Raw genomic sequence first — 57,052 nt, 5'->3', positions numbered from 1 at the left:
GAACACGGCTTTCGCTGGTACAAAGCCATACCGAAACTCGGTGAGAAGACCGCCGAGCACATCCTGTCGTGGCTTTCCGAGAACAATCCGCAGCTCGACGACGCGCTCCGACCGACCGCACTTCGCCCGGTGAGGAAGCTGAGCAAAGATGCGCTCGTTCAACCCACCCATCGCTATGGCATTACGACCCTCGAAACGTTGGCGATCCCCCATCCCCTTTCCGGGGTTGACGGCACGAACCGAGCGGAGCTGTCGCGCAACAAGCTGGATGCGAAGAACGACTACGACGCGATCCACGCTTGGCTTAATCTGCGCAAGGTTGCCCACACGTTTCTCTCATATCGCAAGGAAGCCGAGCGGCTGTTGCTGTGGGCTGTATGTGTCAAGCGCAAGCCGTTTTCCAGCTTGAACACCAACGACATGGCGGAATACCTCGACTTCTTGCGTGAGCCGCCCGAAGATTGGTGCAGTGACCGCAGGTATGAGCGTTACCATGAAAAATGGCGTCCCTTCGTAATCGACCCGAAGCGTAAGGCGGGCGAGCCTTTCTTGTCCGAAGTGACCATTGCGCAAGCGCGTTCAATTACGTCGAGCCTTTTCGAATGGTTGGTCGGCCAGCGCTACTTGGACAGCAATCCAGTGCTTGGCCTCCCCGATGTGGCTCGCAACACTGCCATCAAGGTGGATCACAGTTTCAACAAAGCCCAGTGGAAGCACGTCGTCCGCTGCATCAACGACATGCCGCTGGAATCGGTCGAGCAGCATCGGATCCGCTTCCTAATCCTGTATGCGTACGGTACGGGGCTTCGACGCGTGGAGATCGCACAGTCGGTGATCGGAAACCTGAAACCCGCCGAGTTCGATGGGAACGACCTTGAGGATGTCTACATGTTGAGCATCGTAGGCAAAGGGAACAAGCTGCGGACCATCCCGGTGCCCCGCCTCGTTATCACGGCGCTCCAGGATTACCTGGAGGCAAGAGGCCTGTCCCGTCGCATCAGCAGCAATCCGCCAGACACACCGCTAATCAGCAGCTTGCACGGCCCAAGCGAGCCGGTCACAACGAAGACGGTCTATTTGCTCGTGAAGAATTTTTTCGCACTCGTCGCAGCAACTTTGAGCGAGGATTCCGAGGCGTATAGCCGCTTTAAACGCGCAAGCACGCATTGGCTGCGGCACACGTACGGATCGCACGGCGCAAGTAACGGCATGCGGCTTCCAACGATTCAAGAGAACATGGGCCATAGCTCCCTGACGACCACAAGCATCTACGTCAAGACCGAAGACGAACAAAGGTGGAGGGAAACACAGTCGTTCATGGAGACTGGATTCCAGTCTTAGTTGCTCATGTAAGCGGTTAATTGAGCAACTAATCATCTTACATGCTCAATTAACACCGCGTTAGTTGAGCAACTATGTTAGTTGAGCATATAAAGGCAGGCATCCCCGCTGGCGCAAGTAGCCGATGTTGATCATGACTATCTTCGTACTTGGTCGATCAAAGGACATCCACTCTGATGTCCGCCAAGAACCGAAGGAATGTTTATGCAACAAGCTGATCAGGTTCAAAATGCGAAGCGCTTTTGCGATGCGCATGAAGCCGAAATCGTTGAACTGCGGACGGTTCTGCAACAAGCTGGTGTCTGGCTGCTGAACCGCGTCATCGCGAACTATCGCGAAGTTCCGGAGCTAACTGCGGCGCTGAAATGGTGTGAACTGGGCGACATTCGCAAAGCGTTTTCCCTTATGCGCCCTTGCTCGCAACCATTCTCTGAGCTTGGTCTGTCGGTTCCGTATTGGGACTGGATCGACGGGACTGGCTTTCTCGACGATGCTGCTGGCTCCCGCTGGCCCTACATGAACGAGGAAAGTCGTGCGCGTAGTTTTCAGTGGGCGAAGGAACATGCTGGACTGGTCGTCCATCGAATCCCTGTGGTTAGCGCGCTAACCAGGGATCAGTCGGTTAGCGCGCTAACCACATGCAATGTTGGTTAGCACGCTAACACCGCCAACCGCTAACAGACCCCACCCTTCTTTGAAGGTGTGGGGTTTTTTCTTGGTGGCTGCAAATGATCATGACTATCTCGTACTTGGTCCAAAGCGAGTGCCTAGCCCAGCGCTCCCCAAGATCACATTCCTATCAAGAAATCATCACAGGAGATTCAAATGAGTTCGAACGACCTTTCTTCGGCCAACACGGTCACTGCCCGCCTGACCCTCGATGTCACGTATTGTCTGAACGGTGAGAACGCGGCGGACGTGATCAACAATCTGCAACGGCTATGTACACGCGCAATTGACAACGGCATGCTCACTGGCGAGTTGGCTGTCGAAGTGGATGTCTACTCGATGGATGTCGTGCGGAAGCCCGAGGCGCTTTCGGAAGAGGAAGTTGCCGATCTGATGATGCAACGTATTGAAGGCGGCGCTCTGCCTCTGGAAGACATACCGAGCCGCTTGGCGAAATATGGACTGATGGAATCGATAGACTTCACCACCGAAATGCGCGAGCGCATCGAAATGGCGCGTTCCGCCGAGTAGGTTAAACGGCACGACGCGACGTGCCGCGACGGCTCAACCCACTGCAATGAAGACCCCCCGCAGCGGTGCTGCCGGGGGCTTTTTTTTGAGTGGATCCAGTAGCGCCGAATGAACATGACTATCAACCACTTGGTCCACAAAAGAGCGCTCTCTCTAGTGCTCGCCAAGCTCTCAAATATCTGGAGCTTTAAATGAACATCAACATGATCGACTCGCGAGTACTGACGGCTCTCCGCAAGGCTGAGATCTCGGATGCCAAGATTTCGAACATGACGGCTAAGGAAGTCTTCGAGGCCTATTGTCGCTGGGAAGGCCTGCTTGGCTCGTTTCCGGAAATCCTCTGGCGCGTTGTTGGCCAGCTTCAAGAACAGCAAGCGCTTGAGCATCGTGCAACGGCTGCCAACGAGCACCGACTCGTGGGGCAAGCTGACTTCCATCAGCATGTTCGCAAGTGTGAAAGCCTCTACAACTGCGGCTGCACCACCACTTACGAGGATCGTTCCGATGAGACTCGTTGGATCGTGGCCGGAAAGATCGTAGGCGTCAGCCTTGGTCGAGTCGGCGAATCGAAGGGGTATCTCTTGCCTCTCGAAGCGTAATACGGCGCGAGTCGTCTTCAACGCGACGGATCCTCGCTTCCACTTGGGAGCGAGGATTTTTTTTGGCGCACAAGCTGGTGCCATTCATCTTAAGCAGCGCACCAAACCGCCTGCTTTCGCAGGCATGAGCATCCATAGGACTTCATCATGAACACCCTCGAAACCACCACCTTCACAAGAGAAACCGGCATTTGGGTCAGCCGCGTGAGCCACGGCAAAAAGGCTTCGTGGCGACACGTCGATTGCAACGATGTCCGGCACGCGGAAGTCGGCCCGGCCTATTCTTCCAGGCGAGCGCTCGCCGAGGACCATTACGACTACCTGCGACGCGGCGGATGGCTGCGTCGTGACCCAGGTTGCGAGTATGTGATTCATCGCGAGTGCGACGCATGGGGCAACTCGGTCTTTTGGTCGAATGCCAATGGCTGGGGCGATCTGGAGGATGCGACCCGCTACGAGAGCCATGTTTCCAATGCTTCGACGGCGCTGGCCATGAAAGCAGGCGATGCGCGCTGGATATCCCTCCACGACGCGACCAGTCTTAGCAACACGCAGGCCTAACGGCAGCGCGTTATTCCATCCCAAGCCCAGGTTCCTTTCGGACCTGGGCTTTTTCATTTTCTGGCTTCACCCGCGCCCGGACCATCATGAGGTTTTGAAGTCGGTAGCTCCTTATGAGCATGACTATCACGTACTTGGTCTAACAAAGAATGCTCTCTCTAGCGTTCGCCAAGGTTTCTTTCGAGGAATCTCAAAAATGTCTCTGGCTATCTCTTCCGTTGAATCCAGCCTGAAGTTCGTCATGACGCCCGACCACCACGCCCCGTCGCCCCGCGATGAGGAATGCAATCTGGGAGTGATGGTTTGCTCGCATCGCCGCCACAACCTGGGCGACAAGGATGGGTTCGATAAGGCCGTCGATGTGGTCCGCGCACACTTCTCTGCTTCCCACCTTGAGGACCACGATCTTTCGTGCCCTGTAGAGGTCTACAAGCTGCTGCAAAAGAGCGAGGCGGCAATCATGTTGCCCCTTTACCTTTACGACCACAGCGGTCTGACCATCAGCACTTCGCCGTTCTCTTGCCCTTGGGACAGCGGTCAGGTGGGCTACATCTTCGTCACGAAGGCGCATGTCCGCTCCGAGTTTGGCTGGAAGCAACTCAATGCCAAAAGGGTTGCTCAGATCGAGGCTTCCCTTCGCAGCGAGGTCGCGACGTACGACCAGTACCTCACTGGTGATATCTGGCAGTTCGAAGCGTTCAAGGATGATGAGGTCGTGGAGTCGGGTTTCGGCTTTTTTGGCGACGATCCGGCGCGCAACGGCATGATCGACTCGGTTCCTGACGAGTACGTTTCGCTCATCAAGGCCGGTCAGTTCGAACGCTCCTTCACGATCTAATCGGAGGGATGCATGGGCTGGAATCAGATTCGAGTGCTAATCCAACAACGCTTGGTCGCGTTGGGGTGGACTGGCACCGCGTACCCGGCAGTGGCAAGCAAGACCTTCCTCACAGCAGTCGGTGAAAAGGTCGCGCATGCATATGCGTACGAATGGCGGAAAGACTCCCAAGGCTCCCTTGCTGGAGACTACTGGAGCGAGGGTCGGAACTGCCTGGAGCCTCATTTTGTGCTGTTCCCCAAAGACGGCACTGAAGAGGTCATCAGGCAGGCGGTCGATGACTTTGCCACCAAAGTTGATGCCGTCGTCTCTCAGACGTATGCTGCAAGACTGCTGCGTCAGTCGGCCTCACCCGACTAACGTAGCTTGCTGTTCCCAAAGCCCCGCCTCCAATTTGGAGCGGGGCTTTTTCTATGGGCAATCGGCGGCAACACCTTCGGCGCGAGCGCCGCGACTAGCGCACTTTGACAGCGACTATCAATCACTTGGTCTACAAGGACATCCTCTCTGATGCCCACCAAGCCTTGGATCCGATCCGAGGAATGCAACTCACAGGAGCAGCAACATGAAATCAACGTTCAATTCGAAGGAAGAAGCCGAGCAGTACAAGGTCAAACACGGGCTGCTCAACAGGGCCGCGCATCCGTTGTGCGGCACCGCTAAGTGGGGTCTTTCCTTTCCGCTGGCGTGCCACGTAGAAGTCCGCCAGCCGCACTCGCCAGGGTTGGAGGGCCATCCCGAGCCGGTGATTGGCCACGCTGCGAAGGTCTAAACACCAGCCACGATGATGCGACTGCAAGGCCGCGATATCGGTCAGGCGCGCCCCCTTTCTTTGTGAAGGTGTAGTAGCTCGTTCTGACCATGACTATCCAGAACTTGGTCTACAAAGGGCATCCTCTCTGATGTCCGCCAAGCCCCTATCTTCAGGAGCTAAACAATGAATAAGTCTAACGATACGTGCCCCCACCAATGCCCTCACGGGCGTGGCTTCAAGTGCGTTCAGTGCTGGCCCGTCTCGCAGCGCTTTCGGCACTATGGCCGTGGCTTCGCCGTGCTGGCGAAGTTCCCGACAACGCCCGATGGCACCAAGCAGGCCAACGCCTACATGGAAGCAAACCCCGGCGTCGCGGCGCTGGCTGAAGCTGAGGGTGAGGTGATCCTCGCGTCGAAGGACGACGAGGGCATCCCGCTATGTTCCCAAGATGCGGAGGTCATTGCACCGGACGCCTTGCCTTCCTTCGAGAACGGTCATTGGTACGTTCGAGAGGACGACCATGCACTCTTCATCGTTCCTGACGACAGGTTGGGCGTTGCGGACACGCACGGGCCTGACGATGAGACGCTGAACAAGCTCGACCAGGCCTACCGAAGCATGGATCAGAGTAAGGCGAACTGGTTCGATCTCGTGGAGCGAACTGCCCTGGCGAATGAGCTGGGGTTGCAGATCGTGCATGACTGGCAGAAGCGTTTCGACGCTGAACGTGGCTACTACCACGTATAGGATCATCGATCCAAAGCCTCACGTTCTCTTGAACGTGGGGCTTTTTTTTCGCCCGGCGTGCGCAGGCGCTGTTGGCGGCAGCGCGCCGTGCGAGTAGCGATCCCTGAGTATGTCTATCTCTGCACTTGGTCTTTCAAAGAACGCCCCCTCAAGCGTTCGCCAAGCCTACTTCGATAGGTGAATACATGTTCAAAACTTCAATTTGTTCCTACCCGGATCGCGGGCAGTACGGTAAATCCTCCTACCGAGGCAATTGCACAGGGCACATCATTCGTGATTGGATCGAAACGTACCGCAGAAGGCCGGATGGGTTGGTCGCGGATCCGAGCGTTGGTGGAGGCACATCCGAAGACGTGGCGCGCTCTATGGGCGTGCGCTTCAAGGGGACCGACCTGCATCAGGGCTTCAACCTGCTTCGCGATGATTTCCAGACCTTTCTGGGCGAGGAAGCGCATCTTGTGTGGTGGCATCCGCCGTACTGGAACATGGTCGAGTACTCCGGAAATCAGTGGGGCGAAGCGGACAAGTGGGACATGAGCCGCATGGGCCTCTCCGAGTTCGTGGAGGCGCTGGAACTTGCCGTGATGAACATCCATGATGCCTGCGAACGCTCCGGCACCTACGGCATCTTGATGGGCAACCTTCGTCGCAATGGCGAGTACTACAACCTCTCCAGTCTGGTTGAGCGCGTCGCCCCCGGCAAGCTGGTCGATGAGATCATCAAGACGCAGCACAACTGCGTCAGCGATTCCAGAACCTATGCGACACCCATCGTGCGCATCGCGCATGAAAAGCTGCTGGTGTTCCGCAAAGACAAGGCCGACTCGGCTTTGTTCTTTTTGGCCACCGCACACCGTCGTGCAGTCAACATGCTGCAAACGACCTGGAAGGCTGCTGTTCGTCGCGTGCTCCAAGGCAAGGACACGATGGCGCTCGACGACATCTATCGGCAGATCGAGCCGTACGCTCAGAGTCGAGGCAACAATCACTGGCAGGCCAAGGTACGCCAAGTCCTGCAAGATTCGCGCTTCTTCAACCGTGTTGAGGTCGGTGTCTACTCGCTAGCCGCCTGACCTTTTCCCCCCAAAGCCTCCATCGCATTTGTGATGGGGGCTTTTTTTATTGCTCCCCCTCAGTAGCCCTCAATGAGCATGACTAACACCTACTTGGTCCGAAAATGAACGCGATCTCAAGCGTTCGCCAAGATTCTTAGGAGTCTGTTTTATGAAGAAGATGCTCAAGATCCTTCTTGCGTATTTGCTGCACCCTGACAAGGCATCTACCCTGGAGTTCGGTAAGGACTTCCGTCAAGGAGGCCTTACCGCCATGGGTGGGGGCATGCTTGGTCTTGTTGTGAGTGGTGACACCATCACGACGGGCGAAGCGCTGGCCCTGTTGTTCTTGGGTGTGCTGTTGTGGAGTATCGGTGCTATGATGACCCGTACTGGACACAACATGAAGCCCGAATCAGGGTCAGATCAAAGGAGCAAGCCATGAGCGCTGCTTTTCTCGCAACTATCGGTGTTATCGCTGTTTTGGCGACCGCTTTCGGATACGTCAATATCAAACAGCGCCTGATCGAGAACGGTGATTTGAAGCGTTAGCGCAAGCTTTGCGCTCGTATTTATTACGAGCGCAATCCCTTTGTGTGTCGAAAGCCCCGCCCATTTTTTGGTGCGGGGCTTTTTCTTTGCAGTAGCCCACCTTGATCATGTCTGTACTTCTACTTGGTCTATCAAAGGACATCCTCTCTGGTGTCCGCCAAGCTTTGTGGAAGAACAGCAATGACTCACGCAAGCACCTTCGAAGCAGCGCATTTCATGGGCTTCACGTCCGTCCAGGATGCTCAGGCCCATCAATCCCTACATGGCGGTCATGTATTCGTTTCAAATGGGGCCACCAGAGTTATTTGGTTCTCCCTCGCCTGGACTCCGACTCCCATCATCACTTCCTACCTGGTTAGCGGGGTCGATGGCAAGCTGAACCCAACGCCTGAGCAAGTCTCATCACTCCCCGTGTTCGAGAATCCCTATCCCGTGAGCAGTCGCGATCACAAGAACATCGCGGACTTCTGCGAGCGAGCAATGATGGTTCCACAAGTGCGCCTTGTGGCTCTACATATGTCTTTGCATCAACGTCAGTCAGGGCTGGGACAAACCGAAGAGGACGCGAAGTACACCGCAGCCCAGATGGCCATCATCCGGGAAGCTCATGTGCGACGTTTCCAACAACCGCTCCCCGACCCCAAGAGCCTGACGGGAGAACATCAATGATTCGCGAGCAACCGCCCACGGCGCTCATCAGTAGCGGTGAAAGGCGCATCATCAACCCGCATGTGCCCGGAACGCTATACCACCATAACTTCTGTACCCTGGTGGAGTTCTACAGACACCTCACTAAAGAGGCGCTTGAAAGGCACCACGATGAGTTCCACCGAAGAAGTGAGAACTTCCTCGCGTACAGCGTCAAGCAGATGTCCGACTTCGAGTTCCAAGCTGGCGTCATCCGCGCCGTGTATCTCTATTTCTTCAACGAGGAATTGAGATCATCGACCGTCGCCGCTTAAGCTAATGTGTCTCAACAAAGGCCCCTGTCTCCATTGGAGCAGGGGCTTTTTTCACCTATTTTCAAGGACTGCTATGACTTTGAACTACACCACCGCCGCGCACGATTCCTTTCGTCACGAAGTGGCTTGTTGCGTTGACCTTATGGGGCAGGACGACGCCCGTGGCGAGATCCTGGTCTTCATTCGTGTGGATCACAAGCTAATTTCCAAGACCATTGACGCCAGCCAGCTCGACCTGGACAACCTCCAGCAGTACGAAACCATTCTGTTCGACGGCGGCAATAGCGCGGGAGATACCTGGAAGCACGTTTTCTTTCCTCTGGTGTTGCAGCATCACCTCGTGGATGAGAACGCACTTCCGTTTTAGCTGCCAATGAACATGTCTATCCCTTACTTGGTCTATCAAAGCGCACAATCTCAAGTGCGCGCCAAGCTCTCGCAGATAGGAGCTTCATCATGTTTGGCTTTCATTCGTCGTGGCAACAGACCCTGAACCGTTTCAAGGCCAATCTGTCGGGCAACGTTGACGGCTGGCACACCCTGGCCGAATCGCTCGGCGTGGAGATCACGGAGGAAGTTCTCTGGGAAGAAATGCGCAAAAGCGAGGATCCCCCGGAACTGCACAACGTCTACCAGTACGAGCTGTTGAAGCGCATCGAGTTTGAGGTGCTGCGCCGCTATCCGGAATTGAATGTGGAGACTTTCGTCAACGCGGCGGACACTCACCTGCATATCAACAAAGTCCGGATCACGTCCTTGGTGGACTTCGAAGAACTCATTGAATCGTTGGAGTACCCCGAGGCTTACTAGCCCCGCCACAAGCGCGTTCCACGCGGTATTCACCCCAGAGCCTCTGTACCCATTCGGTACAGAGGCTTTTTCTTTAGTAGCCCCTGTTGAGCATGACTATCAGGGCACTTGGTCTAACAAAGAACGTCTCACTCGCCGTTCGCCAACGATCTACCCGATAGGAAACATCATGTGCAAGATCACTTTCTCTGAACTGCGCTCTAGCGAAGTACCGATGCCCGACGTGTCGGACTTCGAAGTCTGGTTCAAATCCATCTTCGGCATCAAGGACGTGGAAGCGCGTGAAGTTCTCACGCACTACGTCAGTAGCTTCAATCCCATCGACGGGATCATCGAACACCTGCTATCCCTGCTCGACGGCAAAGGCTTTGTGTTTGACTCTTCGATGGACCAGACTGGCGTCATCGCAGTCGATGGCATGCTGTTCATTCCGGGCGCGACAATCATAAAGAGCGTAGTCCGGGCCAAAGGCATCTATAGCTCTGGCGATGTCCTCTTCCGTCAGCACGTTGAGAACCAGCTTCAAGACATTCGCATCAACGGTCGCATGACCGCTGCGAGCTTGATTTGCCGCAAATCTGCCTGCATCGTGAACGCGCTCGATGTCAAAGGCAACGTGTGGTGCGAAGGCGATCTAATCGCATCGCAGTACGTGCAATGCGGCGGGCAACTTGAGACGCTGAGCCACTTTCAAGCTAAGAAGATCTACGTCGCCAAGGCTGCGTTGATGCAAGGCGGCGTCGATGTGGCCGAAGCCATTTCAGTCGATCAATCCTTCACGCACAACGGCACCTTGGAAGTGTCTGACAGCGTTGCAGTTGGCGATTTGGCCAATTGAATCCCAGCACTACAACAAGAACCCTGAAGCCATTGGCTTCAGGGTTTTTTTTTGCCCTCTAATCCGGCAGGGCGGGGGCGCGACCGACCGTGGGAATGTGGCCAAGGAGCGACGACGCAGCACAGCGGACGCAAAGCGACGGCGTGCATATATATTTATGTCGTACAATGGCCGGGAAAGCATGTGGAACTACAGGAAGCTGCATGGAAAAGAACAACAACAGATTCGCTTTGCTCAGCAAGCTGGGCGGCTTTCTCAACGCGCTCGTCGGTGAGAAAGAAACCATCCCCCGCGCCTCAGAAGAACGCTCTCCGATTCGTGAAGATATGGAGAGGCGGTTGCGCACCGCTGGCCGACCACTCCCAACAAACGATCAGTGGCAGATGATCCTTGCGCGCTCAGCGACGACGCGAGTTGTGGCGGGCGCTGGCTCCGGCAAATCCACGACCCTCGTTCTGCGCGTGATAAAGATGGCGTTCTACGACGGCATCCCCTGGCAATCGATCCGGGTCGTCACTTTCACGCGCAACAGCCGCGCGGACTTCATCGAAAAGCTTGTGGGCACCGCGAAGCATTGGGGATACAGCCTTTCCGACCGGGATGCGAGCGCAGTTGTTCGCACCTTCCATTCGCTCGTCTTCGCCCAGGCCAAGGCGGCAGGGCTGAACGTGAAGACGCTGGATCAATTGGACGGTGGAAGCGGGGGCGGGGGCGCGGCAGCGCCGTTTCCCACTCTATCGGTAGATACTGATAGTGAACTTGCCCGGACGCTGAACGAAGCAGCAAGCGCTCTGATGGCGACCGACCCTTCTTTTGCTGAGGTCGTGGCCGCGCTCTATACGCATTCGTTCATCGAATCGGGCGGCATGCACCTGGACCCTTCGAAGGAAGGCAGGCTGCTGGCGGTGCGCCAGCACGATGCTGCCCGCACGCAATTCATGGAGCAACTGTGGCGCACGTCCATCGCGCCCAGCCTCATGGCCGATCCGTTGATTAGCTTCCGCTGCGACACCTTTGCAACCGGGCCATTGGAGATCGGCGGCAAGGCCGTGCAGGCTCATGGGCCATGGTGGGGCAATGCGTATATCCCGAAGCTCAACGCGTGGCTTTTGCTGGGCGCGACGGAGCGCCATGCTCGCGGGCACAAGATGCCGGATGGCTTTGCTATCGGTCCGGCGCTCGGTGCAAAGAAGTCGTGCGTGAACGTCCTGACCAGCAACCAAAACGTGATTTGGGTGAATACGCCCGACGATCTGGCCGCGCTGCTCGTTCGTCTGAAGTGGAGAGCAGCGTCTGACGAGGCCTTCCCCAAGTTCGGTGTAAAGCTGACAGGCGAGGTCGGTGCGACGCCCTTACTTGTCGCGCTTTGGCAGCAGGCGCAGTTTCTTCAATCGCTGGGCATCGACGTGGCGCAGGCCGCTAGCGCCAGCGTTTCGAAGGTGCAAGGGGTAGACGCGCTTTTTGCGAAAGCTCTCGCCATATTCTGGCCCGCCTTCACTAGTTTGGTGGCAGAGAAGGGCTACACGCTGAGCAACCAACTGTTCTTGGATCTGACCGACCCCAAACGGCTGCAAGAACTCCCGGACGAGGCAATTCTAGGGGTGCAGCATCTTTTGGCAGACGAGTTCCAGGACATTTCCGGCATCATCGTGAACTGGCTGAAGGCGGTCAGGGCTGAGATCTCGCGCCGGGGCCACACGACATCATTGATGGTGGTGGGCGACGACTGGCAGTCGATCTACGGTTGGCGCGGCGCGTCTCCGAAGTACTTCACCGAGTTCTTTCGGCGCTTCGATGCGGCTCCTGACAGCCAGGAGACGGTGCATCTGTCCGAAAATTTCCGCTCATCGCAGAGGATTGTTGACGCGGCAAGCACTGCGCTGGAATGCGTGAAGGAAAAGATCGATAAGCAGAGTGTCGCCAAAGGGAAGTACGCCGATGTGGACGTGCCGGTCACGTTCGCCCGATTGGGCGAGAGCGTAGGGCCGGATGTCCAAGAAGCGAAGGAATTTCTGGCGCGCGATTCTGTCTTCGTCATAGGGCGCACCAGAAGCTCGCTGGTGCCGTTTAAATCCAGCGGGGCTACCTGCCTTACTATTCACGGCTCGAAGGGCTTGGAGGCGGATTACGTGCTGCTGGTGGACGATTTTGCCGCCCCGGCCACCCATCCTTTGCGTACATGCTGGTATGAAAGGGCAGGCCTGGGCCACTACGGGCATTCGCAGGACGATGAAACTATGAGGCTCGCCTACGTTGCGATCACCCGCGCAAAGAGAGGGTGCCGCTGGCTTGTTGGCAACCAGAATGGCAGTAGTACGTTCGCGCGGCTGCTGCAATCGGGCAGCCCTTCAATCCAATTGCTGGAGGCTTCCAGTGTCTGACGCCAGTGATGTGATCGTCCTTCAGTACCGTTTCAAAGAAGACGGTGTTGCGCGGCGCAGTTCGTTCTCCATCGATCCGGTGCTGCTGGCAATTTTTGCTCGGCGCATGGGCAGCCTGGACGAAGCCAAGGCGCAACTTCGGCGCTGGGCGAAGTCCATCGCGGAATCCGGTCGGGCTGGCGAGCGGGCAGGGGTTTCACGGCTCGTCCACCGCCACATCTACGAGCTGCTGGACGACGCCTAGCAACGGAAAAAATTGTCCACAGAAATTGTGGATAAATCGAAGCGTTGTCCCTCGTGGCCCAAAGCGCGCCGCGTTGGAGTTCGTTGCTCAATTATTGCTCAGCCTCGGGGTGCCCCTCGTAGGGACAGAGTAGCCGTCGTTGATCGTGACTATCAAGTACTTGGTCTACCAAAGAACGCGATCTCAAGCGTTCGCCAAGCACTACTCACGAGGACAATCATGTCAGAGGCAATCGGTATTAGCAGCGAAGTGGCACAGGCAGAGGCGCAAACAATCCTCCAGTTGCTTGGGGGAGGCAGGTTTAGTGTGTTCACTGGAGCAAAGAACTTTGTGTCGCTTCGCGAACAGCGCGGCGGGCTTCAGTTCAAGCTGCCAGCGGATCCTGGCTACGTGCGGGACGGAATCAACACTGTTCGGATCATCTTGACGGAAGCCGACCTGTACGACGTGCAGTACGGAAAAGCGTCTGGATCCTCGTACAGCGTGCTGAAAGAGTCGAAGGACTTGTACTGCGACCAGCTTCAAAGCGACTTCACCGAAGCCACGGGCTTGTACACCCGGTTTTGACCTTAGCAAAGACGCACGCGCCTTCTCGGTGCGTTGTGTGCGATTCCAAACAAGGACAAAGCATGAAAGCATTTGACGAATGCTGCGCCGAATACCGTTCTGTGCGCAAGACTCTGCAAGAGCACTTCAGAAGTGGCTTCTGGGAAGAAAGCCAGCAGGCAGACACAAAGCGCAGGCTCCAACAGTATCTTGATTTGGAGTTTTGGCCCTCCAGCCCTCTGTTGGTCGGATTGAAGTCCGAAGACCGGGAGAAGCTTACCGCCTGGGGGCAGGAGTACACGGCAAAGCTCAACGAGTACCATGAGCGCAGTAAAGCTCTGCAATCCGAGCGGATGCTTGCGCTTCAAGTCGCGCTTGAAGCGCTGGGTGTAGAGGCAGCTCCATTATTTCGGAGCTTGGTCGGACCCTTCGACACTCGCTGCGCCGCCGTCGAAGCTCAGTGCGGCGAAAAGAGAGCGCAGAGGCTTGACGGTATCGATTGCGTGTTCTTCACGGACGATCCTTCAAACTTCTTTTCGAAGGGCTTTTTCAAGGCCACGAAGCTGAAAGCGCGGGAGTTCATGAAAGACGCGGCCCTGGTGCGCGCCCATCGCGGAGGTTCATATGTCGCGAAACCTGATTTGGAACGTTTGGGACGGCTGATCGCCACCTAGCTGACTTCCATACCGAAAGCCCCTGCCTATTTGGCAGCGGGCTTTTTTTTTCGCCCCTGAGTAGCCGGTTATGAGCACGTCTATCCCGGTACTTGGTCCAACAAAGAGCACTTTCTCAGGTGTTCGCCAAGCTCTATCTCAGGAGTTTTAGGCATGTCGAATGTGGAATCCCCCATCAAGAAGCTCGTCGTCGGCAACCAGTTCAAGTTCACTGGCGACCCGTTCTTTTGCACAAACGGCACCTGCGACGAAGTGCGCAATGTGCTGGGTGAGGTCTATCAGAAGCGCACGCTGCAAAGCACGCGCCTGCGGATCTGGTACGGCAACACGCATACGGGCCGCGCATGGAACGACACGTTCAACGTTGCGGGCTATATCGGTCGCAGCGCGGCTCGTCATCCGCAGCCTGTTGTGCTGCAATTCAAGTCGTGCATGGAAGGTGAGGTGCTGAATACCGACAAGATCATCCGGATCGATATCGTCGAGACTGGTGAAACGGTGTATCGCCACCCGCACTTTTATGTCTGCACCTTCGCCGCGCTGGCCAATGCCAAAGAGTCCATGCTGGAGATTGCTCTCAAGTATGCTCAGCGCTTGACCGTCAAGCTGCATCGCCGCCTGACGCACACCGCGTGATGTTGATTTTTCGAGATCCGCTGCATGAATAGCGCACGTTAGCGCTGCTGTACCAAAAGCCCATTCCCTTTTAGGGTTTGGGCTTTTTCTTTTTGCGTCCACTGGCAGGTAACACTTTTTTCGCATAGGACACGCGCGAGGATGGGTTAGAATACTCCTACCCACAACGAGAGCCGAACCAGGAGGCACGGAATGGACATGCACATGCTGGGTCATGTGGCGCGACAGATACCGCCAGCGTTCGCAGAGCGAGCGCCGGAGGTGAACCCGTCCTTTGCTTTGCGCAGAGTCACGATCACCGAGAACAGCCAGGAGCTTGAGCGCATTCACAGCGGCGGACGTGGCCTGCGCTCGACGGGCTATCTCGACGGCTATGACGAAGAGACTCATGGCCAACACAACCGCAGCCTGCTGGCGCGGGTGGTCCACGCAGCCTACGAGGATATCGAACTGGCAATGCGCAGGCGCAATCCACGCCTACAAGAGCGCAAGGTCGGCGGGAAGGTGCTGCAAAGCGAAAACTTCGCGTTCCGCAGCGCGATTCATTTCTTCTTCGCCAGGGAGCCGATAGCGGACGCAGCCGGACAACAGGCGTGGTTTTCTGTCTTCAACAGCTACTGCGTCTTGCTCGGCCTACAGGCTGCACGCATTCGTGGTTCGCTGCTGGTGAAGTTCGGCCCGCTGGAGAAAGTGGTTCTCGAAATCATCAAGGATCCGCTCTACATGGCCCGCGTAGAGCGTGTCGGTGGCGCGTTGGGTGTCTCAGGTATCGGTCAGGCGGAAACGATGGCCGACATGCGTAGCGGCTTCAGCGCGGGTGATCGGAAGATGGTGGTCACGGGGAAAAATCTGTAACCGCTTCGGCTGGCGGCAAGCAGCGTCCGATGTATGGGTTACAATACGCCTATTGGCTAGGCGGTCTTCGTTCTCACGCCGCACATTTATTTCCGGAGTTTCTAAGCATGAGCGCAACTGAACAATCCCTCACAGACGAGCTGGCCGCGATTTCGGCTGGCCCTGATTTGAACTTCGCGGCTGCCGATGAAGGCGCGGAGAGCGGAAGCGCGGACGCTGAGCCGACTGCGATTGTGGTGGTCCCGCTTGCTTCGTTGCGGGTGCGCCCCGGCTACAACGTGCGCCTGCCCGGCGTGAAGCGCGAAGCGCGGGTGGTCGGCATCTTGCAGTCGATCCTCTCGAATGGCTACCTTCAGGACAAACCGCTGACGTGCGTTCGGGGTCAGGAGGATGGCGAGGATGTCTATTTCGTCGTCGCCGGGCACACACGCTTGGAGGCGGTGCGGCGCGCAAATGAGCAGGGTGCCAACATCACCCATCTGCCCGTCATCTGCAAGTCCGCTGGCGCGAGCAAAGTGGCATTGACGATGGATCTGGTCCTGTCCAACAACACTGAGCCGCTGAGCATGTATGAGCAGGGCATCGTGAATGAGCGGTTGGTCGCAGAGGGGCTATCGGTTAGCGAAATCGCTCGCCGACAGGGGCGGTACACCGAGGGGCATATCCGGAACACTCTTGAGCTACGCGCCGCGCCGTTCGCGATTGTGCAATGGCTGGCTGATGATGTGATCGCCGAAACGTTCGCGCTGAACATGATTCGCAAGCACGGGGATGCGGCGGTTGAAGTCATTGCTCGCGGCTTGGAGAAAGCCTCTTCGGTTGGCAAGGTGCGCGTGACTGCTGCATCGGTCGATGGGCCGAAGATTCCCGCCAACGTCGGCGCGGCTGCGGTCAGTGCAGTCGAATCGTTCATCAGCAAGTTGGACCCGATCATCCTCCAACAAGTGACCGGCGACGGCGGCAAAGCTGCGGACGATGACGAAAAGATCGTCCTGACGGCTGGTGCGCTGCGCGAGTTGATGGGCGCGCGCCAGCAGATTGCCGACTTTCGCGAGTCGGTCGCGCTGAAGGAGGACAAGGCCAAGGAGCGCCATGAAAAGGCGCAGGCAAAGAGCGCGAGGCTGGCCAAGAAGGCGGCAGATGACGCGGAGAAGGCAGCCAAGAAGCAATTGCGCTTGCAGAAGCGAGCGGAAAAGGATGCTGCAAACGCGGCGAAGAAGGGTGCCCCGAAGGCAAGCGTGGCGAAGGCCAACTCCGCGCCCCCGGCAAAAACATCGAGCCGCAGCACCCCGGTCTACGACGACATCCAGATGCAGCCGAACGCCCCCGCGAACGAAGCCGACGAAGATGGCCGCGTGGTGGATCGGTCTGACGTGGACGACATTCCGAACTACGACTGACCTCCAACGAGCATTGGTTGACGAGCGACCGGATCGCGTGAGCCGCTGTTGAATTGACGAAGTGAGGCCAGATGCGGCCTCACTTCGTCATTTTAAAAAGCGACGTGTCGCACATTTAACTCAGAGGCGTTCGAAATCTGTTGATCTTACAAATTGGCAATTGTGGTGTAGCTTTTGACAGTGATTAAATCCAGCGTGACGAACGATATTTGTACGTTGAACTTTTAAGCTGGGTTTCACATGTTTTTTGATGCTGAAGATGGCCTAAAACTGGCGGACTTTCTGTTGCTGGGAAAAAGTTTGGCGGTCTGCTTCGCGCTGTGGACCTTCTACAGGCTGGTTGCATTCCTGCGCCGCCACCTTTCGGACTCATCCCGCAAGATTCACGGCAGCGTCCGTGCCCTCGTCGAGCCTGACCAGTTCGCCTTGCCCGCGTTCCTCAAGGGCCGATTGAGCCTGTCATTCCGTCTTCGGTTGGCCTGGGTCGGTTGGCGATATGCGAAGGCCTATGGCGACCCCATCATCTTTGTGAAGGTTATCAACGACAGCTTCCTGAGCAGTGTCCATTGTCGCCTTGACGACGCGCGTCCCTTCTTTCGCACGACGAAATGGCGCAACCGGGCTTTGGAGCTGCTGGATGCAGAGTTCCCCAACGCTGGCCATAACTTGGATGTTCTCGCAATCTTGGGCGGAGGGCTGCTGCGCTCCGATCTGGACCTGCTGTATTGGATCAACCATCGCGAAATCTTGGAGCGAGTGGCATTGGAGCGTCACTACCTTCAAGAGCTGTTTGATCGGAAGTGCGGCCCATTCGATCCAGACGAAGAGGGTGGTCCCGCCCCCCAGATGGCAGTCATGGAATCGCGCAAGCGCGACTGAATGCTGTATTGAAATGGTCTGCGGGAATTTCTTGGCGTTCACCTTCAAGTTTGAGTTTGAACGTGGACCGCGAGAGCCAGTCGAGGGCGATCCTCGAACCCAAAAAAAAGCCCCTCATTGAGGGGCTTTCTTCTTACAGGGTTTCGACGGTAGGCTGCTTTTTCGCCTTCGCGCCCATCGCGTCCTTGATGTCTCGCTGCGTGACGGTCTGGTACAGGCTCACGATGAGGATGCGGATCTTCGGGGGCAACTGATTCCATTCGACTTCGTTGACAGGAGCGATCATCGCCCAGCGGGGATCCTTCTTGATCTTCTCCATTTCGAGCCACAGCGGGTTGCCGTTGGCTGCGATCAACTCTTCAGGCGTGATATCGCCCGCCGCCATCCGGACCTCCAGCGCGGAGGTGCCCAGAAAGTCCGCGATCCAGAACAGGCGGTCACGGTTGCGGATCAGGGTTTCGACCGGACGGTGGCCATTGCAGAACGAATTCCAGTACTGCCGGGTAAGCCCGAGGGCTTCGATCATCCGCGCTTCGGAGTTCTCCCCGGATTCCATGAGCCGACTTTTCATCCGGCGAATGAGTTCATAGCCGGGAATCTGCGTGTTGTCGCGGTCCCGGCTGCGGGTCACAGGGGCGGCTTTCCCTGCGGCTCCGGGCTTCTTGGTTTTTTCGCGCTTCAAGGTGGTGTCCATGTCTTACCTTCTTTTCTAACTTTCAGTCGGCCTCTCGGCTCATATCTTTGGTGGTGCTGCATGCGCCTACAACGTGCGCTCGGGCGAAGCCGTCTGTCGCCCCCAGGCCCGAATTGTTGCACTGCCCACTCGTCCGCGCAATGCGGCGTCCCCCGGGCGGGCAGGCTGCGACAAGGGCAGCAAAAATTTTAGCGAACGAAAGAATCCAGATTTGCTTTAAAATAATACAAATCAGTGCAAATGAAAAGCCAAGGACTGTCAAAGTCGTGCGTTTCATCCGTAATGATTGCGAGGAATCTGAACAGAGGAACCACATGCAAAGCATCGACAGCAACGTAATTCACCTGAAAAAAGTCCGTAGCTATGCCGATAGCAATGGCTTTGTAAACTTTTTCAACATCACAGGTCAATTGAAATCCCGCGACTTGGGCAACAGCCGTATCGAACTGTTGCTGAGTTCGAAAAACCCGGACTACTCCATTGAAGTGGAGGTGGATCCGAGCCGGGTTCCGAATCGGTTCGAGGTGGGCAATCTGGTGACTTGCACTGGATATGTGCGTGGCGTCCAGATTGAAGGTGGCGGTTGGGGGCTACGATTCCGCGCCAAGGAGGTCCATGACGTAAAGATTGCGGATCTGAGCGGCGACGCTCTTGATGATCTCGTGCGCCGCATGCAGCTTCCCTATGAAACCTCGGGCGACGAGAGCGAGCGCTTGGCCACCCCCGAGTACCGTCGCGCCAAGGGTCGGCGGCGCAACGGCAACTATATCGGCTTGTCCGGATTCGTCGAGAACATGAAGTTCTACCCCGGCGAGGTCACTCTCAGCGGAAAGAGGACAGCAGATTCCGTCAAGATGCTGCTTCGTCAGTGGGACGACGTGGGCAAGAGCGTCATGGTCGAATTGAACGGACGCGAGGCCCGGGAAACCTACACCGGCATTGGCGCGCTGAGCATGAAGGGGATCCCCTTCGTGCGCTTCCATGGCGAAGCGTACGTGAAGATCAAGGACGTGGAGGTGCAGGTTCCGGTGATGGAAGATGGAGTTGCCAAGAAGGATGACGATGGCAACCCCGTGGTCGAGACGCAGATCGAGCGCAGGATCACCCCTGCTATCAAGGCCATCGCCTCCGTCGAGTTCGGCAAGCCCGAACACTGCCGCCAGCCGAAAGAAATCAAGGATCCGGAGTCCGGAATAACCCGCATGGAGTACCCGTACCCCTGGACCTCCATCTACCAGGAGCGTGCCCAAGCCTTGCAGCAAAGGATGCAACGGCGCGGCTAGGGGTCTGCGGGTGAACGGCGCGCTGGTGCGGTTGGTGTCGAGTAGCCCAAGATGACTATGACTATCCGGTACTTGGTCTACGAAAGAACGTTCTCTCACGTTCGCCAGGAATCAACCTTTTGGAGTTTCTACCATGGCATCAGTTAACAAGGTAATTTTGGTCGGCAACCTGGGCCGCGACCCCGAGGTGCGCTATTCGCCCGATGGAGCGGCAATCTGCAATATGTCGGTGGCCACAACCTCGTCCTGGAAGGACAAGTCGTCGGGCGAAAAGCGCGAAGAGACGGAATGGCATCGTGTGGTGATGTACAACCGTCTCGCTGAGATCGCTGGCGAGTACCTGAAGAAGGGCCGTTCGGTGTACATCGAAGGGCGCTTGAAGACGCGCAAATGGCAGGACAAGGATACGGGCGCTGATCGATACAGCACCGAAATCGTTGCGGACCAAATGCAGATGTTGGGTGGCAACGGAGGAAGTGACCGGAATGACGACTCTGATTCGGGTCGCCCCGCGCCGCAGTCGCGATCACAAGGCCGACCTGCACAAGCGCCGCAAGCCGCAAGCTCGGCCCCTGCTGCAAATTATGGGGACGAAGACGATATCCCCTTTTAATTCCTAGTTAGCGACCGTTGGCTGATTTTAGACGATTATAGTCTAATGTCATTCCCAAAACAAAACCCACCAAGCCTTTCGCTTGGTGGGTTTTTTTTCGCCCAGATTTTCGTCTCCGGTTCGCGCTGGAATTAGAGCGCCGCTATGATTCTCGTCCGCTATAACTCAGCATGGACCGGCAATGTCGCAGCACCAGATCCTCGGCTTGCAGAAGGTGGCTGTCGTGCATGGGATTGCCCGTTCCTTTGCGCCATCGCACCATGGTCGGCACGGAAATGTCGATGATGCGAGCCAGTTCCGCGTACGTCGAGGCCTTAGTCTTTTTCTTCCACTTTTCAATCAGCTCAGGCAGCGGATACGCCTTGAGCTTCTTCAGGCGCGCTCGCCTTTCGCGCCCGTGCTTGGCGTACCAGTGCTCAGCCTGTTGAAGCACCTCGGGGTGGACGTAGGACTTCCGGTTCAGGTACGAGCGCAGGCGCGGAACGCCGATGCGCAACGCTTCGGCGAATGGTTCGATGGACATTCCCGACAGGTCGCGGATCTCCAGCAGGCGCGCGTACTCCCGCGTTTCCGGAACCTTTTCGGTAGGCTTTCGCTTGATCACCACCGGGGGCAGGTCATCCAGGCGGGGCAGGGGGCGGCGCTCGTCCTTTGTCGTGGTGATCTGCGGGAGCCAACTAAGGGCGTTCTTTCCGTTCATTTTCGACGCAACGATGGCTTCATGGATTCGATTCTTGGCCGCTTTCGCCATCATTTTATCTATTATCGCCCCAGCAGTCGCCTTGCTCTGATGAGCGATCTGGGCGGACAGGAGGTCTTTGGCCACCTCTTCGTCTTCGCGGGCCGCGTCTATCGAGACAGAAGATGAGCGTTCCAGGTCGTAATAATTATTGGTCATTCGGCTCTCTACGACTTCGAGAGCGCCCTTCAGCATTCCCCACGCAGCGTCTGGATTGTCCATCGCGGGCAGGTACTTCATGACAAACAGGATCGCTACATCCTGCACAGCATCATCTTCTCGATCCAGGCTCTTGCGCTTCTTGTGAAGCATCTTTCTGACCATCCCGACAGTGGTCGGATTCGTCAAGACGAACTTGGAGGTCAGGTTGCTCCACTTCTCGCGCTCGGTGTCACTTGAGGCCTGGTGGTAGCCATGTGCCAGTTCTACTAAATCCACAGCATCCTCTTTTGGCGGTGTGATAGGTGGGACGCAGGAACCACCTGCAATTGCTCTTTACGCCGTAGCTCCGGGCTTCTGGGGCCGCGTTTGGTTCGCCGGGGCATCCCGTCAACTGATGCGGGGAAGCGCGCAAGGGGGGCGCAAACAAACCTGTTCGAGCATTGGCAACAAACTATGCATTAAACTAACACCATAAAATTATATCTTCTAATGATGGTGTAAAGAATGCAGAAAGATTCGCTGGAAACCTCGCACTCGCGCCGCACCGTGCTCAAGGCATTTGGGGCTGCCAGCGCTTTGATCTTTCTGCCTGGGCGGGCGTCCGCCGAAGGTGGCCTCTCGTTTGAGGGAGCGGTGTCCACTGTTTCCGGTCCATTCAAGAAAGTGGGCGAAACGATTGCACGAGAGGCGCGCGGAAAGCTCGGCCAGGGCGGCGAGGCCCAAATGCTTTTGACGGACTACCTAGAGCGCGGCGACAAGAAGGCTCCGCTCGAAATTCACCGACTGGCGATGGAAGGGGACAATAAGGCGCGCACCGTATTGGGCTATATGTTCGACAACGGGATTGGAGCCGGGATCGACTACCAGAAGGCGGTAAAGAACTTCGCTTTGGCGTCGTACAAAGACGACCTTGCTCAGTACAACCTGGGCGTCATGACGCTGTACGGACGCGGCGTTGCCGCTAATCAGGACAAGGCGATGGAGCACTTCTTGAAAGTGAAGAAGGTTCCGTTCGCCTTTGTCCAGATGGCCAAGCATGCGCTCGCACTTGGCCAAGGTGCAGTGGCGCTGAAGTTCGCCGAATCAGCGGCGCGGCTCAAAGAACCGTATGGCACCTACCTGCATGCGCGGCTTCTGATTGAGAGCGGAGACGCAGCCAAAGGTGCGAAGGCGATGGATAAGGCCGCGTCCTACAACGTGCCGGAGGCTATCGAATCGATGGTGTACCTGAATGAGCATGGTGTCGGAATGCCGGTGAACGCGGGGATGGCCGTAGGGTGGTGGATCGTGGCCGAAGTCTTGATTCGCGGGGTTCCGCTGGACCAAGCGATGGAATCCGCGAATCGCTATGCGCTCAGTCAGTCCGATTACGGCACGGCGCGGCGGTTTGCCGCGAAATGGCTGTTGAAGCGCAAGGCCCGCGAGGCGTTCGACTATTCGAAGACCTTGACCTACACCGACCTCGGAAGGATCTCCTGATGGCCGTCTACAAAGAGTCATTGGTCGCGGTGTGCATCCGGCTGACGATTTTCTACTGGCTGATTCTCACGATTGTTGCGATTGGACGCGACCCGGGCTTGATGCTGGACGTGGGCACTTTCATTGACGCCTTGCACAGCCGCATTTGGTACACCGTAGCAAGCTGTATCGTGGCAATCGCCTTAGTCGGCATGGGCGTTTTTCTGCTCAAGACCAAACGGCAGTTCGTCGATCTCGGAAGCCGGTCGATGTTGGGCTTGACCACGACGATGGGGCCGATTCCCACCCCGACAAATGCGCTGCCTCGGATCAAGAACACCAGTGCCCGGCTGCCGATACTGGACGCCCGGCTTGGCGCATGGCTGTTGCAGCAGAATGTCCCCGTTGTCGAGATAATTCCTAATTCTGCGTTGAAGCGCTCGCGAGTAAACACGAAAGAGCTTGCCAATCTGCACGCCGTGCGCCGCGCCGAACTTGACACGCTGGCACGCAGCCACCCTCGTACGGCGGCATTGGCGAGCGATGCCCCCAAAGACGTGCAGCGCAAGGAAATCACCGCGCATGGCAAGCTCTTTCTCGCGGTGTGGGACACATACTGCGCGCACAAGCGCTATCCGGCTTCGCACCGCGAAGGAGGGCACGGTTCGGTGCGACTGCACGATCATTGCTTGAGCGTAGCGGCTCGCTGCCTGATCGAGATTTCCCCCGATGGTGGAAACTGGAGGTTCGAGGGCGTCTTCGTCAAACGTCGGGGGCGCAACCCTGTAAAGATGTTCGAGAACGTCACGGGCTACCAGCCTCATCCGAACGATCCCCTGATTCCGCTGATCGGACTCGCGCACGACCTCGGCAAACTGGAGGCGTACGAAGTTGACCGGAAGGGAAAAATTCGCAAGAACAAAGAGCCTTTGGGGAACACGCTCGCTGATGATGACGCCGGGGTGATCCACGACGTTCTTGGCCCACGCATCCTTACCCGGATGCCAGAGTTTTGGGAGCTGCAACCCCAGGACAGGGCGGTGCTCAATACTGCCGTCGCGCACTACCACCATCCCAGCAAGATTCCCCTCAACTCGCATTACATGATCAACGATCCCCGCGCGGCTTCGTTGATGATGCTGATGATCACCGCCGACCGCGCCGTCAGCGCGCTGGAAGCCGGGATCGACACAGAGGAAAAGCGCAGCCAAGAACTGACCGAGGAAGCGACGGCAGCCATCTACGAGACGTTTGTGCAGATCGTCACCACGCACGGGCGCATCAACGGTGTCGGTAAGCAGGAGGAAGACGCGAAGATCCGTATTGGTCAAAAGCACGAGAACTTCATCGCAATAAAGATGGGGGCGCTGCTCGCGCTCATGCGCAAGGAGCTGGGAATCTCGCTGGAAAGTGGGGAAGGCAAACACGACCTCACCAATCAGTTGCTCGCGATCCTCAAGGAAAAGGGCCTGCTGTACACGAAGCACAACGGTGTGGACTTTGGCCTCTACAACCCCCTGTACAGAGTGGGCCTTTACCACCATACCCAAACCCGTCATTTCGGCGACATCGCACCAGCACTCTTGATTCATGTGCCGTCCGTTGAAATGGAAGAGTTCTACGCGCTGACGCATCTGGCTCTCAACCCATGTCACGTCATCGTCAAGAACTTGATCCTGTCGCACATTCCCAAGGACAAGATCAAGGACAAGGCAAACCTGGACGCGCTTGTTGAACAGGCGTTCGGCGCGGACGAAGCCAAGACCGATCTGCACGCCGAAGTAGTGGAAGACCAGATGAAGCCCATGGTCGCGCCAGCTTCGGCGATATCGACGGTGGCCGGGGACGCGGAAGCACTGCAATCGGACACAGGAGACGGTGCGGGGGCGCAGGAGGCGGCTTCGAGTGCCGCGCCTGAGAACGCTGTCGCGGTGGACGATGAACAGCCCGTCGCGACAGAGCAACCCGCACCGCCACGGGAGGTGATGAAGGCCGTAGGGAAGCTGAAGGAATCCACGCTCGAAGATGCGGCTCGCCTCATCGAGAAGAGGCGTAGTGGGAAGGGCGCGACAAGATCAAAATCCGAATCGGTAGCCGAATTCAGCACTGACGACGTATTGAGCGCCGTTCCGGACATGGATCTGATGGATGCTGCTGTTTCTCCAAGGCAGGCGCAGCCGAAGCGCACCCGCGCTCTTGCGACTGACGGCAAGACCCAGGCAAAGAAGCAATCCGATACCCCCAAGGACGCAGGACCGCGCGCGCCGGAAACAGGAACGCCCGCAGCGATCACGACCGCAACCATCAGCGATGTGTTGGATGGCCATGACCTGTCGGACGAGATAGGGGGCGGCGCTTCGGCGGACTCTGCCGAAGCGCCGAAGGAGAATTCGCCTGACCACGAGGCGACTGGGGAATCCTCGCAGCCGATAGACGAAGGTGTCGTGAACGACTCAGATGTGCTCAGTGAGGATGAATGGAACCGCCTGAATACCGGCTACGTCGATGACACTGGTATTGACGCCGGGGCACCTGAGGTGCAGGACGATGAGGGCGACTTGCAGGCACCTGAAGCGGTGGATCTGCATCCGAACGACGAAGGTGATTTAGAAGCACCTGATGGTGTGGATCAGCTTCTGGACTCGACAGCCCAAATTCAAAGCCCGGTGTCAGTCCCTCCGGTGACTGTGGAACCCGATGACGAGCCAGATCTTTCGGACGAAATCATTGGTGATTCGATTCCATCCGCTCGCAGGAAGCCTCAACGGCGTACCGCGCCAAGCCGCAACGTCGTGATCAAGCGCGGTGGCGACACCTTCTAAGAAGTGAGATATTCGGTCAGAGATCTTTCTCGCGGTAGCGTCGCTGATTACGCGATGTCATAGCCAAGCGAAAGGTCAACCCGCTAGGAGTGGCGATTTGCTATGGACGTACCGAACAAGGCTGTAGAACTTCCTTCATCGCTAAAGCGCATAGGTATCGAATGCGCTGCCCAAGCACTGCTGGTAGCGCCCCAGGCGTATCGAGACTGCACGCTGGCCATCACCGTGCTGCCGGTGCCCGATACTGGCCTTGAGGTCTTCATATGCCTCAGAGTCGAAAGCGTGACGTTCGAGACGAATGCGGGCAACGCCGTGAGCCGGGACGATAGGAGGATCGGGCGCGTGCGAGCCACGGTTATCGACGAACTCGGCGGCGAATGCTCGCTTATTGCGTTCGAAAAGCTCGACCTGTGGAGGCTCGTCCTGGCCGGGGACTTGATCTACCTGTACGGTCAGTTCGCCACCAACGGCAGATATCGTTCCTTCTACAACCCCGTGCTTGTGGACGCAGCCGATTCGGGTAGCGTCCTTCCCGTTTACAAGGGCAAGCCGGGCCTCGCGAGCGCCGACAGCATCGAAGAAGGCGTCCGGCTTGCCAGACCGCACCTAGCCGAAGCCGCTGCGCACCTACGTGAGAAGACGGGGCTTTCCGACCAGAGCATCAAAGACGCTTGCGGGCTTTCTTCCCAACAGTTGCTTTCAGACCTGCATTGGCCCGCCACCATGCAGCACGCGACGGTGGCGCTCTCTGCTGCCCGGAAGGTGTCGATCCGGGCAGTCCAGGAGCAGGTACGGCGGCAGCAAATGCGACCCGTGGTGCCTAGCTCAGCGTTGGAGATCGACAGGGACCGCGCGATTGACATGGCCAGGGAGCTGATCGGAAGGTTGCCATTTGACGCCACCATTGATCAACGACGCGCCATCTGGGAAATCTTGCAGGACTTGCTCAGTCCCACTCCGATGCGCCGCATGCTGTCGGGCGACGTGGGGACGGGCAAGACGGTTGCATTTTTCATCCCCGCTGTGGTTGCGCATAAAGCGGGGTGGCCGGTGGCGATCATTGCGCCCAATCGATTGCTGGTGAAGCAGATCGCGTCGGAATTGCACGCCTACTATCCCGAAATTGCGGTTGTTCAGGTGCTGTCCGGCGTAAAGCCGTCGAATCCCGCCCTGGACGATCCGGCGATCTACATTGGAACCACGGCGCTGGTGTTCGCGGCGCAAGCTGCTGGGCGCACTTTCAAGTTCCTGATCAGTGACGAGCAGCAGAAGTTCAGTATCGACCAGAGAATGGCGCTCGTCGGGGAGGACGGCAATGTCCTGGAGTCAACCGCGACGGCCATCCCTAGGACGGTTGCGCTCGTTTCTATGGGAGGCTTGGATGTCTCCGCGCTGAAGACGTGCCCCGTCAAAAAGGAGATCCAAACGCGAATTGGCAGGAAGGAAAATGTCCGGACCCTGTTCTCGTTCATGAAGCAGCAGATCAGCAAGGGCAGTCAGATCGCGGTCATCTATCCTTTGGTGGAAGGGGCTGCCGTGGCGAAAGGGCAGAAGAAGGGCACCGCAACTGGCAAGGGCAGGGCGAAGGGCGGCGCGGTGGACCCTGGTCGGTCGGTCGAAGCTGCGATGATGCGCTTCGCCAAGCACTTTGGCGCTCGGGTCGGGGTAATTCACGGAAAGCTCAAGACTGGCGAGAAGACCAAGGTGATGGAGCAGATGGAGGCGCACGAGCTGGACGTTCTGATCAGCTCTACCGTCATCGAGATTGGCCTGACGATGCCGTCGCTGCGCATGGTCGTCGTCATACATCCCGAGCGCTTTGGCGCGTCGCAGCTTCACCAGTTGCGAGGCCGCGTAGCCCGAAAGGGCGGTAAAGGTTACTTCGTCATGCTGGACATGGATGATGCGCTTCAGCCAACTTCGGACGCCTACAAGCGGCTGAACCTGCTTGTCGAGTGTTCGGACGGATTTGAGCTGGCGCTGAAGGATGCAGAAATGCGGGGTGCGGGCGAAATCTTCAACGACTACGGGCAACAGTCGGGCGCAACCCGAGGGATCTTCTTCGGAATCCAACTGACCTACAACGAAATCGAGCGCGCAGCCCTGGACGCAGCGTATCGAGGCGGAAACGATACGCTGCCCATTGGCCTTCGGAGCGAGCAATGAGCAACCATGCCCATCACCTTCTCCTTTGCCAGGGTCAAACGGCATGAAGCACCGCGACTACTGCGAAATCGCTAGAAAGTGGCTGCTGAGGTCGAACAGCCAAGGCGGACATGGCTGTGCGGTGGCTTTGACCGAATGCAGATCCGGATACACAGGTGAAATGCCGGACGCTATTGGGTTTCGCGCCGTTGAGCGTGATCCCGAGACGGTCGTGGTTGAGGTCAAGTGTTCACGAGCAGACTTTCTGGCCGACGCCAGAAAGCCGCACCGGGAGCACGGCGAGGGCATGGGCAAGTTTCGCTACTTCATGTGTCCTGAAGGATTGATACAGCCAGATGAGCTACCGTCCCGCTGGGGCCTCTTGTATGTGACCGCGCGGGGGCACATCAGAGCGATTGCGGGTGTCGTGGCACAAAGCCGGAACTGTGGAACGTTCCGGAGTGCCAGCACTGCATGGGAGCATCGGAGCGACATTCAGCGAGAACTCTGGCTCCTGGTGCGGGTAGCGGCGAGGGTCAGCGACCCGGATCTACTCAAGCGCCAACTGAATGAACGCCTCAGGAACGAATCAAGGCTAGCAAACACTGTAGCCGCGCAACAAGAGGAAATTGATACTCTTCGGGCGGGGTTGGCAGCGGCTTCGATTGGTGGCTGGTCCGCACCCAGCGGGCTTGCTGCCGCGATCCCTCGTAGAACGTAGTTTGGCGGATGCCAAGCCAAAAAAAAACCCCGCACTCCAATGGAGGCGGGGTTTTTGCTGAGAATGGCAGCCTTAGGGTCAAAGTAGCCCCTTCGACTTTAGAAGCCATTTCAGGTATCCGTTCAAGTCCTTCTGATCGTCTGGCGTTTCGGCCAAAAAATCCTCCCGGAATGTGAACGGCTGGACGTTTGCACCGAAGTGCTGCAACGTCGCTATCAGGCCCATCTCACGAAGACGAAATTCCTCGTTTTCGATGGCCGCGATCTCTTCTGCCGTCTTTTTCTTGGCACCGTTGAGCGCGTTCACACCCGCTTGGTCTGCATCGAAGGCCGTAACCACTAGCTTTCCGGCCATCTTGCGAAACCAGTAGGGGTTCCAGCGTTTGCAACCAGGCATACCGATGATCGACTTCTTTGTTCCCAAGGCGACGCCTGAGAGCAAATCGGACATACCTTCGGTCAGAACGTACGCTTGCGCTTCGTCGCCTTCACCCTGCCAAAAGAACGGTGACATGGGGCCATACGAGATCCACTTTGTCTCGCCTTCTCTCAACGCTCGTGCCAATCGAAACTCGATAGCCTTTGCGCCGTGAGTGATGAAGGCAAAATTGCGAAATGCGCAAGCGGGTGCTTTGGATCCTTCTTTCAGCATACCGGCCTTGAGAAGCAATTCCTCTCCGCACAGCTCGTACAGCATCGCTTTCGAAGCGTTCGGTTGCGTGGGTAGAGCAACCAACATGCCCCGATTCTGCGCATCCTGAATCAAGGATTCGGAGAAGCCTCGACCTTTGAAGTACTCCTTCACGAGATTCGTCATCGGCAGCCTTGCGTCGATCAATTTCTTGATCACCGCGTGAACCGCCGCGTCGTCCCGCTTTGGTGCTTCAGGAGCCGAACTGACCGACTTCGCTTTCCACTTCTTGATGCCTCCCGAGATTCCGATGCTTCCCACGAGACGAGTTGCCGCCTCGCGGGTGGAGCATGAATAGAACTTCGATGCAGCATCAAGCACATCACCACCTTCACCGCACGAATAGCACTTCCAGCGAGTGGACCCACCGGCCTTCTTGCTGACTTCCACGCGATACGAGGTCGGATCCTTGCTTACACCGCAATCCGGACACCCACGAAAGCGAATGCCAGTCGTAAATGACCGAGGGGCTTGCCCCATGTTTTGCTCAAAGAAAGCTTCAATCGTGAAGTTTTCCTTAACTTCCTTGAACTTGATGTCGTAATCAGATCTATCGCTCATAACTTTCACTCCTTCCCTAGGCTCGGCCAGAGTCGATTTTTGTTGGACCTAGTGAGGGATAGTCATGCTCAACATGGGCTACTCGTCCCTTCCGCAAAATGTGTAACTTCCCCCGCGCCATTGCTGAGCATCGGGCCGAAACACTATCAACATAAGCTAAAATTAAATTAATGCATCACGGCATTGTATTTGCTTCGTGCCGCCGTGGCGCAATGGTTCCAGCGCCGCATGCGCGCAGATGGTTCGGGACCACACGCTTTTTGTTCGTAATTATTCTCAACGTAGACTGGAAAAAAAGATGAATCACACGCACAAGGTCGTTTGGAGCCACGCAGTCGGGGCGATGGTCGTCGTCTCGGAATTGGCGGCGTCGCGGGGCAAGGCGAGCAAGAAGGGTTCGGCGGTCGCATCCTCTGCGATCCGGGGCGCTGCTGCGGTCGCGGCTTTGGCAATCGGTGGTGTGTTGATGCCTGTCAGTGACGCGGCAGCAGCTTGCGATGTTGCCCAGTGCGCCGAATCGGACGTGTACGACACCTCGGTCAACGGCCCGATTCCTGAAGGCCCCCCGTTCGCGTTCAGTGACACCTCGAAGTTCGAGGTGAATACCGGCTTTGCGCTGACGGGCTTCCAGATCGTTCAGATGAACAACAACAGCACGGCAAACGTGAACGTTGCCAACGGTCTTCACACCGGTATGCTGAGCGCCAAGGACGACGCGGTGGTCAATGTCAACGCTACCGGTGGCGTGGTGGGCGGCACGATCCGGCTGGAAGACCGTAGCACGCTGAATCTCAATGCGACCGGTGCTATCGCTGGTGGTCATCAAGAAATCGGCGCGAACGCGACCATGAACCTGAATGCGACCAACGCCCTCGCTGGCGGCACGCAATTCGTCCAGGGCACGGTGCGGGCAACGGTCGCGAACGCCGTCAGCGGCGTGGAGGCCGAAATCGCGGGCGGGCAGTACATCGCAGCGGCTGCGGGATCGATCTCCAATTCGACGATCACGGTGGGCGGTGGCGGAAGGCTCATCCTTGGCGCGGACAATGCCCTGACGAATACCGTCAAGGTGGCGATCGCCAGAGCGGAAGGCGCGGGGACGGGGGGCGGCTTTGACCTGGAAGGTCACAGCACCACCATCGGCGGCTTGGACAGCGTGGGCGGCGCTGGTGGCACGCACGGCATGGTCAGCAACTGGGGCCTGACGGATGCGACGCTGACCGTGGATACCGCCGCCGATCAGCATTCGGTCTTCGAAGGCGGAATTGGCCAAGGTACGGACGGCACTCTTGCTCTCGTCAAGACGGGTGCGGGCAGCCTGACCCTGAACGGAATCTCGCTTTACACGGGCGGCACGCAGGTGCTTGGCGGTACATTGCAAGGAAGTACGGACACGCTGGTTGGCGATATTTCCAACATGTCCCGGCTGGTATTCAATCAGCAATACGACGGCACGTTCAACGGCAGCATGAGCGGCACCGGCGTTACCGAAATTACCGGACCCGGAACCGTCGAGCTGCGCGGCGTCAATACGCACGCTTCCACTGTCATCAAGAATGGACGAGCGCTGGTGGCGTCCGATTCCGCGCTCGGCGCTGTGGGCGGTGAGCTGACCCTGGACAGCGGCGTGCTCGCAGTAGACGGTGCGATGACCTCCAGCCGGACCATCAAGATCGTAGACAAGGGCATGATCGATGCCACTGCTGCGGTGAGCCTCCTGGGCAACATTACCGGCGCGGGCAACCTGCATATCAGCGCCGCAGGCACGACAGTGACGCTGGGCGGTGTCAACTCGTACAGCAACACCATCGTCGAATCGGGAACCTTGATCGGTAGTTCCAACTCGATCAAGGGCAACATCGAGAACCTGGGCACCGTGGTCTTCGATCAAGCCTTCGACGGCCAGCATGTCGGCAACATCACGGGTGAAGGTAGCCTTATCAAGGACGGCGTGGGCAATCTGTCTTTGAAGGGCACCTCCGCGTTGCCGTGGAACGTGAAGGGGGGACGCCTGACCGCTTCCGCCCAATCGTTTACGGGCAATGTCAACATCGAAGCGCCCGGTTCCTTCGCACTTGATGAAGCCGCCGACGTTGCATACAACGGACGCATTGATGGTCAGGGCAATTTCATCAAACTCGGTGCGGGATCTCTGACGCTTCTGGCGGACAGCTCGGCTTTTGCGGGCACGACCACCGTTCAAAGTGGAAAGCTGATCGTCAACACCGTGGGGGCCGGTCAACTCGGTGGAACCCTCAACGTGATGAATGGCGGGTTGCTGAAGGGCAACGGAACCGTGGGCACGACGAACCTGTTCGCGGGCGCTGTCGTGGCTCCGGGCAACTCCATCGGCACCCTTACCGTCAACGGCGACCTGAACTTTGACGCCAATTCGACGTACGAAGTGGAAACCAACCCGTCCGGCACTGAGAGCGACCTGATCCGGGTTACTGGCACGGCAAATCTGGCGGGCAAGGTCGCGCACGTCGGATTCAACGGTACGTACGCTCCCGACAGCACCTACACCATCCTACAAGCCGGTGCAGTCAATGGCCAGTTCGGGTCGGTGGCTTCGACCTATGCCTTCCTGGACCCGGCGCTCACTTACGACGCAACTACCGTCAAGATGCAACTGAAGCGGAACGACACGCCCATCAGCGGTGGCGGCAATTCCGGCAACGGTGGATCTGCCGGTGAGGGCGTCGGAAGCGTGGGCGGTGAAGGGTCTTCGGGCGGTGGCAACGGCAATGGCAACGGCGGCTCGACGGGTGGCGGCATCGGCGGCGAAGGATCGGGCGGCGGTTCCACCGTTCCCGGCGCTGGGTCGGGCGGCTCGAACGCCGGGGGCGCAGCCAGCGGGCTGAACAAGAACATCTACGATGCTGTCGTCGTTCTGTCGAAGGACGAGGTGGGCGGTGCTCTCGAATTGCTGTCCGGCGAAATTCACGCAAGCACGACATCCGCACTGCTGAACAGCAGCCGCGTCGTGCGGGACGTGTCTCTCGCGCAGCTTCGCAATCATTTCAGTGCCGTACCTGTCGGTACGCCCCGTAGCGACGTTGCAACCTGGGTTGAGGTCATCGGGCAGAGCAACAAGTTGGATGGTGACAGCAACGCATCCAGCGTGGATCACACCATGGGCGGCGTATTCCTCGGCGGTCATGCCGATGTCGGTCGCGGTTGGCGGCTCGGCGCTTCGTTCGGTTATACGGACGGGCGCGTGAAGGTGGACGACAAGGCATCCAAGGCCGATGTGGGAACCTATTCCGCCGCCATTTTCGCAGGCAACTCCTTCGCACTCGGAACGAAGGGTAGCTTGAACGTTCTGGTCGGAAGCGCGTATAGCTGGCACAACATCGACACGAAGCGTCGTGTCCAGTTCACAGGCGTCAACGAAACCCTAAAGGCCGACTACGATGCGGGAACCGGGCAGTTGTTTGGCGAAGTCGGCTACGCAATGCCCGTGACGGACAGCCTGATCCTCGAACCGTTCGCTGGCGTCGCGTTCATTCGCCAGAAGACGGATTCGTTCTCGGAATCGGGCGGCATTGCGGCATTGAGCGGCGAGCGCGTCACCAACTCGATCACCACGACGACGCTTGGCCTGCGCGGCAAGACTGCCTTCGGAGTCGGCAAGACCGAAGGGATCGTTACGGGGGCGCTGGGCTGGCGGCATGCTTCCGGCGACGTGATGCCCGGGGCAAAGCTCTCTTTTGCAGGGGGCAGCCAGTTCTCGGTCACGGGCGCGCCCATCGCGAAGAACGCGGCGGTTGTTGAACTGGGTGCCAACGTCGCGATTGCGAAGGACACTTCGCTAGGGCTGGCTTACTCCGGTCAGTACGGTAGCGGCAATCAGGACACCGCAGGCAGTCTGAACCTGCGCGTTCGCTTCTAACACCGTCAAATGCACCATAAGACCGCTTCGGTTCGCCGAAGCGGTTTTTTTTGATGATCAGAAGCAAATATGGCGCAATCCAATACATATTAGAATTCAGATATCTGTTTTGGAGGTGCTATGCAGCGGATGTCGCGACGGTCCATGTTCAAGAGTGGTTTGGTAGGTGCCGCTGCGCTAAGTTGGGCTGGAGCCGCGCGCGCAGAGCGTGTCGAGGCGGTTCAAATTACTGGGACGATTCTCTTCGTTGGAAATCGGCCAGAGCTGCTTCCTCCGGATGGGGGTGAGCGTTCGGCGGAAAGTTTTAGCGTGCTGTGTTCGCTGGATCTCGCGAGCGGCGAGCAGACCGCACACGCTGTGCCCCTGCCGCACGCCATGTCGGTGGTGGGCCTGGGGGATGGCAGGAAGATTTGCGTCGGTCAGGGCGAAAGCTGCTTTGTCTCGCACCGTACTGGTACTCCGGACCGCATCCTGGCAGCGCCGGAGGGGTACATGTTCACCGGATGCATTTGGGTTGATCAAAACGAGAGAAATCTGACACTGGGGTTGGCCCGAAAGGAACCGTTCGAAGAGGCCGGGATGATCTGGCGCGTATCTCTCGATGATTACGGTACGGTGCGAACGGGTAGTAGCGGCGGCAAGTGGCCCGTCGCGTTTGACCACCGTCCCGCCTCGGATGAACTGGTCGTCCTGAACGCTGGAGAAGCTGCTGGTCGTTCGTTCACCCGCGAGGGGCTTATGTACAGGCCAACCGTTTGCTCACTCGCAGTCGTGGACATAGACACGCTACGACCGATGCGTCAAGTTGCTGTGGAAAGCGCTATGGGAAGGCCATCGACGCTGTTGGTGCTGCCTGATTGCCGAGCGATGGTCGGTGCGGCCCAGTTTCAGCGGCTTCCTGCTTCGAACGACGACGGGCGGCTTCCAGCGCTCGCGGCAAGAATGTCGTATTCAATGCTCTTCGACGGTTTCGCGCCCGTGCCCCAGCCGCTGCTCTCAGTCGGGTTTGCGGGGCCATCGGAATCCGCGCAGATGTTGGCGATGGAGTGCGAGCACGAAGCGCTGGCATTCAACGAAAGTACCAACATCGCAGTGGCTACGTTCTCCAACTCGGATCGAGTCCTGTTCGTCGAGCCTGGAGGCCGTCCCACGCTCGTCGATGCGTGCGATTTCGGCCTAACCAATGTGGCTGGCGCTTGCTCGTTGAAGGGAACAAGATGTGTGGCTTTGGCCGGGCGAAACCGATACGTGGCCATTGTGGATTGCAGTACCAAAGCGGTGGTGAGGCGGTATCGCACAGAGAACTTTGGCGCAAACCGCTTAGCATATCGAGGTTCAGCATGACCCATCGTTCGAGGTTTGGATTAGTCGCCACCTGTGATCGCGTGATCGGGGATCTTTCGGATTTGACTCGCACCGGGGCAAAGGGAATTGGTATGGGCATTCACAGGCGCAAATTTCTGACGAGTATTGCTGCCGCAGGCGCTGCCTCTTTGGGGTTCAGTGCAGCCGCGAGCGGCGGAGCTGACGCGTGGGCGGAAGCTCATGAGTCGGGTGAGCTGCTGCTGTTTGGATATGAGGGTCGCCTCGACTCACCTCGAATCGATTTTCAGGAAAGAAGCTCAGTGCTGACAAGAGTGCGGCTCAAGGACGGGACAGTTGAGAGTGTCAAGCTACCCATGGAGAAGGCCCATATCGCCATGCCTTTGGGGCAGGGAAGGGTGCTTTGCTGTCCCCAAAATGGCCCGCACGCACTGGTCGTGGATCGCGAGAACCGGATAGTTCAACGCTTTGAGGCTCCCAAAGGCTTCTTCTATTCCGGTCACGGACTATTGCTCAATGACAGAAGCGTCCTTTTGGTTCCTCTATGCAAGACATCTAGGTCTAGCGTCGCTGATCGTGGTGCGGTTGAAGTGTATGACGCCAAGGATCTTCGATTGCTGAGGCGAATCGAAGACTGGGGCATAAACCCCCACGAGATCCAGTATCTGCCGTCGCGCAACGAGCTAGTCGTGGCGGACTATGGGACGCTCACGACTGCTGGTCGGCCAGTCCTCACTACGTTCGGGCAATCGTGCATCTTCACATGCGACCCCGATACGCTGGCCGTAAAAAAAGTCTACGATCAGACCGACCTGAATGGCGCGGTGACACACGTTCGTGTCACGGACGACGGTCAGGCGTACGTCATTCTCCAGCAGTCCGTATTCATGGACACCGCGCGTGGCGAGAGGACGTTCGCCGCAGCCGTCCTGGATGCGGACCGGGTAGCCGAGAGTGAGTTTTCGCTGCCGCCGCGAGATTATGCGTTGCCATTCATCCAGTATAAGACCCCCGAAATGAGTGTCCCTCGCCCGCTTGTGAAGGTGAATTTGGCCTCGGGCCAGCGACAGCAGCTCTTGGTTCATCCCCGGTTCCATATCCGACCCCAGAGCGTGGAGCGAAACGTGCTGACCGGGACTGTACTGGCGTCCTACACCGGGTCGGATTGTCTTGTGGCGCAGCGCGGCGGCGAGTCGCCGTACATCATCGACGGGGCCGATATTGGTCTGACAGAAATTCGCGGGCTGGCGGACATTCCCGGCACGCCCTTCGTTGGGGTCGCCGGGTCAGAGCGCAATGTGTCGATTGTGGACGTGCGAACTGGAGTTTCAGTCACCCGCATAAGGTCGGACAATTTCGTTGCGCCCCATATGACCTTCGCACGAAGCGATTAGCTCGAAACGTCAACCTTCCCTTCCTTGCGGATCGGGCAGAATTACACGCTATCAAAACGAAAGATGCATTAAACTAACGCACCAAATATTTTTAAAGGTGCGCTTGTGAAATTGACGCGAAACGTACGTGTGTTGCTTGCATCTGGTCTGATCGGCGTTTCGGCCCTGGCCAATGCAACTTCTGTGGGCAGCGGCGCGAACGCGGGCGGTGACGCTCGCGTGATCGAAGAGAAAGCCTATCTCGCTGGCTCGTTGAAGGCGAAATACCCCACAACCAACTTCAGCGAGATCAATCCGACGCCCATCGCCGGAATCTACGAGTTGGTCACGGGCAAGAACATCTTCTACACGGACAAGGAAGGGGCGTACCTAATCTTCGGAAGCATGTACGACATGTCTAAAAGCCGTGACCTCACGGCGGAGCGCAAGGAGCAACTAAACAAGCTCGATTTCGCGTCGCTGGACCCGAAGAACGCCATTGTGGAAGTGAAGGGTGACGGCGCGCGGAAACTCGCCATTCTTACGGATGTTGACTGCCCGTTCTGCAAGAAGCTGGAAGAGACGCTGACGAACGTCACCAACGTGACGATCTACCGCTATCTTTACCCCATCGATTCGCTTCATCCAAGTGCGCGCGCAACGTCCGAGGCCATTTGGTGTTTGAACGACAACCAACAACGCCTCACCGCGATGATGAATTACATGGTGCGCGGTATGGCACCGGCAGGTCAGCGCGGATGTGACACTCCGCTGGCCGAGGTTCAAGCGTTCGCGAAAAAGCACGAACTGTTCGGCACTCCCTCCATGGTCAACGGCGCGGGACAAATTCTTCCCGGCGCAGTTCCGCAGGAGCGGCTGGAGGCCTTCCTCAACGCGGGCATGGGCAACGATGGTGATGCAGTAGTTGTCACCAACGCCCCTGGTTCCAACTAGGTGGCCGCAGGTGCCACGTCCTCGCAGAGATAGCGGCATCGGCCTTCAGCTCAGTGGTCACAATTGTTTTGTCATGCAGTCGGTGCGTACAGAGCAGAAGGTCGAAGAGCTGGAGCGCCGTACGCGCGAGCTGCGCGCGACGTTGGCACGGGGCGCGCACCCTGATGAAGCGTTCATCGCCGGATACGTGGGATTGACTGACCATTTGGTTTCAGTCGTACGGGCTGCAAGCGCTAGAAGCAAAGGACACTTCCGTGCCCCCATGCACGCCGAACTCGGAGACGCAGAATGTGGATCTTCATTGACGTGCCTGAATCGGAAGTCGAGCTAGCTCGCCATGCTGGGGCGGAACTACACCGGAAGCGTCAGCAATGGTTTTTTGATGACAAGACGCATGACCCGGCCGCTTTCGCGCGCTGGAAGAGGATCGAGTGTACGCCGCTTGGTGTTGTCGATGTCGCTCGTGCCCCTCAATTCAAGGCAGACTTGTCACTCCATGCGGTTTCGATGTTGACTGGCCACAGTTCGAAGTTGGTGCGCGCCCTTGTCGAGTGCGGAAGGTTTCCAAAAGCGATTGATTCGAGCGGGGTATCGTCTCGCTCTGATCGATGGAGCAGGGCGCAAATTCAGGCCTGGGTTGATGCGAATGGATTTGGCGGCCTTGCCAGTTTGCGTAGTGACGAGTCGGGAAGCGCGCTGAAGGATGACGACGCGATTGTCGGCACCTTCATTTCGATGAGTGCAATCGCCCGAGAATTGAACATCGCACCGCTCAGCCGTCTGTTCCAAATCCTCCGAGATCGCGGAGTTCTGATTTCTGGTCAGGACGACCATGATATGAACAGGCCAGCGGAAGAGTACATGCGTAGGGGGTGGTTCGGAAGGGTTGAGAGGCATTTGCCCTCCAAGGACAAGAGGATCTATCAGACCGTCGTGACTGCTACCGGGCGGGATGAGGTGTTGGCTTTCGTACGCAAAGCTCTGGAAGGCTGAAGAACACGATGTCGGAAGGATGGATTTATCTTGCTGTTGTCGCGGCTCTCGTCGTCGCGTACTTGCGCATCAAGGACAAGTATTACCGAGTGCGGGGGGTGCGTGTCGAGCGAAAGGCTGTCGCGGCCCTTAGACTCCCGCACGGTTGGGAGCTTCGAGCTGACGTTCCCGTTCCGCGCCTTGGAAACTGCGACGCTCTGATTACTTCGTCGCGTGACGAGCGCTTCGCGGTGGAGATCAAAAGCGGCGAAAGTGCGAAGAAGGTGTGGTTCTCATTCTTCACAAATGACGAGATCCGAAAGGAGAATGGGGACCGCTTCCCACGCGACCACATCGGACAGGTTGTGCGTGTCGCCCAGCATCTGAAGGCTCAACCAGTCCTTTGGTTTCCGCTCGCAAAAAAGAGCCGAAGGTTCAAGACCCGAAGTGGTGTGATCGTGGTCGCGGGGGGACGCAAACAGTTGGAACGCGCTATCGGGGCAAGATGGGGGTGGTTTTGAGTGTTACGCTGAAAGATGTGTTCGAAGAGAGCTTGGATGATCGAGCGGTTGCACTCTTCACGGCTTGGATGCTGGTGCGCGCAAAGTCTCCAGATGAGGCGCGAAGTAGGTTGCTTCCCGGCGCAGGCGATCAAGAGTCCATCGTGGCAAAGGGCTTCAGCATCCTCGTCAATCAATACCAGTTTTTCATGGGTCCACTGTACGGGGGAAAGCCTCAGTCGGTGCTGTTCAAGCTGACGGACGACGCTTTTTCGGCCCGCAAGGGTTGGCGTTCGATGGACAGCCTCGGCTTCGCGTTTGAACCACCCGAATGATCGTGGATCACCCCCAAAAAAAAACCCCAAGACTCAATTGAGCTTGGGGTTTTGTACTAGGAATTTCGCAATTCAAATGAGCGCGAAATCACTTCACTCGCTTCCTGAAGGTTCCTGACTGGATATATCCAGTCAGGCTTCATTTCGCAAATGGTTTGTTGACGATTCGGAGTAACCGTCAGGACGATGCCCTCATCAGTGAGAATAATCGTACGCGTCTTCGAGCACTTCTTCAGGAGAAGCTGCGCTTGATAGTGGTCGATGTCTTCCTTCTCAGAGCGAGGAAACATGCTGCTTTGGGTCATGATGCCTCCGCTTAGATCAAGAACGTCTTGCGCTCGTGGTCATACAACTTCGAGTCTTCGTCACCCTCAATGAGAGTGAAAGCCGGATCTTTCAGTTGGTAGAACTTGCGTTCGTAGGCCACTCGGGCTGTGAACGCTGATGCGTTGCTGCACGAAACAAGTGCCGCTTCACCATTGCAGTAGGTGAACGTTTGGAACGTTCGCATGTTGATCTTGACAACGAGATCGGCGTTGCCAATCGAATCGTCCAAATCAACCCAACCAGCGTTCAGATCGTCAAGCAGCACGCTCAACTGATAGCCGTAGTTGGCGCTTTCCTTTGCTTCGATGTCTGGGAGCGGAAGATCCGCCTGAAGGTACGCCTGAAGATCGCGATACACGAGGTTTGCCAAGTGGTCGAAATCGTAGGCGGCCTTGACGATGGTGGACTGGCGGGATGAAAGGTATGCCTGCATTTCAAACTCCATTTCAGAGCTTGGCGAACACCTGAGAAAGTGTTCTTTGGTAGACCAAGTGGTTGATAGTCATGATCAACATCGGCTACTTGCGGCTTAGGCGACCAGCCGTGGGTTGCACGGCTGCGGCATCAGATCAGCACCCCGGCAAGACGGGTTTTCCATTAAACTGGAGCATTAAAATAATGCAGAAGGGTTTTGACCATGCGCGCACTATATGCCGCCCGCGAACTGCCCCTTTGGACGGACCCAAAGTTACCCGTCTTCGGTAGGCGGTCCAGGTGCCGCACACTCGGGCTGGCGCTGATGTTCAGCACCGCCCTCGGCGCTGGCTCGGCCAGCGCAGAATATCTCGGCAACTACGGGAACCTCTGGTCTATCGAGGAAGAGCACGCCGTCACGCAGACCATCGAAAAGCTCAAAGAGCTTGAGCGCACTGGAGAACTCCAAAAGCGCATGGATCGATACCGCAGAGAGACGTTGGACGCTATCGAGAACCCCGAGCCGATCCCGGGAATTCAGACTGTCTCGTTCCCAAAGACCTATCTGCTTGATCCCAGCGTGACCGTGCAAGACAACATGGTGGATGACACGGGCAAAGTCCTGGCGCTCGCCGGGACTCGTATCAATCCTCTTGAATACACCAAATGGACAAAATCGGTGCTGCTCATCGACGCGAGGGATGACAGGCAGGTGGCGCTCGCGCTTGATCGCCTGGAAAAGTTTCCCAAGGACAAGGTGATTCTCGTCGGCGGGTCGTACACCAAGTTCATGCGTGAGCACAAGCGTCAGGTCTACTTTGACCTCGGAGGCGTATTCACTACGCGATTCGACATCAAGTACGTGCCCGCGCTCGTAAGCCAGGAGGGTATGGCGTTGAAGGTGCAGGAGATCGCGTTCAGTGCGGAGAGCGGGACGCCTGTGGTCATGCCGCTGGCTGACGGCATCCAGCCTGTGAAGTCCGACAAGGTGCCCGAATGAAGAAGATCAAGAAAGCAATTTTGGGGCTGACGTTGGCGATGGCCGGGTCACTTTCATTCAATGCGACCGCGCAAATTACCGGTGGGGCATGTGAAGGAAAGTTCATGAACCCGATCACCGATGTGTGTTGGTCATGCATGTACCCGATCAAGCTCTTCGGCGCTATCTCGCTCGGATCTGGCTCAGCGGAGGATTACGACAGCGACTTCAGTGATCCCGTTTGCCTCTGCAATTCTCCGCCCAGAATCGGCGTGCCCACGTCATTTTGGGAGCCGGTGTACCTCACAGATGTGACTATGACGCCATGGTGCTTTCCGAACCTCGGGGGCATCGAAATGAACGTCGGGATCAATGACACGATGATCGGGATGACGAACCGCAATCCCCAACACAGTGTGAGCACGTTGGGGCAGACCTCCAGCGCGTTTCGTTGGACGCACGGTTACACGAACCCACTCATGTACGTCATGGATGTGCTGCTGGATGCTTCCTGCCTCACAAAGGGCAGCCTGTCCCCTGCTTGGCCCACCGAGGTGGATCCCGCCTATACCGACTGGGAGATTTCGACCACGATCAACCCATTGGCCTTCGCCGTGGCCAACATGACTGCGATATTCGCCGGTACTGCGGACGCGATATCGGCGCTGGTCGATTTTCCTCGACGCGAACTGTTCTGGGTTGCCGGGTCGTGGGGGTCGATCTATCCGTACGGCGGATGGGTGAAGCCCCACTTCACCAATGAAGCGACGGCGCGGTTGCTGTCTACTCGTTTGCTCGCGTGGCAGCACGAGTTCAAGGGTATGGCTTCGCACACGGGGAAGGAGTCGGCATGTTCGGCTGCTGGTCATTGGCAGCCCGTTATGGACAAGCGCCAGTACAAGTTTCAGCGGCTTGCGCCTTTCCCCCAGACTGAAAAGATCCGAGGCCTGTGTTGCGATCCGATTGGACGCTCGACCGCTTTTGTCGAATCGGGCACGGAGGCTCCAGCGTCGGTGTTTCGTGACTTCGGCTACGTGATCTTTCGAAAGCGCGACTGCTGCTCAGGCGCTTGGCCATAGCCCCAACTGAAGTTCGACATCAAGCGGCGGGCTACACGCCCCGCCGCAACTATCAACGTGATCATCGAGAACTGCTATGAACCAGTCGCTCTCTCAGTACTTCACATGGGCGGCATCTATTGCCGCGTTGTTTGCGGCATTTGCGAATCCGGCATTCGCACAAGCCGAGCGCGCTGACGAACTGGACTTCCGGGGAATGCATGGGACTGCTCTCGGCGGTGTTCAGCTTCCGTCCGACGCTCAGATTCAGAAGCAAATGAAACCGCTGAACTTGCCGTCGTCAGAAGAGCTTCAGGCTCGGGGCGCTTATCAGCGCGAGAAGGCCGACAAGGCGCTTTCGCAAGCTGGCGATACAGCTCGGAGATCGGCGTTTAAGCCAGTACGAGAAGCGGCCACTGAGCAAGAGCGTGCGGCCTATGCGTCAGGACTGGCGCAGACGCAAGGAGCATTGGCCGCGAAGGTGCAAGCGGCACAGCAAGGCAAGCAAGGCTTAGCGGGGATGGTTGATCCTGCGCAGGCGGATCGGCTTCAGCAACTGCTCAAGCAGCACGAAAGTGTGAAGCAGAAACTGGCCAACCAGATGAAAAGCGGAACGATCTCTGTTCCCGAAGACGCCTTGTTGATCTTCGTATCGTTCAGCATGCCTGAACAAGTTCTCAAGAATCTTGCTGAGCAAGCCCGCGTCGCTGGTGGAGTCATGGTGCTGCGGGGAATGGTGGACGGAAAGCTGAGCGCGACGCAGGCAGCAGCGCTACGTGTCAACCAGGGGCGAGCATCGTGGGAGATCAACCCGGAACTATTCACCACGTTTGACGTGAACACCGTTCCTGCGTTCGTGCTCACCGGAAACAAGGCCGTGCTTGATGAAGGTTGCGCACCGGATGACAGCGGCCAATGCAGTCCGAAAAACACTTTCAGCAAGGTGTCTGGTGACATTTCGGTCCAAGCTGCTTTGGACACGATGCGATTGAGAACCGAGATCCCGTTTATTCGCGATCTGGCTCAGACGCGGCTCAAGAACTTCGGACGGGAGTGAACATGAACATCCAACGATGGAAGGTCGGTTTCGGGGTAGCCCTCATTTTTCTTTGCCTGGGTAACGTCGCGAACGCGCAATACAGCCCGGCCCAAGCGCTGCCCGGGTTCGATATGTCGATGATTGCGCGTGCGATTCGCTCCATGAATGGCTATGCCGAAGGGGTGATTCAGGGCGCGCAGGCAAAGGCCTTGCAAGGCATGACCCGCTCCAACGAACCACTGTTTGTGTCGGTAAAGGTGTTGCAGAGGTTCAAGCAGTTCGAGTGCGCTCGCGTGGAGATCAACGTCACGCAAGAGAAGGTGCCGACGACCTCGGGGCAGTTCGTGACCTTCCGGATGCCCCCGGTCGGCATGAATATCTGCACGGACGGCAACCCGCCTGATGGGCGGGTTGAAGACCTTCCCAAAGGAAATTGGGAAATGCGGCGCGACATGTTCGAGAGCGGTGCTCGATAGGGACGACAGGGATGAAAGTGAAACCCAAACTCGTTGCGGTTGCAGCCTTGTTGACCGTGAGCGCCGCTGCAACTGGTCAAACCACGACGCAAGATGCCCATAACCAAGGCATGAGCCTCGGCAAGTCCGAGTTGCAGCGTAACGGGAACAAGAGCATCACGGAATCCAATGCTCAGGCCAATGTGCCTTTCTACAAGGATCAGCCCGTACAGAAGAACGATTCGCGGACGGACGCAAATTTCTTTTTTGATACTGGCGTCGCGCAGATCAATTCGAGCAAAGGCTACACCTCCGGTAAATGCGACAGAGAGGGCTTCAACCCCGAAGTGGAGGCGCGCAAAGGTGTTGGCGAAGCGAAGTGGGCCAAGATGTCGCTTGAGCAGCGTACCGAGGCAATTAAGAACCAGAGCGACTTCTTCGACCAGGAGTGCGAGGGGATCAATTTCCTCGCAGGTGAATACCCAGGACGTACCGTCCATGAGATTCCGCCCGGGGACGACTTGAACAACTGGAAGCCGAATCCCATGCCACCGGATGTCCCCGGTGCGTGCGTAACGAACACCGTCACGACCCCCGCTACCTACGACAAGTATTTTTGCAACGAGTCAACCGGCGTCGAGAAAAGGCAGTGTTTCGACACTGCCAACATCACGGTCACTTACACGGACGGCTTGCCAGATGATCCGGTCCGTCAAGTCATTTACAACGACAAGTCCCCTCTATGGGAGTTGACCGTCTACCCTTCGCAAGGACTCATCCAGGTTGTAGGCCCGCAGGCCATTACCGGCACTCACCAGGAGTGCAAGTACGAGTGCATCGACGGCGGAGGCGACGCAGGCACTACCATTTGCGGCGATTTTTGCAAGGATGTCCACACGGTCGAGCGAGCCGAGGAATGGATTTCCATGTACGGCGGGCAGACCACGATATGGCAAACGTTCAAAACAAATGAGCGCTTCCGTGTACGTTCACGCCCTACAAATTCCTGCATTTTCCGCGTCGATAACTGGCATTACGCGGGTGGGGCTGGCTACGGTCCCGAAGACAACCACATGACGTGGACGTATAACTTCTGCGTCCCTCAGAAGCAGATCAACGTCACTTGGAACAACAACTGCGGGCCGTTGGAAGCGGCTGTCGGTCGATAAGGAACAGACAATAATGTTCAAGTACTTGAAAGGCTTGGCAAGGGATTCGCTGATCGCCACCCTGCTGTGGGCGTTGACATTGCCAATGAACGGTGCTGCCTGGGCGCAGCCTGCTGGATGGCATTACCCTCCGTGCGGGGCCACCGAAGTGATCGATCAGTACTGCATGTCCTGGCTTACCGATCCGGCCACTGGCAACAAGGTGTGCGCGCCAGGGCAGATGCAGGACATCTGCGTATCGGCGCTGTCGGCTGGCGATCCGAACAACACAGCAAATATCCAACGCTGCTTGAAAGAAGCGACGCCTTGCGTCGATGCGACTCCCGTAAAGAATATCAATGGCATCGACGTGACAGTGGGTGAGGTGGGCGGTTGTTGGCAATGGCGGCGTGATTACACCTGCACGACCAACACGATGGTCGATACATGCACGGAGTTCCGCAACAACCCGAAGTGCGAGGTGCAGACGCGCAAGTGTCTGGACAACGACAGCCTGTTTGGCTGCGTCGAGTATGAGATCGGTTATCAGTGTCTCGTAAAGGCCGGATCCTCGCATCAGGTCGAGGTTTGTGGTGACACCAACGTATGCGTGGGAGGCGTTTGTTGGGATACCAGCTACCCGCCCGATGGCGACTTCGCTCAGGTCGTCACCGACATGGAGATCGCTCGCGAGATCGGCGTCTACAACCCGGATGGCCTTGATATTTTCAAGGGTGAGGCTAGCACTTGCCGCTCCAAGCGTGGCGCGGGGATCAAGAGCTGCTGCTCCCTGAATACGGAGGGAGCCGACCAGACCAACAACGCCATCATGGGCGAGTTCCTGGCAGGCGCGGGAAGCTTTGCCGTGCGTGCGGGCAGCAAGTTCGTCCTCGACACGCTATATGGCGACACGGTGAACTGGATTTCCTCGGGGATGTCTGCCGCTGTTCAAAGCGTTCCGGGCGGCACGGGCTTCCTCGAAGGTATCTCCAACCCGAGCTTCAGCTATTTCGGCTTCTCTATCGGGGGAACGGGGACGTTCCTGGGAACCTCTGGGTATACGCTGGTAGCCCCAGGCGGTGGCATGCCGGGCATGTACTTCAACCCTTACGCGCTGGCGGCTGCAATTGCCATTCAGGTCATCATGAGTGCGATGTCCTGCAATGAGGAAGAGGCAATGCTCGCTATGCGGCGCGGCGCGGAGTTGTGCTCGCCTCGAATTGGTGATTGGTGCGAGAAGGAAGTGCTGGGCGTTTGCGTGACCCGGAAGCAGTCTTATTGCTGCTACAACTCAAAGTTTGCGCGCATCGTGAACGTGGAAGGGCGCAAGCAGTTGGGGTGGGGCTGGGGCAATGAACGGTCGCCCCAGTGCGAGGGGTTCAACGCGGGCGAGCTTGCACGTATCGACTTCAGCAAGATCGATATGAGCGAGCTTATCGACGACATCATGAAGGCTTACGACCCGCAATACCTGAATGCTGACAAGGCCAATGCGTCCAACACCATCACCGACAAAAAGGATGAATGGGTGAAAGAAAGCTGCGACCGTGCCAAGGCAGCAAATCCCACGGGCAAGCTCCCTGCGGAATGCACGTCGTGAAGGCTTGAGAGCGATCCAGGGACGAAAAAGGGCTTTGCCTGATGCGAGGCCCCTGACGTTCAAAAGAAAAGCGGCCAGTAGGCCGCTTTTCTATTTCGCATGGACGGGCGGCGTTCAGTTGGACGCCGCCACGGCCTTCTTGAGAGGCACGTTGTACTTTTCGCGAAGCGATTCGCAGCTCGGCTCGAAGGCGGTCCTGCGATGCAGACGCGGATCGGTGTGCATGATGTAGAGGTAGGGCGTGTCGTCGTCTACCACCTTGACGGGTTCCCCTATGTCCAGGCAGTGAAACTTGATCGCGCGCTCCATATAGACATTGGGTGCCGCGATGCTGATGGTTTCCCCGTTGTCCTTCTTCAGCACGATTTGCGGAGGAATGGGCGCGTTGCTCGCGGCAATGGCATCGGCAAACACCCCGACAAGCCCGACGAGGGCACCACCGCCAGCGGCGCTCAAGCCAGTGCCCATAGACGCCAGACTGCCAAGCGAATCCGAACCAGTGGCCAGGGTGCTTGCCGTTTCCTTTGCAAAGGAATGAGCCACGCCCGCATCGTCCTGGTACTGGAAGTCAACAACCGTGGCGCGGTACAGCACGGGAAAAGGACCGGCAAATTCCTGCCCGTTCTTGGTATTGGGTTCCAGGGAGACGCAGCCCGAGAGGGCAAATGCCATGGTAACAACGGAGAGCAGTTTCATCATTGCATTCTCAAAGTAGAAGGGCTGTTAATGAGTTCATTGTAACCCATGTCGGGCGTTATGACTAGCCTTAGTTGAGCATGTCTATCAAGCACTTGGTCCAGCAAAGGATGCCCTCTCTGGTGTCCGCCAAGCTCTTTACTGGAGCATTGCCATGTTCAACGCGCTTTTGCACGTCACGAAGTACGTCGCGCTGTTCTCCGGAGCGCGCTTTTTTCCCTTCAACCCTATCGACATGAATCTGATCTCCCGAGTGGATCTGGAGGACATTGCTCACTCGTTGAGCAACAAATGTCGGTTCAACGGCCATTGCAGCGAGTTTTACTCGGTAGCCCAGCATTGCGTTCATGTCGCAATGCTTGTGCATGATGAAAGGCTGCGGATCCCGGCGCTGTTGCATGACGCCAGCGAAGCATATGTGGGTGATGTCGTGTCGCCCCTGAAGCGGATGTTTGCGGGTTTGCTCATGTTGGAGGGGCGAGTCCAAAAGCAGATAAATTCCCGTTTCGGAATTATGCTTTCAACGGATGATGAGCTTGCCCTAAAGCGAGCTGATCTCATTGCCTTGGCGACGGAAAAGCGAGACTTGATGCCCAAGCAGCGGCATGAGGCGTGGTCTTATCTCCGAGGTATCGAGCCGGACCCTCAGCCAATCATTCCACTGCTCCCTGAGCAAGCGAAGGCGCTGTTCCTGGACTACTTTCAAGCGTATGCCGCATTTGATCGCGTGAAGGTGGCTTGACCATGAGCACATCTGATCTGCTACAGCAAGATCGTGCCCACGGTCCCCGCAGCTCGTTGAAAGGGGAGTTTGCGCCACGGGCCGAAGTGGTCGCGTTCTTGGAAGCACAAGGGTGTACCGACATCTTGGCGAGAATGCGAGAGCGTTATGAGCGGTGGGAGACGGTCTGCGACCTTGCAGGGAAGACAGGAGCGCTGGGAACGGTTCTTACCGACGAGCACCAGGGGAAGTGGTGTTTGATCACTCCTGATCCCAAGCCCGGCATGTACCGTTATAGTTGTTTGGATCGAAGAGGATTCACCGGCCACGGCGAATACTCCAGTCCAGAGGCGGCGCTGGTAGCAGCTTTTGGGATGGGCTTCGAGTTCCTGTCCGATTCGTCTGTAGTGGACCGCGTGATAGCGTCGGATGAATGGATGTAGTCTTCATGATTGCATCCTGAGCGACCCCAAGGCTTTTTGCCTTGGGGTTTTTTTTCGCTTGGCGTGACGCCCGGCTTGAGCAGGATGGCCAGGGTAGTCGCCAATTTTCGCTGTCTTTGGCAGGCCATTGAGTAGCTGCACTTGAGCATGTCTATACCCGTACTTGGTCTGACAAAGAACACTCTCTCTGGTGTTCGCCAAGCTCTGTTTTTGGGAGTTACAAATGGCACACGAACTTAATTTCATGGCAAATGGCAACGCGGCAATGGCTTTTGTCGGGCCTACCCCCTGGCATGGCCTGGGGCAAGAACTGACGCGCGGCGCATCCATTGATGAATGGCGGGTGCAGGCAGGCCTGAACTGGCGTGTTGAGCGCTCTCCGGTCTTCTTTCATCAAAACCCGGACTTCGGCTTTGGCAACATCAAGTATGCCAAACGCCATGTCCTTTTCCGTAATGACACTCAGCAAGAGTTGTCGGTAGTCTCCAAGGACTACAAGGTTCACCAACCCGAAGATGTGCTCAGTTTCTTCGATGAAATTGCGCGGATTGGCGGGTTCCAGCTCGAAACGGCTGGTGTGCTCAGGCACGGTGAGCGAATCTGGGGTTTGGCGCGGGTCCATGATGGGCATGAGATCGTGGACGGCGACGTGTCGCGGCCCTACCTTCTCATGGCAACGTCCTACGATGGGACGCTTGCTACGAAGGCTTACTTCACCTCGGTGCGAGTGGTCTGCAACAACACACTGCAAATGTCTATGGCCGATCAAAAGGAAGGCATTCGCGTGTCGCATAGCGTCCGCTTCGATTCGGAAAAAATCCGAAAAGACCTCGGGATCTACGTCGATTCTTGGGAGCGGTTCCAACACGAAATGCGTGTCATGGCAATGAAGCCAATGTCGTTCAGCGATGCGGAATCGTTCACCGCAAAGTTGCTCAGCAAGCGGCAAGCACCCAATCCCCAGACGGGCATCAAAGCCGATATCCGGAAGAACAAAAGCTTCCAGAAAATCATGTCGCTTTTCCAGGGGGACGCGCTTGGCGCGGACATGGCAGGCCAGACCGCGTACGGTATGTTGAATGCCATCACGGAATGGACTGACCACTATAAGGGCCGGTCGGTTGACACCCGATTGAACGCTGCTTGGTTTGGTGACGGCAACGCCATGAAGCTCGAAGCAAAAGAAATGTTACGAGAGTACGCTTCGTAATCATTTCGCCCCAAAAGCCCCATCCTCCTTTGGAGGTGGGGCTTTTTTTCTTTTGTATCAGAGGTAAGTGCGTGAGTTTGTGCCCGCTGTAACAAACATGCTTTATCGCTGGTTTTGTCTAGCCACACAAAAATAACCGTAAGCTGTTGATTTAAATAGAGAAATGATGTATAAAATAATTGTTACCACAATCCGTAATGGAACGATTTTCAGAGAAATGTGTGGTAAAGTTTTGCATTGAACTTGCAAGTATTTATGTCGTTTGTGACGAGCAAAGCGCGCGATGAGCGATGCGCAGGATCCGGTTTTAGGGTGGTTCAGGGAGCTTTTTTGGGGGTGTGATACCCGAAACTGCTCGCTCCGGTCGCCAAGCTCGGCTCAGGCCAGCGTGAATGTTTCGAGAGGCACGAACGAATGCCGCACCCTAGCGGGAGCGGATCAGGTCGTCGGTCAATGGGCTGTTCATGCCTGGAACTACCGACGCTTGAGCAACTACGAATTGTTCAGATGTATTGAGTGAAAGCGCCATTGCTGGATGTGCATGACTAGCATCCAGATGGCACTGACAACCTAACAACTGTTCTATGTCGTTTAGATGGCTATTCAGAGCATCTGATGAACTCGCCAGCCGGACACGCCGACATCAGATCGGCGGTCCAGCTCAAACAGGCGGGCGACGTAGGCGTCCGGCAAAACGCGTTTGAGAGTTGATATGTTTGGTGAAGCAGAAGGGTCTACACAGCACGGCACGGAGAGCCTGGAATCCACGACAGCAGTGCGTAACTGCGCGGAGCACGGGCCATACGTTGCATTTCTCAGCGCAAGGGGAGGGTACACGGGATGCACGCAGTGCGCGGACCTCGACAAAGGCAAGGGGAGCGCGGCGGGCGGCGAGCTGATCGAAAACCTAATGATGATGCGCAGTGGTGTCCCGGAGGGGATCGCCGGAGCGTCGTTCGAATCCTTCCATCCGATCTTGGCAAAGCAGAAGTCGATGCTGACTTTCGTGGTGGGCATCGCTGAGCAATGGCACAGTCGGAATTTCGAGGCCTGCGGCCAATTGGCGCTGTTTGGGAATAGCGGTACAGGAAAGACTCACATTGCCGTGTCCATGCTGCGGCGAATCGCAGAGAGCATGGAGGTCCGCTACGTTGACGCGAGCTTGGGGCTTCCAGCCGCTAATGATGATAGTGGCCTACTGGTGCTCGACAATCTCTTCTACTGTGACGAACCGTCCGACGCTAGCAAGACAGCTCGGCTGAACGATCTTTTGTATTCTCGGACAGAGAACAAACAGCCCACGATCTTCGTCAGCGAGCAGACGAAGGACCAGTTCAATGCAAAGTTGAGTGGGCGCACGCTCCATTGGTTGCGGATGGCCAGGACGCAAGTGGTCAACTTCAATTGGGACGTGGAGACGCATTTGGTGGGGTAAGAGCTTCCAAGCGGGAGCAGGCAGGCGCACATGAGTGCGCCTTTTTTTTGTTTCCAATCTGTATAATGCATTAAATTAAGTCATAACGGTATTTGAGGGACTGCGATGATTCTGCGGGCGCTAGTGGGCGCAGCTTTTTTCTGCCTCTTTCTTTGGTGGGTGGCTGCCGTCGCCTTGGAACGTGATCCTTGCGCGCAAGTGGACGTTGCCGCCACCCCGGTGCGTCTGGTCATGCAAGGCGCACGAGCGCTCGATAAGAACCTTCAGTGGGTTGCAGATCAGCTTACATGGCTCTCCTGGAGCATCAAGGCGGATGTGATGGCTCAGCGAGGCATAGCTGTGGTCCTTCATGGCCGAGATCTCAAGTGTGAAAAATTTTAAGGAGAGTTCAGCATGGGCGTGAAGCGACCGGAACTATTTATCGCGACCTCGGGCACTGATAAGGACGCGATTCTGAAGCTAAATCAGATCTTCGCAAATGGCGTCAAGGCGGGGGTCGCAGACATTCAGCTTCGTTTGGAGGGGGGCGTGCTGCTCGTTCAGCACGTTGGAGATCGTGTCGAAACGGTGGATTCAGTTGAAGGCCCGGATGCCAAGACGATCTTGGATCGCATCAAATCCCGGGCGGGTATCAGCCAGACGGAATTCCTCACCCCAAAGGACGGTCGCTTCGATCTGACGTTCGACGAGGCCAAGTGGGGCTTCGCGCGTGAGCTGGACGTGCGCGTTTCGGTGATTCCTACTGATGCTGGAGAGACAATGGTGTGTCGTCTCCTGGCTCAAGTTGACGAAAAATTGAGCCTGGATCGGATTCGTATGAGCAGTTCGGTCCGAAACAAGTTGGAGGGCCTGCTTCGCGAAAAGTCAGGCATTTTCATCGTTTGTGGTCCGGTCGGTTCAGGAAAGACTACGTTGCTCTTCTCGCTGCTCGCAGCTCTTAAAAAAATGGGCAAGAACATCAAGACTATCGAGGATCCGGTTGAGATTGCCCTAGCGGGTATTGACCAGATGCAGGTGTCGAACAAGCTCTCATTCGAGCAAGGAATCCGAGCTATGGTCCGCCAGCGCGTCCACGTAGGGTTGGTGGGCGAGGTGCGCGACGAGGAAACTGCACTTACGGCTTTCCGCGTCGGAAATACGGGCACATTGATCCTGTTCACGATTCACGCGGACGACGCTGCGAGCGTCATCACGCGATGCGAAGACCTCGGGATCGACAGGCAAACCTTTGCCCAAGCTGTGCGTCTTATCGTCTTCACCCGTTTGATCGATGGTCTTCCCGAAGGTGCAGATTACCCGAGGGTCGAGCCGAGTGAAGCGTCACGCAACTGGCTCGAAAGCGCCGAGCTGTTTGATGGTCAAGACCGCTTCATAGAGGTGCCTGACACCGACTACAAGGGGAAGATTCCGCTGTTCGAAATGATCGAAGTCACGCCGCGTATGAGACGCGCCATCGTGAATGGTGGCTCGCGGAAGGAAATATTCGAAGCTGCCGCTATGCAACCTCAGTTCGAGACGCTTGCAGAGTGCGCCGTCCGCCATGCCCGGGAGGGTAAGACCACGCTGTCAGCCGTACAAGAGTTGGTTGGCGAGACAGTACAGGCGGTACATTCGAACAGAATCGACAAGCGTCTTTATGCGCAAAATATCATCACCGCCAGCCAACAGTTCGAATGCGTCGAACGCTGGGGTGAGCTACGTCAACTCGGCAAGGTAATTCCGCTTTGGCAGGTCGTGCTGGATATGGGGTTCGCATCGCTTGAGCAGGTGATGGACATCGTAGGGGCAGATGAGTCCTGCCAAGACCGCGTTGCATTCTACGTCGAGCAAGGCTTCTTCAGTCGGGAAGATGCGCAGCCTGTAATTGCTCGGTGGAAAGAAGACAAGTACGCGCAATCCCTGTTCCGGTTGCTCGAAAGCCATAACTTGGCGTCCCACGATCAAATCTACGTCAGAGAAGTGCTTCACTTCCGTCGCGGGGGCATGCTTGCCCTTGAGTGACGAGACGGGCCATCTGAACGCACGAAGTAAACGCGGAACAAGGAGTGAAAGAATGAACCTTTTTATCTTGCAGGGGTTGCGTATTGCCTCGGCTAAACGCTCGCGCTGGGTCGCGAAAGTGGCGCTAGCAACGGCCACGACTGCGTTGTATGTTGGCTCGCCCGGGGCGGCTGAGGCCCAAGCCTCCATGCCAACTCAGGCTAATGTCCAATCCCGTTCCGCGAAAGATGGCCAGTTGCCGTATCGGGAAGTGATCGCCTACAAGGATGATCGGAGGGTGGTCCGAGTCTTTTTGACGTTTGATTGCCCGATATCGTTCTTGTACGACTCCGTGTTGTGGAAATGGAGTCGAGATCTGCCGAGAAATTGGAAGGTTGAATTTACGCCCGTCTTCACAAAAGAGCCGTGGAGCTTTGCCGCGTTGAAGGCATTCTCCGCAGTGAAGGTGGCTGATCCGAACAAGCTTGAGGTCTTCATGAACCGGGCATTCGCAGCCATTCAGCAGGAGAAGCGCAATCCCATGGAAGAGCAGACATGGCGCGATATTGTGCAATCCAGCGGCGTGAACATGCCCAGGTTCATGCAAGCTTGGAAAAGGCTTGCCAGCGCGGAAGGTGTCGTGGATAAGACGGTGGAGCGGGTGACACATTACGGCGTTTCGGTCACGCCGACTGTGGTGATCGATGGCCGCTATGTGATCACCCCTGAAAACACTAACGGCAACGGCGAACTTTTCATGCAATTGCTAAACGGAATGATTTCCAAGGCCGAAGGGTACGCCTAAGTGACGCATATGCAGCTTCTGACAGTGAGCCGCGTGGCAGCGAAAATGGCCCGGCTAGTTGCCGGATTGGCTATTGCGCTCGCGCTTACCAACAGTGCGACCGCTAAGAGTCCCAGCGTCGCCGAGTTAGAAAGCTGCTTTGTTGCTCCGTCGAAGGAGTACGGCGTCAACGTATATCTGATAATTGCGATTGCGCTCCACGAATCCAATCTGAACCCCCAGGCAATCAACAGCGCGAACTTTGACGATTCCGAAGACATTGGGATCATGCAGATAAATTCCTGGTGGCTTTCGAATTCACTGCATAAGTACGGGATTGACCGGGACAGACTCTGGAACCCTTGCTTAAATATCAAGGTGGGCACATGGATACTCGCGCAGGAAATCGCAAAGCATGGGCGCGGGTGGACAGCGGTTGGCTACTACAACGCAAGAAGTGAAGATAAACGGTTGCGTTACATCGAGCGCATAAGAGGCTCGCTTGCTCGCGTTTACCGAGCATATGGCATCGTGGACGCCAACCCGGACGATCCGACTCATCCGACGTTGCAAGTCCCGAGGCAGGGGGTAGCGCTGAACGACGCGTTTCGGACCAACAAGAGGCCCGTCCAGGGGCGGAAAAATACAGAGGGGAATAATGGGAGCCAAAGGAAGATCATAGTGGTAAGTGCCGACGCGCCCCAGCGCGCAACAGAATAACTGGTTACGCCACAACGGGAATTTAAATCGCCATGCTTGGAAGTAAGAGGTTGCGTTCGCTCGCGCAGCGCGAGAGTAAGCTGCGCCAGGAGCGCGAGCGCATCAGGGGGAAGATGGTCAATGAAATTATCGACATCATGGAGGCGCACGGGATTGAGTTAGCACACCTCAGGGATGTGGTTCGTGAGAGGTTTGAGGCTAGACGACCGACGCGAGGTCGCAACGCAAAGAGGCCGACCAAGTACCGCGACGACGTGACAGGCGACACATGGGCTGGAGTTGGAGCGCGGCCTAATTGGATCAAAGATCGCTTGTCGCAAGGGCGCAACTTGGAAGATTTTTATGTTGGCCCTGAACAAAGTTGAACGGCTTCCGCATCTAAGCGCGGCAGCCGTTTATGCTCGTCATTCTTCAGGAAAATAGCTTGACCATGACAAATCGATTCGCCGTTGTCGATTCAACGTTGGTCGAATTTGATCGTCACTCTTCAGAATTGGATTGATGCCAGTCAGATACCAGCGCGATTCGCCGTCCGCCGTTTTTAGCTCGGACGGTGACGCGAGGTACTGGTGCTGTAGCATTGAAAGCGTGCTCAGCTCTGCTTCGCTAACAAATTTCTTCAGTTGCGAAGCGGTCGCACCTGGGAATGTCCACAGAACCTTGGCCAATCCATGAGCACGTATGCCCAGTTCCAGGAACACCGAGTCGGCGATGTAGCCGGGTAACTCGACGGCATCCAAGTCGAATGGTGAAGCAGCGCGCTTCTCCAGCCGCCACAGCTCGAACATGATCCGCATCCGGATGATGTCGGGTCGAGCATTATGGGCGTAGCAGCAGTCCTCGAACGTTACTGCATGAGGGTCAAGGCCCTGAGGGTTGCCAAAGATCCAGTTCGCGACCTCACGGCACTTGCTGGGGATGTCGATAGTGCGCAAAAGCACTTGCACGGCCTGATAAATGCATAGTGCAGACCAACGAAGTGCTCCATCCTCTAGTTCAAGGATGTCGCGGGGCATCACCCCTTTTTCGCTTTCCTCCGTGGATTCGAAAGAGACGGAAAAACGGTGCTCTTCGAATTCAGACAGTGACGAAGTAGGATCACATGATCCAAGAATATCCTCTTCGGTAGAAATAGCATCCATTTCAGAGTGGGCGTCATCACCTCCTGGAAGGCTGGTGTCGCTACCCTCGAAAAGAGCCATCCAATCAGAATCCGAGGTAAGCTGAAAATCAGCAAAAGCCCCAAGACCAGCGACGCTATCGTTAGATAAAATTTCAGTTCTGAGTCCATCATTTTTCCCGGTCATTAGACTTCCCTTCGCCGCTACGCAGACGGCCGATCCTTTTTCTTCTGAGGTTGAGCCGACGTGAGGTAGCGGTCGGAATTCTTGAAGTAGTCACACCCCTTGACGGTGGGGGTCTGAGTGTGCGTGATTCGAAACGGACCAATTTCCTTCGCAAGTCCAGGATCGATATCTATCTTTGGAATCTTTAGGTGGAATAGTTCGCCACCCTTGTGAATCATCACTGCTTCGCCAATGTCCTGCTCACGAACTTCGTCGGCAGTAACACGGTAGTCCAGGTCTTCGCTCTCAGAGAATCCGATGGACATGTCATCAGAAGCTCCGCCTTCTGGGGCAACGGCGATCTTGGGTGTCGAGACACTTTTGCGAGACGTGGCGCTGATCCCTTCTTTCACAACGTTCGTCTGCCCAATAATCGTTGCAGCCTCTTCCGCGCCCACCGGATCGCCAAGCCCAAAAAATATTTTCGTCGCGGTGACGGAGTTGATGATCTGCTTGAAGTCGGCACTCACCTTGTCCAGTTGGCCGTACGTCTGGAAGAGTGGCCAGAGGCTCGTACCGGCGGTCCGACCTTGCTCGAATGGCTGGTCCATTGATCTCATTCCGTAGGCTCCGAATTCGTCCCATAGGGACAGAAAGATGGGGTCGGGCCGCTCGTGCTTGCGCTGTTGAAACCACGACAGTGACGTACGGAAATCCGCGAGTGCCATTTTGGCGAAGGCGAAAGCAGCCTCGGGCTTGCCCATACTGGGCAAGCGGAGCACAACAATTTTGTTGTCTCGCATTGCGTCGTACAGCTTCACTTGTGGAGAGTACGAGTTCGCAACGTCGCCGAAGCTACCCGTACCGAATGCGTGCAGCCTGCTGCCGATTCCTCCGAACATCTCCTTCAGCCGCTTGATGTTGATCGTATTTTGCAGGTTGTGGGTCTGATCACTGATACCGAACCCGCCTTTGTACTGCTCCAGAAACAGCGAGAGATTCTTCGTGGCGCGATGGCCTGGGATCGTCTTCCGCATCCGATCCTCAAGCTCCTGCAAGGGATTCTGGTTTGTGATCAGGATGGAAAGGTCGATGAAGTTGTAGGCGGTGCCACAAGCCTTTAAAGCACCTATCAACGTCGCCAGACCTTGTTTCGCTGCCTGCCTATAGTGGTCAGCCCCGGGGTTGTCTTCAGAGGCCGGGATGAGCGCAAGGATCCGGTCTGCCACCTCGTCCTCATCGCCGTAGAGGATAGGGTTGTAAGTGTGGCTCTCGCTAGCGTTGCCGGGATTGATGACTAAGAGGTCCTGTGCGCGACCTGCCCAGGTCGCGAACTGATAGAACGTATTCAAATCGTCGCTATCAAGCTTGGCATCGACATACATAAGCCCGCCGCCACGCATCATTTGCTGGAGTGCCACAAGCTTCGTTAGCTCCGTCTTGCCATAGCCCGAGCCGCCTTGTACCAGAACGTGGCGGGAGAGCATATCGTCGGGCAAGTAAACGGGTTTGCCGGTATCGGTCCGGTAGCCGACCATGATGCCCGTCTTCTTGAGTAGCTTTCTCGACGAACGAAGGTTCAGCTTCGTCTTGATGACGTTCTCGCGTCGAATCTCTTCGAAGAGTCTGTGGCCCACCCAGCCAGCCC

58 protein-coding genes (1 of these 58 cut by a window edge) are annotated in these 57,052 nt (G+C 56.9%); 50 read left to right on the top strand and 8 right to left on the bottom strand.

Annotated features, from left to right (window positions below; genetic code table 11):
- The 24 genes from AC6LJW_RS20125 to AC6LJW_RS20010 all read left to right on the top strand — a co-directional run.
- A protein-coding gene (locus tag AC6LJW_RS20125; protein WP_498088119.1) for a site-specific integrase crosses the window boundary here: on the top strand, nt 1-1,341 show its 3' portion. It extends 627 nt beyond the left edge of the window; 1,341 of the gene's 1,968 nt are visible here — the last part of the coding sequence; its start codon lies off the left edge, out of view; it ends in the stop codon at nt 1,339-1,341.
- A 204-nt stretch (nt 1,342-1,545) separates the two neighbouring features.
- Entirely contained in the window at nt 1,546-1,995 is a 450-nt protein-coding gene (locus AC6LJW_RS20120; protein WP_498088118.1) for a hypothetical protein, read from the top strand.
- A 171-nt stretch (nt 1,996-2,166) separates the two neighbouring features.
- Nucleotides 2,167-2,541, top strand: coding sequence for a hypothetical protein (locus AC6LJW_RS20115; RefSeq protein ID WP_498088117.1), 375 nt, complete (start codon nt 2,167-2,169; stop codon nt 2,539-2,541).
- 191 nt (nt 2,542-2,732) lie between these two features.
- Nucleotides 2,733-3,140, top strand: coding sequence for a hypothetical protein (locus tag AC6LJW_RS20110; protein ID WP_498088116.1), 408 nt, complete (start codon nt 2,733-2,735; stop codon nt 3,138-3,140).
- Between the two features lie 147 nt (nt 3,141-3,287).
- On the top strand, nt 3,288-3,701 hold the full coding sequence (locus AC6LJW_RS20105) for a hypothetical protein (RefSeq protein WP_498088115.1): 414 nt from the start codon (nt 3,288-3,290) through the stop codon (nt 3,699-3,701).
- Nucleotides 3,702-3,897: 196 nt separating this feature from the next.
- Nucleotides 3,898-4,539, top strand: coding sequence for a hypothetical protein (locus AC6LJW_RS20100; RefSeq protein WP_498088114.1), 642 nt, complete (start codon nt 3,898-3,900; stop codon nt 4,537-4,539).
- A 12-nt stretch (nt 4,540-4,551) separates the two neighbouring features.
- Nucleotides 4,552-4,899 carry a hypothetical protein gene (locus AC6LJW_RS20095; protein WP_498088113.1) on the top strand — a complete coding sequence of 116 codons (348 nt, stop codon included), beginning with the start codon at nt 4,552-4,554 and terminating at the stop codon, nt 4,897-4,899.
- 205 nt (nt 4,900-5,104) lie between these two features.
- The gene (locus AC6LJW_RS20090; protein WP_498088112.1) at nt 5,105-5,311 is read left to right on the top strand and encodes a hypothetical protein; all 207 of its coding nucleotides are present in this window, start codon (nt 5,105-5,107) and stop codon (nt 5,309-5,311) included.
- A gap of 279 nt (nt 5,312-5,590) precedes the next feature.
- Entirely contained in the window at nt 5,591-6,040 is a 450-nt protein-coding gene (locus AC6LJW_RS20085) for a hypothetical protein (RefSeq protein WP_498088111.1), read from the top strand.
- 185 nt (nt 6,041-6,225) lie between these two features.
- Nucleotides 6,226-7,113, top strand: a complete 888-nt coding sequence (locus AC6LJW_RS20080) for a hypothetical protein (protein WP_498088110.1) — start codon at nt 6,226-6,228, stop codon at nt 7,111-7,113.
- Nucleotides 7,114-7,264: 151 nt separating this feature from the next.
- Complete coding sequence (locus AC6LJW_RS20075; protein ID WP_498088109.1) at nt 7,265-7,537, top strand: hypothetical protein; 273 nt, start codon at nt 7,265-7,267, stop codon at nt 7,535-7,537.
- A 287-nt stretch (nt 7,538-7,824) separates the two neighbouring features.
- Nucleotides 7,825-8,313, top strand: a complete 489-nt coding sequence (locus AC6LJW_RS20070) for a hypothetical protein (protein ID WP_498088108.1) — start codon at nt 7,825-7,827, stop codon at nt 8,311-8,313.
- The gene (locus AC6LJW_RS20065; protein WP_498088107.1) at nt 8,310-8,606 is read left to right on the top strand and encodes a hypothetical protein; all 297 of its coding nucleotides are present in this window, start codon (nt 8,310-8,312) and stop codon (nt 8,604-8,606) included. The genes AC6LJW_RS20070 and AC6LJW_RS20065 overlap by 4 nt, the downstream gene beginning before the upstream one ends.
- Nucleotides 8,607-8,685: 79 nt before the next feature.
- Complete coding sequence (locus tag AC6LJW_RS20060) at nt 8,686-8,973, top strand: uridylate kinase (protein WP_498088106.1); 288 nt, start codon at nt 8,686-8,688, stop codon at nt 8,971-8,973.
- 89 nt (nt 8,974-9,062) lie between these two features.
- Nucleotides 9,063-9,416: a hypothetical protein gene (locus AC6LJW_RS20055; RefSeq protein ID WP_498088105.1), complete on the top strand. Its 354-nt coding sequence runs from the start codon at nt 9,063-9,065 to the stop codon at nt 9,414-9,416.
- 169 nt (nt 9,417-9,585) lie between these two features.
- Nucleotides 9,586-10,254, top strand: coding sequence for a hypothetical protein (locus tag AC6LJW_RS20050; protein WP_498088104.1), 669 nt, complete (start codon nt 9,586-9,588; stop codon nt 10,252-10,254).
- A gap of 203 nt (nt 10,255-10,457) precedes the next feature.
- Nucleotides 10,458-12,635 carry a UvrD-helicase domain-containing protein gene (locus tag AC6LJW_RS20045; protein ID WP_498088103.1) on the top strand — a complete coding sequence of 726 codons (2,178 nt, stop codon included), beginning with the start codon at nt 10,458-10,460 and terminating at the stop codon, nt 12,633-12,635.
- Nucleotides 12,628-12,879 carry a hypothetical protein gene (locus AC6LJW_RS20040; RefSeq protein ID WP_498088102.1) on the top strand — a complete coding sequence of 84 codons (252 nt, stop codon included), beginning with the start codon at nt 12,628-12,630 and terminating at the stop codon, nt 12,877-12,879. Before AC6LJW_RS20045 ends, AC6LJW_RS20040 begins: the two co-directional genes overlap by 8 nt.
- A gap of 219 nt (nt 12,880-13,098) precedes the next feature.
- On the top strand, nt 13,099-13,446 hold the full coding sequence (locus AC6LJW_RS20035; RefSeq protein WP_498088101.1) for a hypothetical protein: 348 nt from the start codon (nt 13,099-13,101) through the stop codon (nt 13,444-13,446).
- Nucleotides 13,447-13,508: 62 nt separating this feature from the next.
- On the top strand, nt 13,509-14,099 hold the full coding sequence (locus AC6LJW_RS20030) for a hypothetical protein (RefSeq protein WP_498088100.1): 591 nt from the start codon (nt 13,509-13,511) through the stop codon (nt 14,097-14,099).
- Between the two features lie 153 nt (nt 14,100-14,252).
- A complete protein-coding gene (locus tag AC6LJW_RS20025; protein ID WP_498088099.1) occupies nt 14,253-14,735 on the top strand; it encodes a hypothetical protein in 483 nt (160 codons plus the stop codon).
- Nucleotides 14,736-14,927: 192 nt separating this feature from the next.
- The gene (locus AC6LJW_RS20020) at nt 14,928-15,590 is read left to right on the top strand and encodes a hypothetical protein (RefSeq protein WP_498088098.1); all 663 of its coding nucleotides are present in this window, start codon (nt 14,928-14,930) and stop codon (nt 15,588-15,590) included.
- Nucleotides 15,591-15,697: 107 nt separating this feature from the next.
- Entirely contained in the window at nt 15,698-16,990 is a 1,293-nt protein-coding gene (locus AC6LJW_RS20015; protein ID WP_498088097.1) for a ParB/RepB/Spo0J family partition protein, read from the top strand.
- Nucleotides 16,991-17,230: 240 nt separating this feature from the next.
- Complete coding sequence (locus AC6LJW_RS20010; protein WP_498088096.1) at nt 17,231-17,869, top strand: hypothetical protein; 639 nt, start codon at nt 17,231-17,233, stop codon at nt 17,867-17,869.
- A 133-nt stretch (nt 17,870-18,002) separates the two neighbouring features.
- Here the strand turns inward: AC6LJW_RS20010 and AC6LJW_RS20005 are convergent, their stop codons facing one another.
- Nucleotides 18,003-18,563, bottom strand: coding sequence for a hypothetical protein (locus AC6LJW_RS20005; protein ID WP_498088095.1), 561 nt, complete (start codon nt 18,561-18,563; stop codon nt 18,003-18,005).
- 314 nt (nt 18,564-18,877) lie between these two features.
- Here AC6LJW_RS20005 and AC6LJW_RS20000 point away from each other — a divergent pair, with 314 nt between their 5' ends.
- Nucleotides 18,878-19,846, top strand: a complete 969-nt coding sequence (locus AC6LJW_RS20000; RefSeq protein WP_498088094.1) for a hypothetical protein — start codon at nt 18,878-18,880, stop codon at nt 19,844-19,846.
- Nucleotides 19,847-19,979: 133 nt separating this feature from the next.
- Nucleotides 19,980-20,459, top strand: a complete 480-nt coding sequence (ssb, locus tag AC6LJW_RS19995) for a single-stranded DNA-binding protein (protein WP_498088093.1) — start codon at nt 19,980-19,982, stop codon at nt 20,457-20,459.
- Between the two features lie 142 nt (nt 20,460-20,601).
- Here ssb and AC6LJW_RS19990 read toward each other — a convergent pair whose 3' ends face one another.
- The gene (locus AC6LJW_RS19990; protein WP_498088092.1) at nt 20,602-21,636 is read right to left on the bottom strand and encodes a hypothetical protein; all 1,035 of its coding nucleotides are present in this window, start codon (nt 21,634-21,636) and stop codon (nt 20,602-20,604) included.
- Nucleotides 21,637-21,864: 228 nt separating this feature from the next.
- Here AC6LJW_RS19990 and AC6LJW_RS19985 point away from each other — a divergent pair, with 228 nt between their 5' ends.
- The 3 genes from AC6LJW_RS19985 (at nt 21,865) to AC6LJW_RS19975 (ending at nt 27,806) form a co-directional block, all read left to right on the top strand.
- Complete coding sequence (locus AC6LJW_RS19985; RefSeq protein WP_498088091.1) at nt 21,865-22,839, top strand: tetratricopeptide repeat protein; 975 nt, start codon at nt 21,865-21,867, stop codon at nt 22,837-22,839.
- A complete protein-coding gene (locus AC6LJW_RS19980; protein WP_498088090.1) occupies nt 22,839-25,640 on the top strand; it encodes a hypothetical protein in 2,802 nt (933 codons plus the stop codon). Before AC6LJW_RS19985 ends, AC6LJW_RS19980 begins: the two co-directional genes overlap by 1 nt.
- Nucleotides 25,641-25,742: 102 nt before the next feature.
- Entirely contained in the window at nt 25,743-27,806 is a 2,064-nt protein-coding gene (locus tag AC6LJW_RS19975) for a helicase-related protein (RefSeq protein WP_498088089.1), read from the top strand.
- 778 nt (nt 27,807-28,584) lie between these two features.
- Here AC6LJW_RS19975 and AC6LJW_RS19970 read toward each other — a convergent pair.
- Entirely contained in the window at nt 28,585-29,757 is a 1,173-nt protein-coding gene (locus AC6LJW_RS19970) for a toprim domain-containing protein (protein ID WP_498088088.1), read from the bottom strand.
- A 298-nt stretch (nt 29,758-30,055) separates the two neighbouring features.
- Between AC6LJW_RS19970 and AC6LJW_RS19965 the strand changes: the two genes are divergently transcribed.
- The 7 genes from AC6LJW_RS19965 (at nt 30,056) to AC6LJW_RS19935 (ending at nt 39,109) form a co-directional block, all read left to right on the top strand.
- Nucleotides 30,056-33,652, top strand: coding sequence for an autotransporter domain-containing protein (locus AC6LJW_RS19965; RefSeq protein ID WP_498088087.1), 3,597 nt, complete (start codon nt 30,056-30,058; stop codon nt 33,650-33,652).
- A gap of 309 nt (nt 33,653-33,961) precedes the next feature.
- Complete coding sequence (locus AC6LJW_RS19960) at nt 33,962-34,996, top strand: hypothetical protein (RefSeq protein ID WP_498088086.1); 1,035 nt, start codon at nt 33,962-33,964, stop codon at nt 34,994-34,996.
- On the top strand, nt 34,993-36,369 hold the full coding sequence (locus AC6LJW_RS19955; RefSeq protein ID WP_498088085.1) for a DUF1513 domain-containing protein: 1,377 nt from the start codon (nt 34,993-34,995) through the stop codon (nt 36,367-36,369). Before AC6LJW_RS19960 ends, AC6LJW_RS19955 begins: the two co-directional genes overlap by 4 nt.
- 105 nt (nt 36,370-36,474) lie before the next feature.
- Entirely contained in the window at nt 36,475-37,302 is an 828-nt protein-coding gene (locus AC6LJW_RS19950; protein ID WP_498088084.1) for a DsbC family protein, read from the top strand.
- Between the two features lie 288 nt (nt 37,303-37,590).
- The gene (locus AC6LJW_RS19945; protein WP_498088083.1) at nt 37,591-38,295 is read left to right on the top strand and encodes a phage antirepressor KilAC domain-containing protein; all 705 of its coding nucleotides are present in this window, start codon (nt 37,591-37,593) and stop codon (nt 38,293-38,295) included.
- An 8-nt stretch (nt 38,296-38,303) separates the two neighbouring features.
- Complete coding sequence (locus tag AC6LJW_RS19940; RefSeq protein ID WP_498088081.1) at nt 38,304-38,795, top strand: hypothetical protein; 492 nt, start codon at nt 38,304-38,306, stop codon at nt 38,793-38,795.
- A complete protein-coding gene (locus AC6LJW_RS19935) occupies nt 38,792-39,109 on the top strand; it encodes a hypothetical protein (protein WP_498088080.1) in 318 nt (105 codons plus the stop codon). The genes AC6LJW_RS19940 and AC6LJW_RS19935 overlap by 4 nt, the downstream gene beginning before the upstream one ends.
- A 56-nt stretch (nt 39,110-39,165) precedes the next feature.
- On the opposite strand, the gene AC6LJW_RS19930 is transcribed toward AC6LJW_RS19935, so the two are convergent.
- Nucleotides 39,166-39,414 (bottom strand): hypothetical protein, encoded by a 249-nt coding sequence (locus AC6LJW_RS19930; protein ID WP_498088079.1) that lies wholly within the window; start codon nt 39,412-39,414, stop codon nt 39,166-39,168.
- Nucleotides 39,415-39,425: 11 nt separating this feature from the next.
- A complete protein-coding gene (locus AC6LJW_RS19925) occupies nt 39,426-39,869 on the bottom strand; it encodes a hypothetical protein (protein WP_498088078.1) in 444 nt (147 codons plus the stop codon).
- A 306-nt stretch (nt 39,870-40,175) separates the two neighbouring features.
- Here AC6LJW_RS19925 and traW point away from each other — a divergent pair, with 306 nt between their 5' ends.
- The 6 genes from traW to traN all read left to right on the top strand — a co-directional run bounded on the left by traW (nt 40,176) and on the right by traN (nt 46,129).
- Nucleotides 40,176-40,850 (top strand): type-F conjugative transfer system protein TraW, encoded by a 675-nt coding sequence (gene traW, locus AC6LJW_RS19920; RefSeq protein ID WP_498088077.1) that lies wholly within the window; start codon nt 40,176-40,178, stop codon nt 40,848-40,850.
- A complete protein-coding gene (locus tag AC6LJW_RS19915; protein WP_498088076.1) occupies nt 40,847-41,908 on the top strand; it encodes a TraU family protein in 1,062 nt (353 codons plus the stop codon). Before traW ends, AC6LJW_RS19915 begins: the two co-directional genes overlap by 4 nt.
- Before the next feature lie 76 nt (nt 41,909-41,984).
- Nucleotides 41,985-42,944 carry a type-F conjugative transfer system pilin assembly protein TrbC gene (trbC, locus tag AC6LJW_RS19910; protein WP_498088075.1) on the top strand — a complete coding sequence of 320 codons (960 nt, stop codon included), beginning with the start codon at nt 41,985-41,987 and terminating at the stop codon, nt 42,942-42,944.
- Between the two features lie 2 nt (nt 42,945-42,946).
- Entirely contained in the window at nt 42,947-43,402 is a 456-nt protein-coding gene (locus AC6LJW_RS19905) for a hypothetical protein (RefSeq protein ID WP_498088074.1), read from the top strand.
- A gap of 11 nt (nt 43,403-43,413) precedes the next feature.
- Nucleotides 43,414-44,550: a hypothetical protein gene (locus tag AC6LJW_RS19900; protein ID WP_498088073.1), complete on the top strand. Its 1,137-nt coding sequence runs from the start codon at nt 43,414-43,416 to the stop codon at nt 44,548-44,550.
- Nucleotides 44,551-44,563: 13 nt separating this feature from the next.
- Nucleotides 44,564-46,129 (top strand): conjugal transfer protein TraN, encoded by a 1,566-nt coding sequence (gene traN / locus AC6LJW_RS19895; RefSeq protein ID WP_498088072.1) that lies wholly within the window; start codon nt 44,564-44,566, stop codon nt 46,127-46,129.
- A 114-nt stretch (nt 46,130-46,243) separates the two neighbouring features.
- Here the strand turns inward: traN and AC6LJW_RS19890 are convergent, their stop codons facing one another.
- Entirely contained in the window at nt 46,244-46,828 is a 585-nt protein-coding gene (locus tag AC6LJW_RS19890; RefSeq protein ID WP_498088071.1) for a hypothetical protein, read from the bottom strand.
- A gap of 151 nt (nt 46,829-46,979) precedes the next feature.
- Between AC6LJW_RS19890 and AC6LJW_RS19885 the strand changes: the two genes are divergently transcribed.
- From AC6LJW_RS19885 to AC6LJW_RS19850, 8 genes are all read left to right on the top strand, one after another.
- Nucleotides 46,980-47,567, top strand: coding sequence for a phosphohydrolase (locus AC6LJW_RS19885; protein WP_498088070.1), 588 nt, complete (start codon nt 46,980-46,982; stop codon nt 47,565-47,567).
- Between the two features lie 2 nt (nt 47,568-47,569).
- Entirely contained in the window at nt 47,570-47,989 is a 420-nt protein-coding gene (locus AC6LJW_RS19880; RefSeq protein WP_498088069.1) for a hypothetical protein, read from the top strand.
- 223 nt (nt 47,990-48,212) lie between these two features.
- Nucleotides 48,213-49,199 (top strand): DUF932 domain-containing protein, encoded by a 987-nt coding sequence (locus AC6LJW_RS19875; RefSeq protein ID WP_498088068.1) that lies wholly within the window; start codon nt 48,213-48,215, stop codon nt 49,197-49,199.
- Nucleotides 49,200-49,911: 712 nt separating this feature from the next.
- Nucleotides 49,912-50,634 (top strand): P-loop NTPase family protein, encoded by a 723-nt coding sequence (locus AC6LJW_RS19870; RefSeq protein WP_498088067.1) that lies wholly within the window; start codon nt 49,912-49,914, stop codon nt 50,632-50,634.
- A gap of 393 nt (nt 50,635-51,027) precedes the next feature.
- Nucleotides 51,028-52,635 (top strand): GspE/PulE family protein, encoded by a 1,608-nt coding sequence (locus tag AC6LJW_RS19865; protein ID WP_498088066.1) that lies wholly within the window; start codon nt 51,028-51,030, stop codon nt 52,633-52,635.
- 52 nt (nt 52,636-52,687) lie between these two features.
- Nucleotides 52,688-53,419: a DsbA family protein gene (locus AC6LJW_RS19860; protein WP_498088065.1), complete on the top strand. Its 732-nt coding sequence runs from the start codon at nt 52,688-52,690 to the stop codon at nt 53,417-53,419.
- Between the two features lie 9 nt (nt 53,420-53,428).
- Nucleotides 53,429-54,118, top strand: coding sequence for a lytic transglycosylase domain-containing protein (locus AC6LJW_RS19855; protein WP_498088064.1), 690 nt, complete (start codon nt 53,429-53,431; stop codon nt 54,116-54,118).
- Between the two features lie 32 nt (nt 54,119-54,150).
- Nucleotides 54,151-54,483 carry an H-NS histone family protein gene (locus AC6LJW_RS19850; protein ID WP_498088063.1) on the top strand — a complete coding sequence of 111 codons (333 nt, stop codon included), beginning with the start codon at nt 54,151-54,153 and terminating at the stop codon, nt 54,481-54,483.
- Between the two features lie 39 nt (nt 54,484-54,522).
- Here the strand turns inward: AC6LJW_RS19850 and AC6LJW_RS19845 are convergent, their stop codons facing one another.
- Nucleotides 54,523-55,425, bottom strand: a complete 903-nt coding sequence (locus AC6LJW_RS19845; protein WP_498088062.1) for a hypothetical protein — start codon at nt 55,423-55,425, stop codon at nt 54,523-54,525.
- 17 nt (nt 55,426-55,442) lie between these two features.
- The coding region (locus AC6LJW_RS19840; RefSeq protein WP_498088061.1) for a type IV secretory system conjugative DNA transfer family protein at nt 55,443-57,052 on the bottom strand (1,610 nt) is incomplete at its 5' end.

This window comes from Achromobacter sp. 1012554356 (assembly GCF_059760815.1).
This window is presented reverse-complemented; position numbering and strand designations above follow the sequence as displayed.

Coding starts and splice junctions, on each gene's coding strand:
- AC6LJW_RS20010 (WP_498088096.1), top strand. CDS start 17,231: ATGTTTTTTGATGCTGAAGATGGCCTAAAACTGGCGGACTTTCTGTTG.
- AC6LJW_RS20115 (WP_498088117.1), top strand. CDS start 2,167: ATGAGTTCGAACGACCTTTCTTCGGCCAACACGGTCACTGCCCGCCTG.
- AC6LJW_RS19980 (WP_498088090.1), top strand. CDS start 22,839: ATGGCCGTCTACAAAGAGTCATTGGTCGCGGTGTGCATCCGGCTGACG.
- AC6LJW_RS20105 (WP_498088115.1), top strand. CDS start 3,288: ATGAACACCCTCGAAACCACCACCTTCACAAGAGAAACCGGCATTTGG.
- AC6LJW_RS20025 (WP_498088099.1), top strand. CDS start 14,253: ATGTCGAATGTGGAATCCCCCATCAAGAAGCTCGTCGTCGGCAACCAG.
- AC6LJW_RS19970 (WP_498088088.1), bottom strand. CDS start 29,757: ATGAGCGATAGATCTGATTACGACATCAAGTTCAAGGAAGTTAAGGAA.
- AC6LJW_RS19900 (WP_498088073.1), top strand. CDS start 43,414: ATGAAAGTGAAACCCAAACTCGTTGCGGTTGCAGCCTTGTTGACCGTG.
- AC6LJW_RS19875 (WP_498088068.1), top strand. CDS start 48,213: ATGGCACACGAACTTAATTTCATGGCAAATGGCAACGCGGCAATGGCT.
- AC6LJW_RS19955 (WP_498088085.1), top strand. CDS start 34,993: ATGACCCATCGTTCGAGGTTTGGATTAGTCGCCACCTGTGATCGCGTG.
- ssb (WP_498088093.1), top strand. CDS start 19,980: ATGGCATCAGTTAACAAGGTAATTTTGGTCGGCAACCTGGGCCGCGAC.
- AC6LJW_RS19930 (WP_498088079.1), bottom strand. CDS start 39,414: ATGACCCAAAGCAGCATGTTTCCTCGCTCTGAGAAGGAAGACATCGAC.
- AC6LJW_RS20055 (WP_498088105.1), top strand. CDS start 9,063: ATGTTTGGCTTTCATTCGTCGTGGCAACAGACCCTGAACCGTTTCAAG.
- traN (WP_498088072.1), top strand. CDS start 44,564: ATGTTCAAGTACTTGAAAGGCTTGGCAAGGGATTCGCTGATCGCCACC.
- AC6LJW_RS19965 (WP_498088087.1), top strand. CDS start 30,056: ATGAATCACACGCACAAGGTCGTTTGGAGCCACGCAGTCGGGGCGATG.
- AC6LJW_RS20005 (WP_498088095.1), bottom strand. CDS start 18,563: ATGGACACCACCTTGAAGCGCGAAAAAACCAAGAAGCCCGGAGCCGCA.
- AC6LJW_RS19850 (WP_498088063.1), top strand. CDS start 54,151: ATGCTTGGAAGTAAGAGGTTGCGTTCGCTCGCGCAGCGCGAGAGTAAG.
- AC6LJW_RS19870 (WP_498088067.1), top strand. CDS start 49,912: ATGTTTGGTGAAGCAGAAGGGTCTACACAGCACGGCACGGAGAGCCTG.
- AC6LJW_RS19855 (WP_498088064.1), top strand. CDS start 53,429: ATGCAGCTTCTGACAGTGAGCCGCGTGGCAGCGAAAATGGCCCGGCTA.
- AC6LJW_RS20065 (WP_498088107.1), top strand. CDS start 8,310: ATGATTCGCGAGCAACCGCCCACGGCGCTCATCAGTAGCGGTGAAAGG.
- AC6LJW_RS20015 (WP_498088097.1), top strand. CDS start 15,698: ATGAGCGCAACTGAACAATCCCTCACAGACGAGCTGGCCGCGATTTCG.
- AC6LJW_RS19880 (WP_498088069.1), top strand. CDS start 47,570: ATGAGCACATCTGATCTGCTACAGCAAGATCGTGCCCACGGTCCCCGC.
- AC6LJW_RS20100 (WP_498088114.1), top strand. CDS start 3,898: ATGTCTCTGGCTATCTCTTCCGTTGAATCCAGCCTGAAGTTCGTCATG.
- AC6LJW_RS19975 (WP_498088089.1), top strand. CDS start 25,743: ATGGACGTACCGAACAAGGCTGTAGAACTTCCTTCATCGCTAAAGCGC.
- AC6LJW_RS19860 (WP_498088065.1), top strand. CDS start 52,688: ATGAACCTTTTTATCTTGCAGGGGTTGCGTATTGCCTCGGCTAAACGC.
- AC6LJW_RS20080 (WP_498088110.1), top strand. CDS start 6,226: ATGTTCAAAACTTCAATTTGTTCCTACCCGGATCGCGGGCAGTACGGT.
- AC6LJW_RS20030 (WP_498088100.1), top strand. CDS start 13,509: ATGAAAGCATTTGACGAATGCTGCGCCGAATACCGTTCTGTGCGCAAG.
- AC6LJW_RS19865 (WP_498088066.1), top strand. CDS start 51,028: ATGGGCGTGAAGCGACCGGAACTATTTATCGCGACCTCGGGCACTGAT.
- AC6LJW_RS20095 (WP_498088113.1), top strand. CDS start 4,552: ATGGGCTGGAATCAGATTCGAGTGCTAATCCAACAACGCTTGGTCGCG.
- AC6LJW_RS20070 (WP_498088108.1), top strand. CDS start 7,825: ATGACTCACGCAAGCACCTTCGAAGCAGCGCATTTCATGGGCTTCACG.
- AC6LJW_RS20050 (WP_498088104.1), top strand. CDS start 9,586: ATGTGCAAGATCACTTTCTCTGAACTGCGCTCTAGCGAAGTACCGATG.
- AC6LJW_RS19905 (WP_498088074.1), top strand. CDS start 42,947: ATGAACATCCAACGATGGAAGGTCGGTTTCGGGGTAGCCCTCATTTTT.
- AC6LJW_RS19925 (WP_498088078.1), bottom strand. CDS start 39,869: ATGCAGGCATACCTTTCATCCCGCCAGTCCACCATCGTCAAGGCCGCC.
- AC6LJW_RS20090 (WP_498088112.1), top strand. CDS start 5,105: ATGAAATCAACGTTCAATTCGAAGGAAGAAGCCGAGCAGTACAAGGTC.
- AC6LJW_RS19940 (WP_498088081.1), top strand. CDS start 38,304: ATGTCGGAAGGATGGATTTATCTTGCTGTTGTCGCGGCTCTCGTCGTC.
- AC6LJW_RS20045 (WP_498088103.1), top strand. CDS start 10,458: ATGGAAAAGAACAACAACAGATTCGCTTTGCTCAGCAAGCTGGGCGGC.
- AC6LJW_RS19885 (WP_498088070.1), top strand. CDS start 46,980: ATGTTCAACGCGCTTTTGCACGTCACGAAGTACGTCGCGCTGTTCTCC.
- AC6LJW_RS19945 (WP_498088083.1), top strand. CDS start 37,591: ATGTGGATCTTCATTGACGTGCCTGAATCGGAAGTCGAGCTAGCTCGC.
- traW (WP_498088077.1), top strand. CDS start 40,176: ATGTTCAGCACCGCCCTCGGCGCTGGCTCGGCCAGCGCAGAATATCTC.
- AC6LJW_RS20120 (WP_498088118.1), top strand. CDS start 1,546: ATGCAACAAGCTGATCAGGTTCAAAATGCGAAGCGCTTTTGCGATGCG.
- AC6LJW_RS20020 (WP_498088098.1), top strand. CDS start 14,928: ATGGACATGCACATGCTGGGTCATGTGGCGCGACAGATACCGCCAGCG.
- AC6LJW_RS20110 (WP_498088116.1), top strand. CDS start 2,733: ATGAACATCAACATGATCGACTCGCGAGTACTGACGGCTCTCCGCAAG.
- AC6LJW_RS19915 (WP_498088076.1), top strand. CDS start 40,847: ATGAAGAAGATCAAGAAAGCAATTTTGGGGCTGACGTTGGCGATGGCC.
- AC6LJW_RS20075 (WP_498088109.1), top strand. CDS start 7,265: ATGAAGAAGATGCTCAAGATCCTTCTTGCGTATTTGCTGCACCCTGAC.
- AC6LJW_RS19845 (WP_498088062.1), bottom strand. CDS start 55,425: ATGACCGGGAAAAATGATGGACTCAGAACTGAAATTTTATCTAACGAT.
- AC6LJW_RS19890 (WP_498088071.1), bottom strand. CDS start 46,828: ATGATGAAACTGCTCTCCGTTGTTACCATGGCATTTGCCCTCTCGGGC.
- trbC (WP_498088075.1), top strand. CDS start 41,985: ATGAACCAGTCGCTCTCTCAGTACTTCACATGGGCGGCATCTATTGCC.
- AC6LJW_RS20035 (WP_498088101.1), top strand. CDS start 13,099: ATGTCAGAGGCAATCGGTATTAGCAGCGAAGTGGCACAGGCAGAGGCG.
- AC6LJW_RS20000 (WP_498088094.1), top strand. CDS start 18,878: ATGCAAAGCATCGACAGCAACGTAATTCACCTGAAAAAAGTCCGTAGC.
- AC6LJW_RS19985 (WP_498088091.1), top strand. CDS start 21,865: ATGCAGAAAGATTCGCTGGAAACCTCGCACTCGCGCCGCACCGTGCTC.